The sequence below is a fragment of the Rathayibacter sp. VKM Ac-2803 genome, assembly GCF_009807175.1.
GTDB lineage: Bacteria > Actinomycetota > Actinomycetes > Actinomycetales > Microbacteriaceae > Rathayibacter.
Map to the genome: position 1 here is coordinate 161356 of NZ_WUCD01000003.1, position 57671 is coordinate 219026.

The following is a 57671-nucleotide window of genomic DNA, read 5'->3' on the forward strand; positions in this document are numbered from 1 at the left end:
ACACGCGCCCCGATTGCGGTGCGGCACGCGCCCGTCGGCGACCTGCTCCAGCAGCCGGACGCGATCAACTAGACGCGGCACCGGACTGCGCAGGAGCGCCGTCACTCGCAGCAACACACCCCAGGACGGGACCTGCTCCGCGTCGAACCACTCGGCCGTGCGCACCTCGTGGACTTCGAGCGCGATCGCCTCGAGATCCAGCGGTGCGGCCAACAGGTCCTCGAAGGGTCCGTCGAGCTGATCCCCGAGTTTCACGCCCGCCTCCTCGCCCTTGAAACCGGCCCGATCATCGCCGAGCGCTCATCTCAGCCTAGTAGCGGTAATCGCATTTATCGATGGTATGAAACGTCTGGGTTGAGGTGACATTTTTGGCTGCCATAACTACCTCTCGGCAGGTAGATCCCGCTTGTTGTGGTTCGTCGATGTCTTCCGCTCAGAGAGGCCAGCCCACCAGGCCACCGGCGATCCCGTGCAAGAGTGGATGGCGGACCACGGATCGGTCATCGGGTCGGCGGAGTGATTCGAGGTTGACGACGCCCGCTGATCCGATAGTCCTAGGAGCACCGACTCGAGCCCTTGGCGGCGGAGGAATAGCGAACGCGAAAATTACGCCATGACGTAATTATTTATTAAGCCGATCGCGGATGGCTTCGTCAAGGAAGTCGACCACCGTCATGCCGTTCTGCTGCAGGTACGTGTCGAGGCGATCACGCAGTGCGATCTCGACCTTGGACGAGAACGGCTCCATCCGTCTCTTGGACCGAGGGCGTCCGGGTCCAGGGCGGCGGGCGGTCACCTCCTCCGCTTCGACGGGCGGTACCGACGCCGGCACCGGCGTCTCCACCGCCGAGGGGCGGGCGGGCGACAGGGTCTCGAGGACGGACGCGACCGGAGCCTTTGCGACCGAAGATTTACGCTGGATGCTGCTCATTTCGCTACTCCTTCAAGGTGACGAGCGTGCGCGACGAATCGCTCGGTGAGGATCGCCGGCCGACGGCCGCTCAGCTTGGTCAGCGGCACGCGGGCGCTGGCCGAGTCCTGCATGGCCGTCCACGTCGGCAAGTACGGCTCCACGAGGAGATCTCCGTACGCCGCGCGCAGCTCCTCAAGTTGGAACGAATGCTCGCTCGTCAGCGGGCTCGACGTCTTGTTGACGACGATGCCCGCGGTCTTCAGCGACGGATTGAGGTGAGGCATCGCCGTCACTTGACGGACGGTGTCGAGGAACTCCCCCACTCCGCGGACCGCGAACGACGTCGGCTCCGTGACCACGAGCACCTGAGTCGCAGCCAGCAGCCCGTTCACCGTCAGCCGCCCGAGCGCGGGCGGAAGGTCGATGAGGATGTGGTCGTACTCCGCGAGCTCGGGAGATTCCCACATGACCGTCTTCAGCCGCACCTCGGCGCCCATGAGCGACTCGGTCTCCATGCGGAACAGCGCTTCCGAGCTGCGCACCACGTCGATGCCCGTCCACGAGGACTTCGTGATCGCCTCGCCGATCGAGCCGGTCACTCCCCCGTAGAGCACATCGAACACATCGAGGTCACCTTCCGCCTCGAGCGCCGTCGACGCGTCGGCCTGAGGATCGAGATCGATCACCAGCACCTTCCGACGCATGAGCATGAGCCCTGTCGCGACACCGAGAACCTCAGCCGTCTTGCCGACGCCACCCTTACGGTTTCCGACTGCTGTGATGATGGCCACGGCGCCTCCCTTTCTGTCCGTCCATATTTCAATCTTACTGCACGTACGTCTTTACGTCTTGACGTAAATATTCTCGACAGAGCGGCGTGTGCCACCGTGTCGACCGCGACGCTAGATCCCGGCGTCAGTGCAATCTGCGACTCATCACGTTGAGCCGTACTTGAGTCGCCGGACGGTGGGCGTCCAGGGTTGTTGGTCCGTTCTCATCAGCTACAAATATTTACATAATGACGTATTTATTCTAAACTTGCGGTCCGGTTATCGGGTCTGGATTGGCTCCGCCAAAGCGCAACCCTACATCTGCTCAGGGCTCGTTACATACGTCTTTCCGTCATGACGTATTTATTTAAGCTAGACCGCTGGTGGATCTACCTCCAGAACCGACACCTCGATTAATTATTTACGTCATGATGTATTTATCTGCCACGTCCGCAGCATGGTGGCACAGTGGACAGCCAGGTCCACCAACGGTAGCGATGCAGGGACAGAACACAGCAATAAATATATCTGTCATGCCGTATTTATCCCGAGCGGCTCGATAATTACGTCAGGACGTATTCGTACGTACTCCGACCGTCCGCTTTGCTGCTTCGGCGGTCGGTCGCCCGAGCGGACTGCGGGGACGACACGAGCGTCACCGAGCATGCGCCGTTGCAAGCTCATCCCAGTGCGTTGTAGCGCGCGCTGAGAGCGCGTCTCGCTTCATCGACCACACCGGCCCTGTCCGGACACCGGCGCGGCCCAGCCCAATCGACGCGCGTCCATGTCGCTTGGTCACCGCGTCGATGGTCGCACCGAGGTTTTTGACGTCGAAGACCGGATCGAAGAAGTCGAGGTAAACGTGGGAGCCTTTGGGGGAGAGGTTGGTGAGGATCACGCCGGCTCGCACGTAACGGGCTCCTTCGCGGAGTCGAGGTCCTAACGTGCCGATCGCGGCCTTGACGATCGCTACGGGGTCGTCGGTCGGGACGGGGAAGCCGGCGAGTCCGCCGGCGGATTCGTAGGGCGCGTTGACGAAGGGAGATGTTGACGCGAAGACGCTCATGGTTTTGGTGACGGAGCCCTGCGCGCGGAGTCGGTGTGCGGCGCGTTGCGCGTAGACGGACAGCACCTGCTCCATGTCCGCGATCGTCGTGACGGGTGTGGCGAAGGAGCGGGAGAAGATCAGCTGGTCGCGGACTGTGCGGGCGGCCTCGAGGGGATGCAGTCGATGCCGCGCAGCTCGTACACGGAGCGCTGCAGGACGACGGAGAACTTCTTCCGGATGAGGGCGGGGTCTGCGTCGCGCAGGTCGCGGATCGTGTGAATGCTCAGTTCCGCGAGTCGCTTGCCGGTGCGGCCGGCGACACCCCATAGCTCGGTGACGTGCTGGGAGGCCATGAGTGCGTCGAGCTGCTCGGGGGTGTACCAGTCGGTGTCGCAGACTCCGCCGAGACGCGGGTGCCTTTTCGCGCCGCCCTTGTTGACGAACTTCGCGAGGGTCTTGCTCGGCCCGAATCCGACGCAGACGGGCAGGCCGATGTTCTTGGTGACGGCGGAGCGCATCGCGCGGCCGATCTTCGCCCGCTCGGCGACGTCTCCGTTGACGCCGAGGAAGGATTCGTCGATCGAGTACACCTCTTGCCAGGCGGAGTAGCGGCCGAGGAGTTCCATCACGCGGGCGGACAGCTCGCCGTACAGCTCGTAGTTGCTGGAGCGGGCGATGATCTCCGGGAGGCGGCGGGCGCGGATGAGGGGTTCGATCTTGAACCAGGGTGTGCCGTTCTCGATGCCGAGCTGTTTCGCCTCGTCGGAGCGGGCGACGACGCAGCCGTCGTTGTTCGAGAGGACGACGACGGGTCGGCCGTGGAGTTTCGGGTCGAAGAGCCGCTCGCAGGAGACGTAGAAGGAGTTGACGTCGACCAGGCCGATGCGCTGTTCAGAGCGCACGGTGGAGGTGGTGCAGGCAGACGGTGACGACGCCCCACACTTGGAGGTCGCTGAGCTCCGGGACGAGGATCGGCGGGTAGTCGGGGTTCTCGGCGCGGAGGATCACGCCGCTGACGGTGAGCTCGAGGCGTTTGACGGTGAGTTCGCCGTCGAGGATCGCGATGACGACGTTGCCGTGCTTGGGTGTGAGGGAGCGGTCGACGACGAGCTCGTCGCCGTCGCTGATGCCTGCGCCGATCATGCTCTCGCCGGAAACGCGGACGATGAAGGTGGACGTCTTGTCGCGGATGAGGTGGTTGTTGAGGTCGAGTGAGCCGTCGAAGTAGTCCTGGGCGGGGGAGGGGAAGCCGGCAGCGACCGCGTCACCGGCGACGAGGAACGCGAGTGTCACGACGCCCTGTGCCGGGATCGCGATGTTCTCAACGATCGTCACGCTCATCGGGATGCCTCCTCACATGCTCGAACGTATGTTCGATACAGTCCGAGTGTAAGTCGGAGGTTCCGACACTGATCCTGCGAACGGTGATTCCGCGCGGTGGTGGGGGAGTGGTCGAGCACGGTCGGGGTAGGGGTGGGCGTCGCGGGTTAGGCGGCGGTGGAGGACCACCAGAGGGAGCCGGGGGCGAGCATGCCGGTGCGTCCCCAGTGGAGTGCTTCGCGGTGATCCCCTCGGCCGGCGGCGTCGCGGGGGTAAAGCGGCCAGACGCGCTCACCGGGGGAGGGGTTCTCGAAGAGGGGGCGGCTGGTGACGTGTCGACGTCGTGGGCGTTCCCTGGGTGTAGAGGAGCGGTGGGCGAGTTCGGCTTGCCACCAGGCCCAGACCTCGCGCTCGACGCTGTACCGGTGCGCTCGATCCTCCAGCAGACCGTCGACTCCGAGGGCTCGTGCTGCAGCGGTCCGGAGATCGCGAGCCGCTCGGCGCCATCCGTCGGTGTGCTTGACGATGAGGCGATGACTGCGGAGCCGTGACAGGTTCGTCGCTGCGGTGCGAGACCCGACGCCCAGGAGGCGGGCGGTGACCTCGACGGTGACGGAGGCTTCACGGCGCAGCAGTGCGTAGACCTTCCCGGCGAGGTGTCCGAGACCGGCGCGGGTGAAGAGGTCGTGGCGTGCGTCGGTCAGTTCGTGCTCGATCAGGTCGAGGAGGATCGCGCGTTCTGAAAACAGCTGTCCGGGGGGGCGGGGGTTATTGAGTGGTTGTGTCCGGATGGTTTCGTACCCTGTGGAAAATGTGCCGGTCAAGCGCCATTCGCTCGCGTTGCTGCCATCGGCGCGGGCGATGAGCTGCACGTAGCCGTCCTCGCGCAACGTCCGCAGCGCGCTGGCAGCAGTGGTGCGACCCAGGCCGGAGAGCAGCGCGAGATCGCGGACGGACGCAGCAACGGTGCGCTTGCCGGTGTGCAGGGTGAGGTAGGCGAGGGCGGTGAGGATCGTCCGCTCCGAGGTGGCGCGCTCGGTGCGGCCCCACCGGCCGGGATTCACCCGGAACCGGTCGAGGAGGTCGCCGACGGCCGCCACGATACCCTCGAGCTCGGTCAGGTCGCGGGGTTCGCGCTGCCCGGGGAGGACAGCGTGCAGGGCCGCGAACTGCAACGCCTTCTCCCACTGCCGGCCGAGCCGATCGGCCGCTTCCTCACGTGAGCGAGCTCGGCGGCCGCCGCGGCCGGTGTTCTTGGTCCGGTAGTGCTCCATGCCCGGCGCCGTGCGGGCGGCGTGCTCCACGTCGGTCAGCGTCCAACCCGCGTGCGCGGCAGAGAGCAGGCACATGAACGCCGTCCACGACGGGTTCGCGCCACCGCCGACGGTCGCCATGTGGGCGGTCCCCGCGGCGCTCAGGCCACGGTGGGTGCGGTGCTGCGCATCAGCATCGGCAGGGGCAGGGGCAGGGGCGAGCGAAAGCGATCGAACGGCGGGGTGCCTCGCTTCGAGAGCTTGTGTCACCGCGTGCAGCGACTCAGCGTCTACCACCGCGTCCAGCAGATCCTCTGCTTGCCCGCGGAGCAGCGTCGACGCGCTGCCGTCGCGGTGCGGGGACAGGGGCGGGCGCGCGGCTCCCGTTCGCGGGTTACGCAGCATGCCGTGATCCAAGGTGCGGAAGTTGGCTCGAGCAGCGACCGCCAGCCGTGCAACATCAGCTGCAGACGCGCCGCCGCGGACCGCGACCCACAGATGGCGGCCCCCCGTGCCCGAGGACTGGCAGACGACGTGCGGGACCTGGTGATCGTGCAGAACTGCGGAGAGCGCATCGCAGTCGTCCGCGGCCTGCTCCATGAGGTCGGAGTCGACGCCGTGCGAGTCCTTGCCGTCGAAGTCGAAGCAGAGCAGCCGGAAAACGCCGGCGTCGTCCGCGAGATAGATCGCCCAGGGAGTGCTCGGAGCGACGGGGGAGACCAGGAACGCCGCCGGGTAGGAGTTCTCACCCAGGCGCCCGTAGGCGTCGCGGCGCATCGTCCGGACGGTATCGCGCGGGCTCAGCCGACGTGACAACGACCACGCGTCGCCGTCGGTCGCCAACGGCACACCGCTGCGGCGCGCCGAAAGATCCGCCATTGAATCTTCCAGCCCGTGATGTATTCTTTCGGGCATAGAGAAGCCTCCCGCGAGGGCTGGTGACTTGATTAGCTCGAGATCCCGGTCTTTGGTCGGATGGGGGATCCTGAGCTACGAAACTTGGTGAGGCCCGCTTCGGCGGGCCTCCTTCGTTTAAGCGGCTGAGATCGGCAGCTCCTCTGCTTGAGGTCGCGGTGCCGCGACGCGGGGGAGCGCACCGTTCGCCTGGACTAGCTGGTGCAGGAACGTATCGAGGTAGTAGGCCACGGAGACCCCACTCGCTGCGGCAGCCGCATGCACCTCCGCACGCACCTCTGGGGTGACGCGCGCCTGAAGCAGCACGGTGGGAGCATTGTCCGCTCGCTTTGCACGACCCTTGATTGCGCTCATACGAGCATTCTTCTGAGCGAATGCATACATCTCAGGGAGGCGGACCGGCGAGTCCACGAACCGGCGGCTCGGAATTTCGGCGCCGCCAACTAGCGCCTCGACGAAGGTTCGAACGGCGTCGGTTGCTGCCACGACACGCCGACCATCGAAGGTCGGCGTTGATCGGCGCAGGGGCATGGGTATGATGCAGGACATAGAGAAACCTCCCGTGAGGGCTGGTGACTTGATTAGCTCGAACCCCGGGAGCCTGGCAGCAATGGGGGAGCGGGCTACGAAACTTGGTGAGGCCCGCTTCGGCGGGCCTCCTTCGTTTAAGCGGCCGTCGTGCGTTCCTCCTGTGGGATGGGCAGCTCGTTGCGGAGGTCGCGGCGAGGGCGGGGTGCGTACTCGGGCATGCCGAGGGACTCGGCCGCTAGAGCGGTGATGTACTCGCCGTAGCTCAGCCCAGCGGCTGTCGCGTTGGCCTTGATGACCTCGGCAAGAGGCACTGCGGGTTTCGCCATGATGGGGACTCGCTGTCCCTTGCTCGGTCTAGCCATGAGCGAAATCATCCTGCGGTTCCGTTAACGGAAACGTTAGGTCGACGGTGTGTCGCCAAGTCCGCGCGCCGCATCGGCGCTCCTGCGGTGATCTTCGAGTCGCCCATCGCCAAGAGGGTCACCAGCATGGTCATCTCCCTTCGCCTGGACGGACTTCGTCGTAACGAAGTTGCGGCGCAGCTTCATCCGCGCCTCGACTAACGTAAACGATACTACGCAAGAATTGTTAACAGTCATTTCGAAAGGTGAGCCCGATGCTGGCGATGGCGTTCGACACCGCCGTCATGTGCCGAGCGCCGTCCGAGGTGACTCTGTTGGTGAGGTAGGCGACGATGAGTCGACTGTCCGGGTCAGCCCAGGCGACGCAGACGTTGGATCCGTTGTGACCGAAGGCTCGCGGTCCGGCGACGGATCCGAGCGGCGGGTACAGGTTCGGGGTGCGTCCGCCGAGCTGGAAGCCATTCGCCCAGAGAAGAGGGGTGCGTGCGAATCCGTCGACGTCAGCTTCGGTGGAGCTCGCGGCGGTTGCCTGCAGGAGGATCTCGGGTGGGACAACCTGCGCGCCGTCGCGGCCGCGTCCGTCGTTGAGCAGCATCTCGTAGAGCCGGGCGACGTCTCGGGCGGTCGTGGAGACGCCGGCGCTGGGAATCACGGCCATGCGGACGGAGCGGCTGTTCAATGCCGTCGTCGCCAGCGGTACCGAGCTACGGATGGGCACGCATCGGGAGAAGGCGTGTTCAGTGACGCCCAGCATCGTGTTGGTCGCGCCGAGCGGGGTGAGCAGCCACTCATCCATCAGCGGCCGCAGCCGCCTCCGGGTCGCGCGCTCGATCACCTCACCGAGGATGAAGCCGTAGGTGAAGACTTGATAGGAGGGCACAGCGCCAGGCACCGTCGATAGGTGGGCGTTTTCGATGTTGCGGATGGAGCGACGCCAGTCGGTCATCGCGAGCGCGTCACCGAGCAGCCCTCGCGACGTCGAGAAGCCGGCCCGGTGGTGAAGCACCTGCCGGAGAGTGATAGAGCCCTTTCCGTGACGGGCGAACTCGGGCCAGTAGTAGGACACGGCAGCATCGAGGTCGAGGACCGAGGCCGCGGCCAGCTGGTGCACCAAGATGCTCAGGTACGGCTTGCTGACGGACCATGACCAGAAGAGGCCATCGGGTCCGTGCCCCTGGGCGTGGTCGACCAGGACCTCGTCGTCGCGGAGGACGACGAGCTGCGCGGACCCTCCTCGTTGGCGGACGAGGTTCAGCACCGGAGCAAGAGAGTCGTGCACGTGCTCTCCCTCCGTAGCGCCGGCGCCGCCTCCGAAGCCGGAAGGGGGCTGTCGAAAGTAACAGTCCTCTCGGACGGAGGGCTACCGTGGACAGCATGGCTGCGAGAACTGGTAACGGCGCGTCCGAGTACTCGATGCGCGTTCACGCCGCGATCAAGGCTCTGATGGGCAAGGCGGGCCTCTCCAACGTGGACTTCGCGGCGCGCACCGACATGACGTTGACCTACTTCTACGCCCGCATGCGCGGCGACGCGATGTTCGACACCAACGACCTCGAGCGCATCGCTCGCGTCCTGGGTGTGAGAGTCGCCCACATCTTCACGATCGCGGACGATTTTGGTGCACCCGCTGAAGAGATCGATGAGATGGTCGTCCTCACGAACGGCGCCGAGTTCGCTAGGCGCCTAAGCGTCCTCTTGCCAGCGGGTACGAACGATGATGTCGCAGGGATCCCAGTGCCGCGAATCATCGAGATGCTGGGCGCAACATCGCACTTCGGCGTGACACAAAGCGAGCTCACCCGTCTGGCATCTCATTTTGAAGTCCCTGAGGCGTTTTTGACCGAGCTAGTCACGTCTGAAGACACAGCCATGATCGAAGCGGACCTCGAGCTGCGTCGGGCGCTCGCGTCGAAGGGCGTTGAGACTCTGGCCGCTCGGTCTCTCGGAGGGAGCCTGTCGCCGGCCGCCATCCGCGGTATCGCCGCTTCCATCCGCGCTTTGCGCAAGTAGCTACTGCGATCTGGAAGGGAAATTCATGAACGACCCGTGGCTCGTGAATAACGAGATTCGCCAGACCGCCGAGCGCGCCTTCGCTGACATCTTCACCGAAGAGTACCCGGGAGAACTGTCGACCGAAGAAGCGATTATTGAGCGGGCCGAGGAAGTCCTCGGCGCCGAAATCGAGGTGTATCAGGGCGGTGACGAGTCCTGGGAGAACTACCTTGCACTAACGCTGACGGTCACAATAAACGTGTTGATGCCGAGCAAATATAAGATTCTTATCCGCAGCGACAAAAAAAGCATATTATCGGATGTTTAATGTGTTCCACGAGCTGGCGCACATTCTCCTCGGTCATCCTCCGAGCGAAGTGCAGCTTCCCGACACTTTGAACTTCGAGTCCATGGGCGTCACGACCGGCGACAGCGCCGTCCGTCACGCGAAGCAGTTCGTGTTCGACGGGGAAGAAGTCACTCCGGCTCGCCGCGTCATCGAGGGCGAGGCGGAGGAGTTCGCCCGCCTGATGGTGTCGCTGGTGATGCACCCGCGGTACCGGACAGGAGAGCGGAGGTTCGGCTAGGTGAGCCCGATCGAAAGCTTCTTCTTCACCGCCACTTTCCTCGCCGTTGTCCCTTACTTCCTTGGCTGGTTCGTCGCGATAATTTTGCGCCGGCGGCCGCCGACGCGGCCGTGGGTCGCCGCGGGATTCGGGTCTGTCGCCCTACTTGCACTCGGCGCTTGGCCCTGGCTGCCCCTCGAGGAGGCTGACGGGCTGCTGGGCGGGACGAACATCTACTACTGCGTGATGATCGTCGCCGCCGGCACGGCGTTGTGGCTACTGGTCGAGGCCGTCACTGACGTCGGTCGTGTGCGTTGGCGTTCGCTTGGGCTCCTCGTCGTCTGGATCGGCGCTTATGTGGCGGCCTTCGCGGCCATCGACCGTCCGGAGACGTCACCGAAGTTCTCACACGAGACGGTCGAACAGCTCCCGATGATCCTGTGCAGCGGCATCTACTTCCTCGGGCTCATCGTTCTTTTCGTGAGACTGATCCTCAAGATCCGGAAGTACCCGCGCCTCGCCTCCTGGCCCTTTACGGTCGGCGGAGGGCTCATCATCACAGCCTCCGTCAGTGAAATCACAGGAATGATCGTCGCGCGTACAGCACCCAACTCGACACTGGTGACAGACAGTCTCTACTTGGTATTCACGCCGGGATTCTTTGGTGGAACGCTGTTGTTCACGGCTGGCCTGTGCAGCTTCCCGCTTCGGCGCACAATTCGTGACGTCGCGGTCGATCTGTGCTCGCGAAATCTCGTCGGAATGTTGACAGCGCGGGAGATTTCCGCCCCACCGGTGTCCTTCGTAAGAGAAGGCACCGACAGCGAGAAGAAGCTTGTCCGCTTGATGACGCTTCAAGTTCGAGTCACTGATGCCGTTATGGTCGGTGCGATGAAACTGAATGACACCGAAAATAATGCCGTTTATCGGGCAGAGCGCTTGATCGACGGCGAATTGCTAGCAGCAGGTATGGGATGGAACAAATGAACAAGATGATCGTCGGAGCAGCCGCAGCAGGAGGCCTCGCCGTCGCTGGCGTCGTCGGCTCGATCTTCGCCGCTCGGCAGGTCGTTCTTCCCGTCGACCCGCCTGAGATCCCGATCCTCCGCCAGGACGGGAAGACGATGACCCTTGCCGTCGACGGCAAGACCGTCTCCCCGGGCATCCTCGGGGTCTTTCGCACCGACCGGACCGGACACGCGACGCTCAGCCGACCGATCCACACCGACCCGGTGACAGGTGCGACCACCCGGCGTATCGAGTCGACCTGGGGAGCGAGCTTCGCCGGGGAGAAGGCCGTCATCTGCGAGGGCGACGTCTTCGCCGGGCCGGAAGCGGTCGACCCCGACTTCGTGGAGGTCCTCGTCCCGGGCCCCCTGGGGGACTGCCCAGCGTGGCAGTTCGGACCGGACGAGAACGCCGAGTGCACGTGGGCGATCCACGTGCACGGCATCCGCACCAAGCGCATCCACGCGCTCCGCAGCGTCCCCGCGATGACCGCGCTCGGCTACACGTCCCTGGTGGTCTCCTTCCGTGGCGATGGAGACGGGCCGGCGGTTCCTCACAGCGCCTCGATGCTCGGTCAGCGCGAGTGGGCCGACGTAGCCGCGGCGATCGACTACGCAGCCGCCCATGGCGCGAAGAAGATCGTCCTAATCGGCTGGTCCCTCGGCGGTGGCGTGGCGCTGCTGGCTGCAGAGCGCACGAGCCGCCGCGACCTGCTCTCGGGCCTCGTCCTCGTTGGACCGGCGCTGAACTGGAAGACGGCGATCGAGCAGGGCGCTGTGGAGATGGGGTTGCCTCGTCAGGTCGCGATCCTCGGCCTCGTCGGCTTGCGCAGCAAGCTCGCGAGCCGTCTCGTCGGCCTCCCTGAGCCTGTCGACTTCGATGCGCTCGACTGGGTGCGCGAGCCCCGCGCCGCGGCGCTGGGCTGCCCGATCCTCCTGTTCCACTCCGCCGGCGACACGACCCTCCCGATGGAGGTATCCCAGCGGTTCGCGAAGCTGAACGCGCCCGCTGTGGAAATGGTCGAGACGGCGGCTACCGCTCACAACACCGAGTACAACGTCGATCCCGAGGTCTTCGACTCGACCATCGCTCGATGGATTTCGCAGCACCAGTAACGAAAGCGCTAGCACTGGCCTACTGTTAATGCCATGGGGGCTCTTCATGGCGCATCACGAGTGGACCGTGCACACTCCGACGACGGCCGGGCCATCGAGACGCGATGGTCCGCCGTCGTTCACTTCTTCCGGCTCGGTAACAGCCACTCCGTCGACTGCGACTGCCGCTGCTGCCTGGCGACCCGCGAGCCGTCGATGGCTGACGACGACTTGGACGCGCGGACGGGCCTCGTGCGCCACTACCCCGTCTCCGAACTCGAGGATGCCGCGGAGGACGCGGTGCTGCGAGCAGTGACGCTGGAAACGTACTGGTTCGGCCGAGACGTCATCGCGGCCGGCTACGAGCTCCACTCCGGAGAACGATTCGAGGACGTCGCGGTGACCTCACCCGAAGGGGATCAGTTCGCGGTCGAGGGGTGGCTTGCCGCCGACGCCTTCGAGTTGCAGTTCGCCACAGGACTTCGGGCGGTCGCAGACGAGGACGCTCTTCTCGCGCAGCGATGCGTGACCTTGCTCGAGCGGATCCCGGCGGGGACAGGGAACGCCTTCTGCGTCATATAGCGGGCGGCGGATCAGCGAGGTCCGACTGGCCCTTCTGATACGCCCGACTGACCTCGTGCAGGCGATCGATCGCCTCCCAGTCGACCTTGTAGGTCACGGTCTTCCGGTGGCGGACGCCGGGCGCCGGGCGTCCACTGATCGCTCCGGCTTCCTCGAGCGGGTTGAGGTAACCGAAGAGAGTCACCTTGTTCCGGGCCTCCGGTACGGCGTCGAGAATCTCCGCCACGGTCGCTCCGTGGATTCGCGCCGGCTCCTGAGACAAGAAGTGCAGGACGCGGTTGCCAATCTCACTGGTAAGGGCGCGCATGTGCATCACCTCCCTGGACGGCGGAGGGAGCGTAGGCGACATGGAACCCATTCTGGCGCATCGGCCGTTTCCTCCTTCGGATCGAAGGTTGCGCACTGCGTGACGCGATTGTTCCCTTGCATCTATTCGCACAACTGTTACAGAAGTTAGATTTATCCTTATAGTGAGGAGTAGCGCGCAACCGGGATCGCCGGTCTCGGCACGAGCACTGGGGGATGCACATGAAGGTGCCTGGCAAGGCAGTCGTGGTCGTAGCGTTCGCTCTCGCTACTGCCGGCTGCACCAGCCCCAGCGCCGCTTCCTTCTCGTCCGCTGCGAGCGCGCCCTCCGGCGGTGCTTCCTCGACGGCCGCAGAACGGTTGCCGGCTGCGCCCGCACCGACGGAGAACGTCCCGTCGACGGAAGCCTCTGCAAGTGATGCGGAGCAGGCACCGGAGCTGGCTGTGGAAATGGCCACGATCGGTATCGCCGCGAAGGCGGCTACCGCCTTCTGCCGACCCTCCTTGGACTACGACACGTGGATCGCCGAGCTCTACCCGTTCCTCAGTCAGCACGCTGCGGTGGCCTACGAAACGGTCGACCCGACGAACGTGCCCTGCACGACCCTCACCGGCGATGCGACAGTCCGAGACGGTGACGGTGCGTTCACGATGCGCATTCTCGTCCCCACCGACGCGGGGGAGTACTCGGTGTACGTCCACCGGACCACGGAGAGCACTCCCTGGGCAGTGGAGCAGATCACCGCGCTGGCCTCGGAATAGCCCGGTGACGAAGGGGGGAGCGGGGGTTCTCGCGGCGGTGCTGGCACCGTTACTCGCGATTGCACTGCTGCTGTGGCTGCTGTTTTTCGGCGCCGCTGAGGACGCGGCTGCCGCGTGCCTGCCGGGCGGTGGACCGGTCGACGTCTCCGCGATTCCGGCAGACGCGAGGGTCGGTGCTTACGGTCATGACCAGCTCGTGAACGCGGCGCTGATCGTGAACGCCGGAGCCGCGAAGGGCCTCGGTGCCGATGGGCAGACGCTCGGCGTGCAGACGGCAATCGGGGAGTCCTCCCTGGTGAACACCAGCTACGGCGACGGTGCGGTCAACCCGGACGGGTCGGTCGCTGACTCGATCGGCCTGTTCCAGCAGCAGTCGAGCTGGGGCACTGTCGAGCAGCGGATGGACCCGACGACCTCGGCCGGCTTCTTCTACGACCGCCTCGTGGCCGTCGAGGGCTGGCAGGCGATGGAGCCGTCCATCGCGATCAACAAGGTGCAGCGCAACGCCGACCCGAACCACTACACGAAGTACCGCGCCGACGCCGTGGCGATCATGACCTACCTGGGCGGCCTCGGCAGCAGCACGCTCGCTCCGACAACGACCGCCGCACCGGTCAGCGCTCTGTCGACACCGACCGGCACCGCGCCTGCGACTCCTGCTCCGATCGGTGGATGCGTTGCCGTTTCCGGCGACGCGCAGGCCCTCGCGGCTGGACTCGTGACCGCGATGGAAGAGGGGCGGCTGCGCCTGCTTGAGGACAGATACGCGCAGCAGATCCGCAACATGGCCGCGGGGACCGCGAAGGAGAACTGCGGCATTGACGTCCGCATCCTCCAGGTGATCACGATCGCGCTGAACACGTTCGAGCGCGTCGGCGTCTCCGACCTCAACCGCCAGTGCACAGGCTCGCTCCTGGGCGCCGGCACCGGCTCCTCCCACTGGATGAACGGCGGCGGCAACGCGGTCGACTTCTTCTCCTTCGATGGCACGGCCACGACCGGCTGCGACGCCAACGCCTTGCAGCTGCTGACGGTCCTCGACCCGCAGGTGCCGCAGGGCTCCCGCGCCGGCCAGATCCAGTGCCGCTCGAGCACCTATCAGCACATCACGCAGTTCACGGACTCCCCGAACCACCTGCACTTCGACGTCGCCTACGCCGACGGCCCCCTCACCACCGGATAACCGGACCCCTTCGACGTCGCGACCGCGGCGCCGATCACCCCGCACCACCCAACACGAAACGGAGCACCTCATGTCTGCACTGCTCGCAGCAACGACCGACATCCTCACCACCGCGGGCGCGCTCGGCGCCGTCGTGCCCGACCCGGGCCCGGGCGGCATGCCCCCCGGGTTCGAGGCCTTCACCACCGTCATGGGCTGGGCGAAGTGGGTCGGCCTCGGCGTCGCCGTCGTCGGCCTGATCATCCTCGGCGTCTCCATGACCGTCTCCGCCCGCCGCGGCGAGGGCGGAGAGATCGGCGGCTGGCTCGGCCGACTCCTCATCGGCGTGATCATCATCTCCGCCGCCTTCACGGTCGTCGGCTTCCTGATGGGCGCGTAGCGCCCAGGGAAGCCACCACGACAGCCATCACCAGGAAGGCAAGGGACGTCATGAACGACTCCGAACCGCGTAACCCGTTCACCAAGAGGGGCTTCATCGTCGGCGCCGCCATCGTCGTGGTACTCGCCCTCTCGGGCCTCGTGCTCGGCGTGACGTCCCAGGGCACCGGGGACGGCGGCACCACCGCCGTCGACCCCGGCACTCCCACCCCGACATCGACCGTCTCAGCTGAGGCCGAGAGCGTGTGCGGACTCTCGGGCTTCGAGGAGAGCGGCACGCTCACCGCCCCGCCGACGACGGGATGGACCATCGTCGGCACGATGGCCGCCCCGAGCTCCGCTGAGGCTGGACCGGGGGAGACCGACAATGTCGGGGTGCGGAGTTGCTACGTGCACACCGTCGAAGGTGCCCTCTTCGCTGTCTCGAACCTGTGGGCGATGGGCTCGGACGCACGCCTCGCTCCTCTGGCTGTGGAGCAGCTCACCGCTCCCGGGCCGGGCCGTGACGCGGCGATCGCCGCGGACACGCAACAGAGCAACACCGGGACCAGCGTGCAGATCGCCGGCTTCAAGGTGCTGTCCTACGACGGCGAGAACGCCACGATCGACACCGCTTTCGAGCTGAACACGGGCTCGCTGATCAGCTTCCCGTCCGCGGTGACGTGGAGCGATGGCGATTGGAAACTCGTCGTCACCGACGACGGACAGCCGCCCTACCGCCCCAGCACCTTGCAGAACCTCGGCGGCTACATCGTCTGGGCAGGTGTCCAGTGATCGCGCTGACCGAGACGGGCGCCGGAGAGCCCTGCTCTCCCATCGACGTCCCGTGCTGGACCGGGGCCGCCGTGGGCGACATCGTCTCGCAGGCGTCGAACGACGCCCTGCAGCAGTTCGTCAACAACATCCTCGAGGGCTACGGCAAGGCGATCGCCTCCCTCGGCACCGTCTGGATGAACGTGCCCTCCCCGGTCACCGTCGTGGACCAGGGCGGCGGCGTGAACGGCGGCGGGACCCCGCCGCTACCGGAGGCGTTCGAGACGATCCTCGGCTACGTGACGTGGGTCTGCGCGGGCCTGGCCGTCATGTCCCTGATCATCGCGGGCGTGATGATGGCCTCCCGTCGCCGGTACGGCGACGGCGAAGCTCACCTGGGCCGCGTCGGCGTCATCCTACTGGCGGTGCTGCTGCTGTCATCCGCGTCGGCGCTGGTGACGGGGTTCCTGCCGCTGGCGATGCACCTGAACGAGTCCTCCTCGGTCGTCGGCTGGGTGCAAGGTCAGTTGCAGTGGTACACGGGCGGGCTCGCGATCCTCGCGATCCTCGTCGCCGCCGGCCGCATGGTGTGGACGCAGCGCGCGGTGCCCCTGCGCGAGCTCGCCGGCTCCGTGCTGACTCTGATCGCCGTGGCCGGCGCAGGGCTGGTCGTCATCCGCCTGGCGACCCAAGCGGGCGATGAGTTCTCGATCTGGATCCTCAACAACTCGACCGACTGCGACGTGTCCCAGCAGGGCGAGAGCAACTGCTTCGGCACCAACATCTTCGCGATGATCAGCCTCACCGCGACCTCCGGAATCGGCCTCATCGGTCTCTTTCTGTTGGGGATGCTCGCGGTGTTCATGACCTACGTGCAGATCGCGCTGATGGTGTTCCGCGGCGCGATGCTCGTCGTCCTCGCCGGCATCTTCCCTCTCGCCGCGTCGTTCACGAACACGGAGATCGGCCGCCAGTGGTTCAAGAAGGCGATGGCCTGGACCCTCGCGTTCATCCTCTACAAGCCCGCCGCGGCGATCGTCTACGCAATCGCGTTCCGCATGACCGGCACCGACCTGTTCAAGTCAGACGGCACGGGCCTGTTCCAGATCGTCACAGGCCTCGCGCTGATGCTGATCGCGCTCGTAGCCCTGCCCGCACTGATGCGCTTCCTCGTCCCGGCGATCGCCAGCGTCGGCGGCGGCGGGGGAGGAGCTGGCCTGCTCCTGGGCGCGGCGGCCGTCTCGGGCGCCGGGGACATCGCGACGGGTGCGGTCCGTGCCAGCAGTAGCGGCGGCTCCGGTGGTGCGTCGGGTGGTGGCGGCAGCTCGTCCACAGACGGGCCGACCGGCAGCAAGTCCACTCCCGGCTCTCCCGCGTCCTCGTCGCCCGGAGCAGACCCGTCCGGGTCGGCGTCGGCCTCCGGCGGTGGGGCAAATGCCGGCGCAGCGGGTGGCGGCGCAGCAAGCGGCGGCGGCGCGGCAACAGCAGGCGGAGGCGTGGCAACAGGCGGCGCAGCAGCAGCGGCGGGGCCGGTCGGCGCCGGTATCGCGGTCGCCACGAAGGCCGCAGAAGGCGCGAAGCACGCTGCGGAGGCCGTAAAGGCGGCCACGGATGACGCGACCGGCAGCAACGAGAACGGAAGCTAACCCATGACCAGCACCGCTACCGCGACCGATCCGGTCAAGGCCCGCACCTACGGCAACTGGCGAAAGCCCCAGACCGCCGGCCTCGGCGGGCTCGGGCAGCTCGCCACCCTCGTGATGTTCGTGGGAATCGTGTCCTCGATCATCGCGTCCATGTTCTCCGGCCTCGGTCCGGCACTCATCGTCGCCGGGATCTTCGGCGGCATCCTCCTGACCGTCTCGGTCAAGGACAAGCACGGGCAATCAGCCCTCGGAAGGACGGTCGTCCGCGTGAACTGGTGGCGCACCAAGAGCAAGGGAGCGAACATCTACCGCTCCGGCCCGATCGGCCGCGCGAAGTGGGGCACCTTCCAGCTCCCGGGCCTGGCCGCGGCATCACAACTCACCGAGCACGAGGACTCCCACGGACGCCGGTTCGCGCTGATCAGCACCCCGACCACCCGGCACTTCACCGTGGTCCTCGCCACAGAGCCGGACGGGGCAGCGCTGGTGGATCAAGAGCAGATCAACAACCAGGTCGCGGAGTACGGCATCTGGCTCGCCAACCTCGGAGACGAACCCGGCATCGAGGCCGCCTCCGTCACCGTCGAGACAGCACCCGACACCGGCACCCGCCTGCGCGGCGAGGTCGAGGGATCGATGGACCCGGACGCACCGCTATTCGCCCGAGCGATGCTCGAGGAGGTCGTGGAGACCTATCCCGTGGGCTCGGCGACCATCCGCGCCTACATCGCCCTCACGTTCACGGCGACCGCCCGCATCGGAGGGAAGCGCCGCAACGCGAAGGAGGTCGCGTCCGACCTCGCCGCCCGCATCCCCGGGCTGACGTCCTCCCTCGCCGCGACCGGCGCCGGCGCCGCACGCCCCCTCAACGCGCAAGAGCTCTGCGAAGTCATCCGCACCGCCTACGACCCCGACGTGGCAGTCCTGATCGATCAGGCCCGTGCCGCGGGAGAGACGGCGGACCTGTCATGGACGGACGTCGGCCCTGCCGCGGCGGAAGCGCAGTGGGACTCGTACCGTCACGACGGAGCCGTGTCGACGTCGTGGACGATGACTGCGCCACCGCGCGGCGTCGTGCAGGCCGGTATCCTCGCCCGGTTACTCGCCCCACACCGCGACATCGCACGCAAGCGCGTCACCCTGCTCTACCGCCCCATCGACCCCGCCCGCGCCGCGGCATTGGTGGAGGCGGACCTGAACGCCGCGCAATTCAACTCCTCGACATCGACCAAGCCGACCGCACGGTCGACGCTCTCGACGCGCTCGGCGCAGGCGACGGCCGCGGAGGAAGCCTCCGGCGCCGGGCTGATGAACTTCGGCCTGATCGTCACCGCGACGACGATGCAGCGCACGCAGGAGCCCGAAGCGCGCGCCGCGATCGACTCCCTCACCTCGGCCGCACGGCTGCGGATGCGGCCAGCGTTCGGGTCGCAGGATTCCGCGTTCGCCGCCGCGCTCCCGCTCGGCCTGGTCCTTCCGCGGCACCTGCGCATCCCCAACGAGGTCCGGGAAGCCCTGTGACCACAACGAGCGCCCACGGGACGGCACTGGACGAGTGTCCGGTGCCGTCCCCTGTTAAGCCCCTTCTCCCCTCACCGATCACTGCCGGAGGTCCTCAGTGAGCATCACCACCAAGCTCTTCTCCCGCCACCGCGACACCGAGCCCGTCGACCCGATCGCCGACGACGCGACAGCTTCCATCGACGGGGACGAGCTGCCCACCGGCGCCACCCCCGTCGACCAGGAGGCCGGCGACGTCGACGCGCTCGACACGGCCGTCCCTATGGGTGCGGTCGATGCGCCGTCGACGGACGCAGCGGAAGCGGCGGCGGACAGCCGGGCAGGGTCTCGCCGGACTCGGAAGGCACAGCAGGAGAGTGCCGCGGCCCGCGCCGCGGCGTCGCCGCTGACCCGCGAGAAGCCGTCGAGGCGGTCATGGAAGAAGCGGGCCATCCCGCATGAGGGCGGGAAGCAGAGGACCGAGAAGGGGCCGGCCCTGAAGCGCCCGATGCGGCCGACGTCGACGGGCTGGCTGGGCCGCGGCGGCGGGCAGGCCGTGTCGATTCAGCCGGCCGATGAGTTCCGTGCGACGACCGTGCAGGTGTGCGGCCTGTATCCGTTTTCGGTCGGTACCGGAACGCCCATGATCGGGGTGCCGCTGGGGAAGAACCTCGCCACGGGGGCGTCGGTGCTCTGCGATCCGATCAGCTGGTTCCAGCGGGCGCAGCTGATCTCCAACCCGTCGATGTTCGTCCTCGGCAAGCCGGGCCTGGGGAAGTCCTCGCTCACCCGCCGTATGGCGACCGGGCTCGCCGGATATGGCACTCTCCCGCTGGTCCTCGGCGATCTGAAGCCCGACTACGTGGACCTGATTCGCGCGATGGACGGGCAGGTCATCACCCTCGGCCGCGGCCGCGGCTACCTGAACATCCTCGACCCCGGCGAAGCGACCACCGCAGCCGCGCGCCTCCGCGCCGACGCCGACACGGCGCTCGAGCGGGCCGTCGAGCTCGACGCTCTCGGCGAAGGCTCAAAGGAGCAACGCTTGCATGCTGTGAAGTCGCAGCGCCTCGCGTCGCAGGTGCTCGCGGACGCTCATGGCCGGCGGCACACGATGATCGCCGCGCTGCTGACGATCCTGCGCTCCGAGCCGCCGAGTGACCGGGAGGAGACGATTATCGACCGGGCGTTGAAGTACCTGGACGAGACGCACGAGGGCATTCCCGTCCTCGCGGATCTCCTTGCCGTCATCCAGGCGGCGCCGGACGAGATTCGCCAGGTCGCCCTCGACCGCGGCGACCTCACCCGCTACAAGGCCATCACCGAGAACCTCGAAGCCTCCCTCATCGGCCTCACCACCGGTGGCCGCCTGGGAGAGATCTTCTCCCGCCAGACGACCACCCCGATGCGGCGGGACCGGCCGGTGGTCTACGACGTGTCCTCGATCGATGACTCCGAAGGCGACCTGCAGGCCAGCATCCTCCTCGCCTGCTGGTCCGCCGGCTTCGGCACCGTCAACGTCGCCTCCGCTCTCGCAGAAGCAGGGCTGGAACCGCGCCGGCACTACTTCGTCATCCTCGATGAGCTGTGGCGGGCGCTCCGAGCGGGGAAGGGCATGGTCGATCGCGTCGACGCGCTCACCCGCCTCAACCGCGCCCGCGGAGTCGGCCTGGCAATGATCAGCCACACCATGTCCGACCTCCTCGCACTCGCCTCGCAGGAGGACCAGATGAAGGCCAAGGGCTTCGTGGAACGCTCCGGCATGGTCATCTGCGGCGGCCTGCCGGGCGCTGAGATGCCCCTGCTGACCTCGGCGGTTCCGCTGTCGAACGCGGAACAGTCGATGCTCACGAGCTGGCAGGACCCGCCGGCCTGGGACCCGGTATCGGGACACGAGTCCGAGCCTCCCGGGCGCGGACGGTTCCTGATTAAGGTGGGCGGCCGGCCAGGTATCCCGATCCGGGTGCAGCTCACCGCCGCCGAGCTGGACGTCAACGACACCAACAAGCTCTGGCACACCACGTCCCGCGCCGGACGCGCGAACGAGCCGCTGGCGACCGACCCGGTCGTGGTGGAGATCCTCCCGTGAGCGTCCTCGTCACCCTCGGCGCGAGCTGCGTCGCGGTCAGCGCGGCCGGTGCCGCAATCGTCAGCGCGATCCACGCCCGCCAGCGGACCGCGGATCGTGATCGGTTCTTGCTCACGGGGTGCTGGACAGGGATCGGCCTCATGGCTGCGTTCGTCGCCCGGGACCAGTGGGATCGGGTGATCGCGTGAGCTGCCCGTCGACGGTCGCGTTCGAGAGCTACCGCTGGGCGTGCCAGCGATCCGCGCCGGGGGAGCACGGCTTCCACACGACCGACCTTCCCGTCTCCTTCGCTGAGCGGGGCCTCGCCGTCCTCTCGTGGGGGACCTCGCACCAAGCATCCGCCGACGACTGCATCCCGCAGCGGGTCGGCCCGATCTACACGGAGGAGTCCGCATGAGCGCCACCGCCAACAACCGCCGCCGCGAGCCCGGCAAGGCAGGCACCGACGGCCTGATGCTCAGCGCCGCCGTGACGGCGATTGCCGTCGTCGGCATCTCCTGGGTGTCCGTCGCGGTCGGCTCGAAGCTCGACGGCGTGAACGAGGGCCTGCCCTCCGACCCGTTCGAGATCCTGTCGGGCCTCGCCCGCGGCACGGTCACCTGGTCCTCGTCCGCGACGATGATCGCCGCAGCCGCCGGCGGCGTCATCGCCCTCGTCGCACTGTGGTTCCTCTGGATGAAGGCGCTCGGCCGGAAGGGCCGCGCGAACGTCGACCGGTCCGCCCGGTACATGGCGACGGAGCGGGATCTGGCGCCGATGCTGAGCAAGCAGGCGATGAAGAAGTCCAAGCGGTTGGGCGTCGACGGGTCGCCCGGCGTGCCGGTAGGGCGGCTCGTGTCGACGGGGAAGATGCTCTACGCCTCGTTCGAGGACATGATCACCGTCGTCGCCGGCCCCCGCGTCGGCAAGTCGACGTCCCTGGTCATCCCCGCGATCATCGTCGCTCCTGGCGCGGTCGTCACGACGTCGAACAAGCGCGATGTGCTCGACGCGACCCGCGACGTCCGCGAGAAGGACGGGCCGGTGTGGGTGTTCGACCCGCAGCGCGTCGCCCGCGAGGACGCGACGTGGTGGTGGAATCCGCTCTCCTACGTCACCGACGATGTGCGCGCCGCGAAGCTCGCGCAGTACTTCGCCTCGGGATCCCGGGCGACGGACGCGAAGACGGACGCCTTCTTCGACGGCGCCGGCCAGAACCTCCTCGCCGGCATGCTGCTCGCCGCCGCAGTCGGGCAGAAGCCGATCAGTCAGGTGTTCGCGTGGCTCACGGACGTCACGAACGAAGAGCCGGTGCGGCTGCTGCGCTCGGGTGGGTATCCGATGACCGGGGACGCGGTGCTCGGGATCATCCAGTCGACTGAGAAGCTGCGAGGGTCGGTCTACTCGACCACGCAGGAGATGGCGGCGTGCTTGAAGAACACGCAGGTCGCGGACTGGGTGAACCCCCGCGGCACCGCGGACCCGCGGCCGCAGTTCGACGCGGCAGACTTCGTCCGCGGCTCGGGGACTCTCTACTCGCTGTCCAAGGAGGGCGCCGGCACCGCCGGCCCCCTCGTTACGGCTCTCACCGCGGCCACGCTTGAGGCGGCGACGGACCTCGCGGACACCTCACCCGGCGGGCGGCTGCGCACGCCTCTCGTCGGGATCCTCGATGAGGCCGCGAACGTGTGCCGGTGGCGGGACCTCCCCGACCTGTACTCGCACTTCGGCTCCCGCGGAATCCCGATCATGTCGGTGTTCCAGTCCTGGTCGCAGGGCGTCGCCGTGTTCGGCAAGGAGGGCATGTTGAAGCTGTGGAGCGCGTCCAACGCATTCCTCTACCTCGGTAGCGTGAAGGAGAACGACTTCCTCCAGAACGTCTCCGAGCTCGTCGGGGACTACGACCGCGAAACGACCTCCGCCAGCTACAACAAGGGCGTCCGCTCGACCTCGACCGCGTTGAAGCGCGAGCGGATCTTGACCGTGGATGAGCTCGGAGCAATGCCCCGCGGCCGCGCCGTACTGCTCTCTACCGGATCCCGCGCTGCGCTGCTGCGCACCGTGCCCTGGTACGAGGGCACAAAGCAGAAGGTCGCGGCAATCAAGGCATCCATCGCCGCACACGACCCCGCAACGGCCTCGACGAGCGTCACCGCACCGGCCCCTATCGTCGCGACGTCGGCGCAGCGGGTCGTGACGGCCGCCGAGCCCGTCGTGGCGACCGTCGAGCCGGCACCGGCGATCGACCTCGCAGCGTCGATGCGGGCTCTGATGGAGAACGAGGACGCCAGGCGCGCGGAGGCGCAGCGTGATTGACGACGACCCGCTCGCTGGAGGCGACGTTCAGGAAGCCGCCGGCGTCTTGCCCGCTGTCGACGCGGACGGACAGGCTGCGGGCCCTTCGCTCCTCGGCGCGTTCGACATCGACGCGATTGCCACGAAAGAGGTTGCGGACGTCATCACCGGGATTATCGCCGGCATGACGAAGGAGGCCCTGGAACGAGCCCTCACACCCGAGCGGGTCGAGCTGATGCAAGCCTGCGCCGAAGCGGCCGTGCAGCACTCGTTCGAGGACGAATCCGGTCCGACGCTCATCTACGGCTCCGCAGACGAGTGGCTACGGAAATACTGGCGGTACACCTACCGCCGCCGCGTCTCCGCCAAAGGAAACGGCACCGGCCGCTGGCGCGCCGACTGGTGGAGCGTCGACGAGGCAGTGCAACGCATCGAAGCGCTGTGGCGTAGCTGGGAGACCTCAAGACTCGACGCCGGCCTCGGGATGAGCACGTGGTGGATCAATCACGCTGAACCCCACATGGGCGCCCTGCTAGCAACCGACGGACCGTTCACAAACGCGACGGACGAGAACCTGCCGGGCGAGCCGCTGCCATACGCCGAACCGCCCGACGGAATGTTCGAGCCTGACATCCAGGCCTAGCAAGACCGACCCATCGATCTTGTATCCCTGTGCTGGTCCGCGGTCGAAGCTCTGAAATTCGTCGCCTCACCCGGCTCTCGGCGCCCGAAGTGCGGGTCTTGAGCGCCGAGAGCTTCCGGCTCCGTCGCGGATGACGCTGGAGTCGGTCGACTTCGACGCGCCGACGCGCCGCCGGATGCCCGGCGCGATCAGAGCGGCGATCAGCGCGAGCACGCCTGCTGCGGCGGAGGCCCAGAACCCGATCGAGAAGGCCTCGTCGGTGGGGGCTCCCTGCGCCGTGATGTTCGACGACAGCAGTGCGGCGATGACGGCTGTGCCGATGCTGCTGCCGATGGTCCGCAGCACGGTGTTGGCGCTGATCGCCTCTCCGGTCTGCTCGGCGGGCACGCTCTCCACGATCGCGTTCGAGGTCGCCGCGAGCGCCATGCCGATGCCGATGCCGGTGAGAACTCCCGAGACGAGGATCTGCCACTCCTCTCCGTGCGCCACAGCAGGAAGGACGAACGCGGCGATCACGGCGACGGAGCCGACGATCATCGGTACCTTGGCGCCGACCGCGCGCACAAGGGCGCCGGCGGCCACGCCCGAGACGATCATCGCGACGACCGTAGGCAGGAGGTAGAGTCCCGCCTCGCTGACCGACTTGCCGAAGCCGTAACCGAGGGCGCTGGGCAGCTGCAGCAGCGTTGGGATGAGGATGAACGTGCCGAACATCGCGAAGCCAAAGACCAGGGCGACGACGTGCGCGGTCCACACGCCCCGGTGGCGGAACAGGCGCACGTCGATCAGCGGCTCGGCCACCCGGAGCTCGACGAGGACGAAGACGATCAGCGCGACGGCGCCGAGGGCGAGCAGGCCGACGGTCTTGACGTCGCCCCAGCCCCACGACTGCCCATCGCCGATGGCGAGCAGTACCGAGACGAGGCCGACGGACAGGATCGCGGTGCCGACGAGGTCGAGGCGCCCGGGCGTGCGGACGGGGCTCTCGGGGATGCCGAAGATCGCGCCTAGCAGAGCGATCAGGACGAGCACCGCGGGGAGCCAGAACAGCCAGTGCCACGACAGTGCCGCGACGATTGGACCCGCCGCGACGATTCCGACGCCCGCGCCGATGCCGAAGATCGCCGAGAGCAGTCCGATCGTGATGCTCACGCGCTCCGGAGGGAGCTCGTCGCGGACGATGCCGATCGAGAGCGGCATGACCGCGCCGGCCGCGCCCTGCAGGACCCGCGCGAGGATCAGGACGCTGAGGTTCGGCGCGAGTGCGGCGAGCACGGTGCCGACCAGGAGGAGCGACAGGACGACGAGGAGCACTTTGCGCTTGCCGACCATGTCGCCCAGCCGCCCGAGGATCGGAGTGAGCACGGACGCTGACAGGAGGTAGGCCGTGAGCACCCAGCTGACCTCGCTCGTCGTTGCGTCGAGGTCCTGCCCGATCGTGCCGAGCGCCGGGGCGACGAGCGACTGCAGGACAGCGAAGGAGAGACCGCCGAGGGAAAGGTAGGCGATGATCGCCGTCCCCCCGGCCTTCTTCGGCGCGGTGCGCGCCTGCTGGTCGGTCGCGGTCATGGTGCTCCTGTCGTCCGATGTAAACGTCTGCTGACTTATTGATGATGGCGGTGGGAGCACATCATGTCAACGATTGATTACATCTCTCCACGGTGGGCTATCGTCGCGTAGGGAACGCGCACGGCCGAGGAGGTCCGCATGACGGGCAACGATTCGAGGCGGCACGCGCGCGATGCCGATCGCACTCGCGACGAGCTCGTTCGAGCTGCGCGTCGGAGGTTCGCGACCGAGGGCTATCGTGCGGCGACGGTGCGGGGGATCGCCTCCGACGCCGGCGTGAACGTGGCTCTGATCAGTCGGTACTTCGGCTCCAAGGAGGGACTTTTCGCGGCGTGCGTCCAGCGCAGCGTCGACGAGATGAGCCCAGCGGCAGCGCCTGCGGGTCTAGATGCTCTGATCGACCGGTTGATTGAGCGCGTGGTCCGCTCACCCGACTCCGACGAGCCGCTGCAGATGCTGCTCCTGCTCCGCTCCTCCGGCGACGAGGGTGCTGACCGGATTCGACGCGAGACCCTGGAGTCGTTCACCGCGAGCATCGCCGGTATAGCCGGACTTGAACCGGGCGCGCCGCAGGGCGAGGATCTCATGCTCCGCGCGCAGCTCGCGATCGCCACACTTGTCGGCCTGGTGATGCTGCGCGCCTCCGCCGTCGTCGAGCCGACCACCTCGGCCACAGCCGCACAGCTCGATGAACCACTGAGATCGGCGCTCCGGGCGCTGCTCGGCATAGAGACTCCCGAACGCTGAAGAGGTGCGCCACCGGCCGAGCCGCCTGGTGCATCGGCCACCTTTTCGTATCGCTGACGTCGTCTCGGTCAGCGAAGGAGACCTCAGTTCGGAAGGATGACGAGGTGTCGATCTGCAGACCTGCGTGGCGGCTCGCAGTAGCGTTCTGCGACCGAAGACTCCGTAGCGACAGCCAACCAGCAACGACTCAGATCTCGCGCGAGCCGGTACTGCACCTTCACGGGTCGGACCGCGCCTGAACGTCCTTGGAACGGCGGCTATGCACGAGACGGCATGGCGCCAATGCCCAGCTGCCTTGTGCAGGGACGCTCAGAATGAGCGGCGCTGAGAGTTGAGCGTGATCAGCGCCAGATAGAGCTCGACGCTGTCGCGGAGGGCGATCGTCGTCAGCACGCGCGTTGAGGCGAGCGTGGCTGCGAAGGACTCAGCCGAACTCCAGTCAGCGGGAGGACAGTCCGTTGCGCTCACGAGGTCGCTTCGACGAGTCGGCGGAGACCGACCGCCGAAAGGGAGCCGAGGCTCGCAAGGAAGGCGCCGCCGATCACGGAGAGGACGTACACGACGATCGGCGCCCACGAAGGGCGCCCGCGATGAGCGTACGGGCGCGCGGAGGCGCGGCGGGAAGAATGACGGCGGAAATGAAGACCTCCTCAGAGGCGGCGCGGAATGCGCCGCGCTGAAATCAACGATGCCGCTGTAGCGCCCTTACGTCGTCATCTCCGTGGACCTCTCGGACTGGTCTGATTGCAGTACATGGCGGCGAGATTGATTCGGCGCAGCGCCCTCGACGGGTTGCCCGTCATCTGGCGCCTCGCTCGTCAGGGCCGCCGGTGCAGTCGGCACGTGCCCCGCATGTGCACTGCAGAGCGATCGAGATCGACAGTGCCGTCCTGCAGCCAGTCGAGCTCGGCGTAGGCGTTGTCGGCGAGCCCGACTGGTCCCGTTCCACGTGCAGCAGCTGGCCCTGCTCGTCCGCTGCGCGTGAAGGTAAGGATTCACGACGCGAGTGCCGCCCTGGTCAAGGGTCGCGGCCCGGACGCTTGACGAAGTTGGGTGAGGCCTTCCCGCCCACGACTTGTCGCCGACCGCGGTTTTCGGAAAGGGGTCCGGTCCTCTGCATCGAGTCGGGTTGGCGACGCCGCTCGCCCGGACGTTGGATGAGAAGACCGATGTCGCTCTGCGCCAGCGTCGTGTTCTCGCGGGCGGCGGACTACTTCATCGAGAATTGCTCTCGACGAAGGTCCGCTGCACAACATTCGCCTCAGTGGGATCGCCGAAACTCGTCGAGACCGGAGTCGAACGCCATCGAGACGAGCTGGGCGCGGTCTCGAGCTCCGACCTTCCTCATCGCCCTGCTCGCGTGCGTCTTGACAGTAAAGGGTGAAACGAAGAGCGTCGCTGCCGCTTCGTCGTTGCTCGCACCTCGGCAGATGGCGGTGACGACCTCCCGCTCGCGCGCCGTGAGCTGGTCGAACCGTGCGGTGAGCACCGGATCGGTCGCGCCGCTGGGGGAGTCGGCGAGCTGAGCGATCAGCAGTTGGGCGGCGGCTCCAGACAGAGCGCCACCACCGCCGAACACCTCGCGGATAGCACTGGCCAGCTCGGTGGGTCTGACCCCCTTGCTGAGGAATCCGTTGGCACCCGACCGAAGAGCGGAAAGGACGTTCTCGTCGTTGTCGAAGGTCGTCAGGATCAGGATCCGCACCTGAGCGCTGGAGTACCGGACTCGGATTCTGCGCGTCACCTCTACCCCATCGATTCCTGGCATCCGCAGATCGAGCAGCACGACGTCGATCGCCTCTTCGTCGAGGGTCGAGAGGGCGGCGAAGCCGTCGTCGAGGTCGGCGACGAGCTCGATGTCGTCCTGCGTCTCCAGGATGGCTCGAAGCCCCATGCGGATCATCTCCTGGTCATCGACGATCATGAGTCGGATCACGACACGGCCCCGCCATCGCGGCGCATCGTGGCCGTCACGCTGAATCGTGTGGGTGTCGATCTGATGTCGAGTCGGCCCCCTGCGGCTTCGACGCGCTCGCGCATACCGATGAGTCCGTAGCCGAACTGGTCGGAGGGGGGTTTCGTCCCGTCGACGACGTTGTCGAGGGTGATGACGAGGTGATCGGCCGGGCAGGTCACTCCGACGTCGATGCGTCCACTCCCGTGTCGATGGGCATTGGTCAGGGCCTCTTGCGCCATCCGGTAGGCGGCGACACTCACGGAGCTGTCCACGGGTGGCATCTGAGCCGGGAAGGACGACTCGATCTGTGCTCCAGCGGAAACGAGCGGCCCGAGCAGAGCGGGGATGCTCTGCGCACTGGGCATAGCGCGAACGGCGTCCTGCGGATCCTTCTCCCCTCGACGCAGCACGCCGAGGATCCTCTGGGTCTCCTGGAGAACGCTCTGGACTCCTCGTTGCGCGGTATTGAGCGCGGCGCGAGGCTTGGTCTGTGTGGTGTCGAGATGCACGTCGATCACTCCTAAATTCATGCTGATCACAGCGATCTCATGTCCGACGACGTCATGCAGGTCTCGGGCGATCCGAAGCCGTTCCTCCGCCACCCGTCTGGTGATCTCGGAGTCGCGTGAGGTGACCGCGTCACGAGCGAGGTCCTGGACGGCGAGGAGATAACTCTCGTGCACTCGGATTGTGGAGCCTGTCGCCGCTGCGGCGATGGTGGTGCTGAAAGCGATGTATGCCCCGGGGTCGCCGAAGTCGGTCGAACCGCTGAAGACGGTAGCGGAGTACAGCGTGACGGCGACCGTCAGCGCTCCGACGAAGACCCGATATCCGCGGAGGCCGAGGGAGAAAAGCAGGGCGATCGCCAGGATCCAGCCCGCCCATGGTTGGTCGCTGGCTGTGATCGCGAGAGCCGCTCCGACCGCGGCGACGAGCAGTCCCTGAAGGCCCCGGCGCCGGCTGATCCAGAGGGCGACGACATAGAGCGTGAGCGAGACGTAACCGACCACTCCGCCCGATGCCACGAGCAGGACGATTAGGTATGCCACGCACGCCACAACGGCCACGAGCACCGAGACGCGATCCAACGTCCGGCTGCTGTAGAACCAGTACGGGGGGTCGAGCGGCGCAGCGCTGGCAGTGGTCACACCCCATTGTGACCAGTCGACACCGCCTCGGGCCCGGGCTGATTGACGTCGACGCCTACTGGCGCCTGATGCAGCTCAGCTTTCCCTACTTGCGTGACAAGCCAGGCGCCGGAGCCTCCATCATCTTCGCCTCCGAAGCGGCCGTCATGGGGGATGCGTTGTACACCCCTTATGACGCGAAGCAGTGCTCGGTCCGCGCGGAGCTCGCGGGTCCGCTGGTCGACATGTTCCGTTCGCTGCTCGCCGGCGGAAGCCACGGCCGACACTGTCGGCGCCGACGCGAGGTGCGGCGCTTTCACTACTTGAGCAGCGCCTTCATCTGGTTCGCGAGAAGCAGGGTGGCGCGCTTCGGCGCGAGGCGGGACAGCCGGTCGAGGAAGGTCACGTCCTTGCCGATGACTACGCGGTAGCTACCCTTCTCGACGGCGCCGACGATGCGTCGAGCCGCTTCGGCGGGGGTGGTCGGCTTTGGAGCCTTACCGCCGGGGGCGGTCATGGTTGGCATGGTGACGCCGGAGTTGGCGGTGATGTTCGTGCCGATCGCGCCGGGGAAAACTATCGTCGCGGCCACCCTGGTGCCCTGCAGCTCGGCGAACAGCGCCTCCGTGAAGAGCTTCACCGCCGCCTTGCTCGCGCCGTACGCAGCCTGTCCAGGCACCGGGGTGAGCGCCCCCATGCTCGAAACATTGACGATGGACGCCTCGGGCCGCTCGAGCAGATGGGGCAGGAAGGTCTTCGTGGTGTTCACGACCCCCCAGAAGTTCACATTCATGACGCGCTCGATGGTGCCGTACTCCAACTCGGCGATCTTGACGAAAGGCTGGATGATGCCGGCGACGTTGATGAGACCATCGATTGACCGGTGCACGACGAGGATGTCGTCGGGGAGGCTCTCGACAGCGGCACGGTCGGAGATGTTGACCGGATGTACGGAGAGGCGATCACTGCCGGCGAGGCGCACCGTCTCGGCGAGGCCGTCCGCGTCCAGGTCGAGTGCTGCGACGTGCCCGCCCTTCGCGAGCAGGGCGAGCACGACCTCGCGCCCGATGCCATTGCCGCCTCCGGTTACGGCGAAGACTCTGTCGGCGATCTGCATGGTGTGGCTCTCTCTCAGTGTGCGGTTCGTGCGGTACGGGAGTCTCGGCCCGACCTCTCAAGCGGGGTCGGCGACGGGTGCAGGTTGCTCGCGTCGGGTCAGGCGTTGATGAGGGCGCCGCCGTCGGCGTGGAGATTTTGGCCGGTGATCCAGTGGCTGTCGTCGGAGGCGAGGAACACGGTGACCGGCGCGACGTCGTCATAGGGGTTGCCCGCACGACGGAACGGATTCGCGATGAACATCTCCTGCACGCGCTCACGCACCTCCGGACTCAGGGTGGTGAGACCCCCCGAGGCGTTCTCGGTGAGCCCGTTGGGGCAGAGCGTGTTGATCCGGATGTTGTACTGGCCCCACTCTCGGGCGACGCTGCGCGACAGCCCGCGCACGGCCTCCTTGGAAGCCGCGTAGGGCGCGTAATAAGCCTCGCCCGACACCGCTGCCTCCGACGCGAAGTTGATGATCGACGAGCCTGCGCCCTCCTTGTCGCGGAGGTAGGGGAAGCACAGCTTCATGAGGTGCCAGTAGGCGTAGACCGAGCTGCGCATCTCGACGTCGAGATCGTCGATCGTCTTCTCGAGGAACGGCTTCGGGATGGTGATGGTGTGCGCGTTGTTGACGAGTACGTCAATCGTTCCAAACTGCGCCGCCGTGGCGTCGACGAACGCGACGAGATTGTCGTAGTCGGTGATATCCACGGTCATCGCGAGCACCTCGGCGCCCCGCTCCTCGCAGAGCCTCTTCGTCTCCGCCAGCTTCTCTTCGTTCCTCGCGCAGATCGCGAGCTTCGCGCCCTCCGTCGCCATGCGAAGCGCCTGCTGCTTTCCCAGTCCGCTGGAGCATCCGGTGATCAGGACGACCTTGCCGTCGAGCTTTCCTGCCATGTTCATCTTCTTCCGTGTCGTTGCGCTCCGCACCGGAGCTCGCGTCGGGTCCAGCTTCACTGCGTGGGGCGGGCCCGTCGTCGTTCCCGCGGATCGGACCGTGTACTACAAATGAAGCAGTGGTCAACCACCGCGGGCGGTCGCAGGACCCAGAACAATGAAATGGGACCCTTCCGCCGAGCTATGGGCACGCGAAGGCATGCACGAAGCGTTCATCGTCGTTCCACGGCAGCCACTCCGTATCGGCTTCCGGGATGCCGACCGTGGCGAATCGGACCCATGCGCGGCTCATCTCGCGGGAGAGCGTTGCGCGGTAAGGATTCACGCCAACCAGAGGGATGCGCTCGACGGTGCCGAACACGTAGGGGATGTCCAACGAGTGACAGGAGCCGACGAGACCGTCAAGAACGTCGCTCATCTCGCGGAACTCATAGGCCCATACCGAGTCGGCTACCGTCGCGGCGATCGAGGCGAGATCGCGTGCGGGGCCTTCGAAGAGCATTGAACTCAGAACCCGCGCGAAGACGAGGTGCGGTCTCTCGTCGAGCACCTCGGTTGCGGTGGTCGTGAATGCTGCTTCCGCCCGAGGAACTCCCAGCTCTGTCAGCCGCGCGATGGCCTCGTCGGCGGTGAGGTCCACTGTGAATCGTGGATCCGCCGCAAACAGCGACCCGACCTCGTGGGTAGTCCACCCGATCAACAGCTGCTTGCCTGTGAAGCGGGGGGTGGCGACCGGCCAGAAGGGGTGCTCGGGAAGGTGCACCGCGTCGAGTGTCGGTCCGATACCACCCGAGGACTCCATCGACTCGGGCCCGAAGCTGAGCCCCGCCGCGGCGAGAGCATCGGCCTGGAGGTGGATGAGGTCGTCGACCGGGACGTCCAGGAGAGAGGCGACTCCGCCTTCTGCAGCGCCGACAACGCGATCACGGAACTCCGAGGCGGCCGTCTGCGGAAGGACGCGGGGGAACGGCCCACTCATCATGATCGCGCGAGCGAACAGGTCGGTCGCCGCAGGCATGGCGCAGAGTGCGGCGACCTTGGCACCTCCGCCGGACTGCCCGGCGATGGTGACGCGAGAGGGGTCTCCGCCGACCGAGGAGATGTTGTCGCGAACCCACTGCAGTGCCATCACGATGTCGAGCATTCCGGCGTGGGCCGAATCGGGCAGGCCTTCCGCGCGCAGATCGAGGAATCCGAGAATGCCGAGTCGGTGGGTGACGGTGACGATCACCACCTCTTCCGTAGCCGCCAGTACGTCGCCGTTGAACCACATCTCGTTCCCGGATCCCGCGAGATAGCCACCCCCGTGCAGCCACACCAACACGGGAAGCTCTTCCCCTGTGCGCGCCGCAGGGGCCCAGATGTTCAGCCGCAAGCAGTCCTCGCTCGTGGGGCCGCCTTCGAGCGGAGAGCCGTTCCGCGGGTGCATCAAGCGACCGAGGCGGTCGCGGTTGTCGATCTGCGGTGCGCTGGGCCCGAAGATCACCGCGTCGCGGACACCGTCCCAGGCTCTCGGCAGACGGGGCGCGCGGAAGCGGTTCGCTCCCGCGGTGTCGTCGCCGTAACGGACTCCGAGGAGCGTGAACACGCCGCCGGACTCCACGCCGCGAAGCACGCCCTGAGGTGTTGAGATCTCCCTGTGCACGGCCACCGACCAACTCCTTCGTCAGGCGACGCGGGTGCAGGTCAGGACGCGCATCCCGTGTAATAGTGAACACCACCACCAGCGCCTTGACAAGCGGTTGCCACAGCAAGGCGGCGAGACGGTCGATCCTGATCGCGGAAGGCGTAATCGTCGAAGAACGGCTGCCGCCGGACGATGCTGAACGGCCCGCTCCGCCCCCTCGTAACGATTCACGTACAAGAGTGGCAATCGGTTGTCAGTACGGCTATTGTCGGCGGAACGCGACGAAGCGTGTCTCGCGTAAGACGAAGGAGTTTTTATGCAGTCTCTGAGAGCATCCGCCGGAAGCAGCCGCGGATGGCGTCTGGCGGCGGCCGCGGCCGTCGTTGTCGCGACACTGAGTGTCAGCGCATGCTCGCCCGGTGGCGGCGGTACCGAGACAGGCGGCGGACAAGCGCCGACCGAACTCACGATCCCCGTGGCGCGGCAGCCCTCCCAGCTGGACCCTGTCAGTGCCTCATCGGGCACGGATGGGTACATCTGGAAGTCGGTCTACGACACTCTCGTCTTCACCGGACCAGACGGCGAGTACGAGCCGAGGGCTGCTACGGAGTGGTCCTTCTCCGAAGACGGTCTGACGATGAACCTGACGCTTCGCGACGACCTCGTCTTCTCGGACGGCACACCCGCGACCGCGAATGACCTGAAGGCGACACTGGAGCGCATCCGGGACACCCCGGGGCCGAGCCAGCGCGAGGTCGAGGGCATAGCGTCGATCGAGGTCACCAGCGACACGGCGCTGACGCTGACGCTGAGCCAGCCCGACCCCAGCCTCCTGCGGAAGTTCACCGGCCCAGCCGGCATCATCGCGAAGGCGGGCGAGCTGGCGGAACCGGGTTACGGGCAGAACCCGATCGGCTCCGGACCGTACATCCTCGATCTCGAAGCTTCGACGCCCGGGGCGGAGTATGTGCTGACCAAGCGGGATGATCACTGGAACGCCGACAACTACCCCTTCTCAACCGTCACGGTCCGCGTCATCGAAGACTCCACCGCGCTCGAGAACGCACTCCGCTCCGGGGAGGTCGACGTCGCACCGAGCGTGCTTCCCGCCTCGCGTGCCTCACTGGAGTCAGTGCCGGGCATCGAGATCTCCGAGGTCGAGAACACCAGCCAGCAGACCTTGATCATCGCCGACCGGGACGGCACCATTCAGCCGGCCCTCGCCGACGTGCGCGTTCGGCAGGCGATCAACATGGCTTTCGACCGGGAGAACATCGTGGCGAATGCGATGAACGGACTGGGCGCTCCATCCGAGCAGGTGTTCTATCCGACCTTCGACGCCTTCGACGAAGCCCTCAACGACACCTATGAATACGACGTTGAGGGGGCCAAAGATCTGTTGGCAGAAGCAGGCTATCCCGACGGCTTTTCGGTGACGATGCCGAGCATCATCTACTCGGGGCAGCTCGAGCCCGTTGTGGGGCAGGCTCTGGCGGACATCGGGATCGACGTGACATGGCAGCCGATCCCGGCCCAAGACACGGTTACCGCCATCACGTCCAAGTCGTTCCCCCTCGTGGTCTGGCCCGACGGCAACGACCCCGACGGCACGGTCGCCTTCGGTCACTTCTCGCCGCAGGGATTCCTGAACCCCTTCGGCAGCGAGGATCCCGAGCTCACCGAGATGCTCACCCGAGCGCGTGCGGCCGTCTCTGCAGAAGAGGCGAGCGCGGTCTACCAGGAGATCAACGAGTGGGGCGTCGAGAACGCCTGGTCTGCCCCCATCGTCAAGAGCCACTCGCTGGTCGCCGCGCGGGAGGGGTACGCAGTCGTGAACACCTCTTATCAGATCGCCCCGACTCTCGACCAGTTCGACGTCTCCGAGTGACCTGACCGGCGGGGCCGACCGCTTCTGGCGGCCCCGCCGACCCGCGCGCCTGCCTTACCTTCCCCGCCGACCGGCACGCTTGCCGTACTACCCCCACCTCTCTTGAAATCGAGGATTCCTTGCTGAGATACGCAGCGCGCCGGATCGCGACAGGCATCATCCTGATCGTCTTGGTCTCAGCGATCACCTACTGGCTATTGAGCTTCTCGTTCGACAGCATCCTGGCCAACCGGCTTCTGACCGCCGCCAACACCGAGACCGTCGCCGCGCTCAAGGCCGAACTCGGCCTCGACCGTCCGATCCCCGTGCAATACGTGGACTGGCTCGGTCGGGTGCTGACCGGAGACCTCGGCCAGTCCTTCTACACGGGGGAGCCAGTCGCTTCCGCGGTCGCCCGTCGCATGGGGGTGACCTTGTCGGTGATCATCCCGGCGTTGATCATCTCCGTCGTCATCGCCGTGGTGCTCGGCGTTGTCGCTGCAGCCCGAGGCGGCTGGATCGACAAGATGCTGCAGGGCGTCATGCTCAGCGGTCTCCTGATCCCGGGCCTGCTTGTCGCCATTTTCCTCGTGTCGGTTCTCGCCGTCACCCTGCAGGTACTTCCGGCCGGCGGCTACACCTCGCCGCAGGATGACCCCCAGGCATGGGTGCGGTCGATAACGATCCCGGTCATCGTGCTGTGCCTCGGGGGAGCCGCCAACATCGCCACCCAGGTACGCGGCACGATGATCGACGAGCTTCGCAAGGACTACGTGCGGACCCTGCGTACGCGGGGCGTCAGCACGAGAGCGCTGGTACTGCGTCACGCACTGCGCAACGCAGCGGGGCCGGCGCTTACCGTCGCGGGTCTGGAGTTCGGGTCGATGTTCTTCGGCGCGCTCGTCATCGAGCAGGTATTCGCCCTCCCCGGCGTCGGTCTCTACAGCTTCAACGCCTCCATCCAGGGCGACTTCCCGGTCATCATGGGGCTCGTCATTTTCTCCGTCGGTCTCACTGTCGCCATCAACCTCATCACCGACCTGGCCAATGGTTGGCTGAACCCGAAAGCGAGAGTCCATTGAGCGCGACACTGCCCGTCATCGCGGAGACCGTCGATCCGCCCGATCGCAGCTCCCGCCGCAGCACATTCGGCAAGCTCATTCGGGATCCGCAGGCTGTCATCACCGGCACGATCATCCTCGTGATGGTGGTATTCGGGCTGCTCGCGTCTGTGCTCCCTATGCATGAGCCGAACGAAGCGCGCCTCGACTCGTACAACCTTCCTTTGTTCTCCGACACCTACCCCCTCGGTACCGACCAGTTCGGTCGTGACATCTTCAGCCGACTGCTGCACTCGATGAACACCGCGACGGTCTCCGCTCTGATCGGCACCTCGATCGCGCTGGTGATCGGCACCGCGGCCGGCCTGGTCGGGGGCTACTTCCAGCGGGTCAGGGGTGTGACGGAGTGGCTCTTCACGTTGATCATGACCTTCCCCGGTCTGCTCCTGCTCATCCTGCTGATGCCGCTCACCGCGGGCGACTACCGCTACACGATGGCCATCTTCGGTGTGCTTCTGTCGCCGGGCATCTACCGCATCGTGCGCAATCAGACGATCGGCGTCGGCCGCGAGCTTTACGTCGACGCGGCTCGAGTCTCCGGCGTGACGAACACGCGCATCCTCGCGCGACACGTCCTGTCGGTCGTCCGTGGGCCGATCATCGTCGCGACGTCGTTCCTCGCCGGATCGGCGATCGGAGTGCAGGCGGGGCTCGCGTTCCTCGGAGTCGGTTCGAAGGAGATCCCGAGCTTCGGGGCGATGATCGGCGACGGATTCCGCAACCTGTATGTCGATCCGCTGCAGTACATCTGGCCGTCGCTGTGGCTCGGTCTGCTCACGGCGTGCCTGGTCCTTTTCGGAAACGCCCTTCGGGACGCGTTCGAGGGTGCCCGTCCCCGCCCGGCGAAACTCACCGTCAACGGCACCGCTCTCGACGAGGTGAAGCAGCGCGCCGCCGACCACAAGGCCGGAGCCATGCTCGACGTGCACGATCTCGGAATCGCCTACCAGTCGCCCTCCGGGGACCGCGTCGAAGTAGTCCGCGGAGTGTCGCTGCAGGTCAACCCCGGCGAGGTCCTCGGGCTGGTTGGCGAGTCCGGATCAGGCAAGACGCAAACCGCTTTCGCCGTCCTGGGCGTCCTGCCGTCGGAGGCGATCGTCACACGCGGCTCGGTCCTCGTCGAAGGGCGTGAACTGCTGGGGGCGAAGCAGAAGGATCTGCATGCGCTGAGGGGCTCGACCATCGCGTACATCCCCCAGGAGCCGATGTCGAACCTCGATCCCGTCTACACCATCGGTGCCCAGATGGTCGAAGGGCTCCGGGCATCCTCGAGCATGTCGCGGAAGGACGCTGTGGCGCGGGTGCTCGCCCTGCTCGAGAGGGTGGGAATCGCGGACCCCCAGCGCACCTTCGACTCCTATCCCCACCAGGTCTCGGGAGGCATGGCCCAGCGCGTGCTGATCGCTGGTGCAGTCGCAAGTCGACCGAAGCTCCTGATCGCCGACGAGCCGACGACGGCGCTCGATGTGACGGTGCAGGCCGAGATCCTCGACCTGCTCCGCGACCTCCAGCAGGAGATCGGCATGGCGATCATCCTCGTCACGCACAACTTCGGAGTCGTCGCCGACATCTGCGACCGCATCGCGGTTATGCGGAACGGCGAGGTCGTCGAGACGGGCGGCACCCGAGAGGTATTCGCCGACCCGAAGCATCCGTACACGCGAATGCTCCTCGACGCGATCCTCGACGAGAGCACGGTCCGCTCGGATGGTCCGCCCGCACGACCCATCACCCTCGAGGAGCAGGGATCATGAGCCACAGCCTCTTGGAAGTGAACGACCTGAAGGTCAGCTATCCCGTCAGCGGATTCCGCAAGCCGCCCGTCGAGGTCGTGCACGGCGTGTCTTTCTCGATCGGCGTCGGCGAGACGCTGGGCATCGTGGGGGAGTCGGGCTCGGGCAAGACCACCATCGGAAGGGCCATCCTGGGCCTTGCGCCGGTCTCGAGTGGAAGCGTACGGTTCGCGGGCCAGGAGATCTCCAAAGCGACGGGTACGCATCGGCGGGAGCTCGCGAAGCACCTGCAGGTCGTGTTCCAGGATCCTTACACCTCGCTCAACCCCTCCCTGACCGTGGGCGACACGCTCAGCGAACCCCTCGTCGTGCAGGGTGCGACTCGCCGAGACGCCCAAGCGCGGGTGCTCGACCTCCTCGACCGCGTGGGGCTGCCGAAGAACGCGGCCGAGCGGTTACCCCGGGAGTTCTCCGGTGGCCAGCGGCAGCGTGTGGCGATCGCCCGGGCGCTTGCGCCCGAGCCCGAGCTGATCGTGTGCGACGAGCCGGTATCCGCCCTCGACCTGTCGACCCAGGCTACGATCCTCGACCTGCTCGTCGATGTGCAGCGCAGCACCGGCGTCGCCTATCTATTCATTTCCCACGATCTGACCGTGGTGCGACACATCAGCCATCGCGTCGGGGTGGTGTACCGGGGCGAGATCATCGAGGAAGGCACCGCGGCCGCCGTCACATCGGAACCGGAGCATCCGTACACTCAGCGGCTGCTGCTCGCCGCCCCGGTCGCCGATCCGGTGCGCCAGGAAGCGCGTCGCGCCAATCGGGTACGGCTGAGGGAAACCCAGCGCGAGCAGGACGTCCAGGCGGGCGTCAGCCAGTAGGCACCGTCTCCGCGCCCGACAACGGGCGGCAGTCACGTCACCGACAGGAAAAGGAGGACCCGATGGAGGGTCTCAGGGACAAGGTCATCGTATTCGCAGGAGCCGGCGGTATCGCCACCGCCGCAGCGGCGATTCTGGGAGCCGGCGGAGCCCGACTCGTAGTGGGAGACGTCTCGCCGGCATCGGCCGAGCGCACCGTGCAGGCCGCCGCCGAGGGAGGCGGCGAGGGCGTGGCGACGACTCTGGACATCGCCGACGAGGAGCAGGTGAAGGCGCTCATCGATCTCGCGATCGAGCGATACGGCAAGATCGATGGCCTCTTCAACGTCGCCGCGAACGTCGACCCGTCGCAGGTCGAGCAGGACACCAATGTGGTCGACATCGACCTCGGAGTCTGGCAGCGAATGATCGATGTCAATCTCACCGGGTACCTCCTGACGGCGCGGTACGCGATCCCACACCTCGTCGAGGCCGGTGGCGGATCGATCGTCAACACGTCCTCCGAGGCGGTCTACGCCGGGATGGAGGAAAAGATCGCCTACTCCGCGACAAAGTCCGGTGTGAATGCGCTCACCCGCCACATCGCGCGGAAGTACGGCAAGCAGGGCGTGCGCGCCAACACCGTCTCTCCGGGGCTCGTGCTGACTCAGCAGACCGAGGCGAACCTGCCGGAAGAGTTCCGGGAGCGGATCCTGGCGATGACGCCGTCGACACGCAACGGCGAGCCGGCCGACATCGGCGCTACGGTCGCCTTCCTGCTGTCCGACTCCGCGGCGTGGATCACGGGTCAGGTGCTCTCGATCAACGGTGGCACCTCGATGCGACCCTGAGAGGACATCCATCCGCAACGAGGCGTCGGCGACGAACCGGCGCCTCGTTGCTATGCCTACGCGTCGAACCGAAGGCCGAGGAGGATCGTCGTCGCCTCGGCGGCGACGAAGGAGATGGCGATCTCGTGGCGACCCGGGGCGATGTCGATGGGCGCACCGTGTTTCCCAGGGCGCACGGTGGCAACCGTCGACCCGTCGACGATGACGTCGAGCTCGCACGTGCCCTCGAAGTCGACGGCGACCGAGGTGACCGGATGCTCGTTCTCGAGATACCGGAACACGATCGTGTCTCCCGCCGAAGCATCCGTGACCGCCTCACTGCCCGCGAACGGGGCGATCCGAGCAGTGCCATCGACCGCGCAGGCCTCGTAGGCGGGAATGAGCTCGCCGGGAGCGTACGGATGGCCGGCGCCCTGCGAGGTCATGAGCACCTCGGCGATCGCGCCGCCGGGGCCGAACTCGATCGGCTCCATGCACGCGCGTCGCCAATTCGCACCGCCCCGTGACGAGCGGTGGTAGAAGACGTACCACTGCCCGTCGACGCACTCGATGGACCCGTGGTTGTTCCACGACATCGGGTCGCAGTCGGCGTTGTCGATGATGACGCCGCGGTAGTCGAACGGCCCGGTCGGGCTCGTCGAGGTGGCGTAGCCGAGACAGGTCGGGGCTCCGCGCGAGGTGTCGGCGAACACGAGGTAGTAGATGCCGGCGCGCTTGCGCATCGAACACCCCTCGTGGAAGTGGTGCTCCGCCTCCGTCGCGATCTGCTCGACGAGCGAATCGGTGTCGAGAGTCACCATATCGCGGTGCAGTCGTGCCACCTTCGCCTGGAACTGCCCCCAGTAGAGGTAGGCCTGGCCGTCGTCGTCGACGAACACGGCGGGGTCGATCTGCGAGATCGGAAGCCGTCGGGCATCTCGGAAGGGGCCTGCGGGGTGGTCGGCGACGGCGACGCCCTCGCTGTCGTCGGAGAGGCAGAAGTAGAGGTAGTACCTGCCGTTCCGCTCAATCGCGTCCGGTGCATAGAGAAGAGGCTCGACCGGCTGCCGCTGCGCCGTCGCCCTCCGCACACCTGCAGCGAACTGCTCGAACGGCACCTCCATCGCCCCGGGTGGAAGCATTGCGCGGGCGTACTCCGGCAGCTCGTCGTACGACGTGACGCCGTCGAGGAACGAGCGTCCGGACGGCTGCTCGCTCCCTGCCCACGGCACGTCGGCCGTGGTGAACGAGGTGGGGTGAACCGTCCAGTCGACGAGGTCCGCGGTCGACGCGACCCGGTACTCGGGGCTGCAGTAGCCCTCCTCGCGGCGGTCGAGGCTGCCGTAGAGGTAGAGCCGGCCGTCGGGCATCACCCGCGCCTCACCGTCGGGAATGTGGATGGCCAGCGGCAGAAGGGGATTCCGGTGGGGTCCGGGAGCATCTGGAAGGCGGCGCACGGCGGCTATCCGGCGACCGCGGCTTGGGCTTCCTTGCGTGCGGACTGCAGCGCGCGGAATACGTCTGCCTCAACGACGGGACCTGAGCCCGGGATGTTGCTCAGCATGTATCGAAGGGACATCTGCCCCTCTTGCGAACTCGCCAGCGGCTGCTTCCAGTAGGCCTTGAGGAACGGGTGGTGCTCGAGGATCGCTTCGAATGCCGCATCCCACGCCGCGGGGAAGACGATGATCTCGCCCACCGGGGTGTCGAGGTCGAACTCGGGCATCTCGAACACCTCGCGTTCGTAGGACCAGGTGTGATCTCCGCTCCCGACCTCCAATACGAGGCCCGTCGGATGCAGCGGCGGCACCACCCGGGCCGTGACGCCCTCCGGGATCGACACGTCGAGCGAGACGAGGTCGCCTTCCAGCCGCCACGAGACGGAGATCGCCCCGTTCACCGTGTGCTGCGACACCGACGCGGACGTGAGGCCGCCGCCCACCAGCGGGGCGATCTCGACGCGGGTGTAGCCGGGTTCGAGCGCGCTGAGCCCGCCGATGCGGCGATGCATCCAATCGGAGACGGCACCCAGTGCGTAGTGGTTGAGCGAGGTCATCGCCGACGGGTGCAGCGTCCCGTCGGGCCGGACGGCGTCCCACCGCTCCCAGATGGTCGTCGCGCCCTGGGTCACCGGATACAGGAAGGAGGGGCTCTCAGTCTGCATGAGCAAACGGAACGCCACCTCGGTCTGACCGGTCTCGACCAAGGCGTCGAGCACGTGCGGCGTGCCCGCGAATCCCGTCGCGATACGGAAGCCGGCGTCGGCGACCTGGGTGGCGAGTCGCTCGCCGGCTCTGGCCTTGCGGGTGTCGTCCAGGATCCCGAACCGGATGGCCAGGGCGTACGCCGTAGGCGACTCCCCGACGATGCGCCCCGACGGCGCGACGTACTCATGCAGGAAGGCCTGCCTGGCCCGCTCGGAGAGCATCCCGTATCGTTCGGCGTCGTCATCGTGTCCGAGTAGGCGGGCGATCGCGGCCAGTTCACCGGAGACCCGCACGAAGTACGCCGACGCGACGAGGTAGCGATCCGCCTTGGCGAGGTCGGGTCGGTCCCCTGGGGCATCCGGATCCAACCAGTCGCCGAACTGGTAGCCCCTCGCCCACAGCCCATTGACGTCGAGCAGCGCCTCGACGCTGTCGACGAACTTCACCCCCGACGTGTAGTTCTGCTCGAGCAGCGCCAGGTCGCCGTACTCCTGGTAGAGAGCCCAGGGCAGGCTGACGACCACGTCGCCCCACAGTGCAGTGGGCGCCTGCTTGCGGCCGGTGATCTGCGGCACGTACCAGGGCACGTACCCCAGCTCCTCCTGCTCGGCGGCAACATCCGCGAGCCACGAGGAAAGCACGCCGCGCACGTCGTACAGGAGCGCGGCGGTGGCCCCGAAGGCGTTGATGTCCCCGGTCCAACCCAGGCGCTCGTCGCGCTGCGGGCAGTCGGTCGGGAGGCCGACGAAATTATCGCGCATGCCCCACACCGAGTTCGCGTGCAGCTTGTTCAGCAGAGGGTCGGACGACTCGAACCACGCCGTGCGCGTCATGTCGCTGTGCACGACCACAGCGTCCACGTCTGCAGGCTCGAGGGCGCCGGGCCATCCGGTGATCTCGGCGTAGCGGAAGCCGTGGAACGTGAAGCGGGGCTCCCACTCCTCGACGCCCTCACCGCTGAGGATGTAGCGGTCAATCGCCTTGGCCGTGCGGAGGTTCACCGTCTCGAGCTCACCGCCGGGGGTGAGCAGTTCGCCGTGGCGGAGCGTCAGCTCCGTGCCCGCGGGGCCGGTCACGCGAAGGCGGACCCAGCCGGAGATGACCTGCCCGAAGTCGATGACGTGCGCTCCGGCGGCAGGAGTCGTAACCTCGAGGGCCGGCAGCACCTCGATGCGCCGGATCGGTTCCGCTGTGCGGTCCTCGAGAGTGGAGAGGTCCCACGGATACACCTCAGCGGGAACCCAGTCCGACGCGTCGTAGCCCGGCTCGCTCCATCCGGTCGGATGCAGCCGCGCGTCGTACACCTCGCCGTCGTAGAGGTCGTCCTCGACGACCGCGCCCGTCGACACGACGAACTGGTCGGATGACGCGATCGAGGTCACCCTTCCGTCGGTGTCAGTGAGAGTCAACTCGAGCCAGACCGACGGGCGGTCGGCGTAGAACTTCGACGCGCCGTCCCAGCCCAGACGTCCGACGGCCCAGCCGCGCCCGACGATCGCGCCCAGCACGTTCTCGCCGGACTGCAGCAGGTCGGTCACGTCGTGCTCGGACACGATGATTCGGTGGCGGTACGACGTCCACCCGGGGGAGAGCACCTCGTCGCCGACACGGTGTCCGTTAATCCACGGCTCGGCGAGGCCGAGCGCGGTCACGCGGAGCGTCGCGCTCGCCGGTGCCTCGACGAGCTCGAAGACGTTACGGACGTGAGGGGCGGCCTCGCCGAGCGACTCGGGAGCTCCGATGAACAGAGCCTGGCTCTCAGCGCCTCGTTCGATTGACATCCGTCGGTTCTCCATCCACTTCGTTGGGGGTGACCTTGCGCCCAGGAGGACCCGGTGAGGTCACGGAGCAACCCGGAGGGTGCTTCGACCAGTGAACCACTAGTCGAGCGAATTTGACAACCGATTGCCAAGTTCGATTCGAAGGTAAGGGATCGATGCGGTCTTAGTCCGGCGACGACGTGGAGTCGCGGGAGATGAAGACCGTCGGGGGCCGGTGCGACGCGTCACCACCATCGTGGTCGGCGGTGAGGAGCCGTACGGCGGTCTCGCCCAGTTCGCCGAGCGGGCTCCGGATGGTGGAGAGGGCGGGAGTGGGCAGATCCGCCCCGAAGATGTCGTCGAAGCCGATGATGCTGATCCGTCCGGGGACGGAGATCCCCCGATCCTGGCAGGCACGGAGCAGGCCGATGGCCATCAGGTCGTTGTAGGCGAGCATCGCGGTGGCCCCGGACGCGAGTATCCGGGGTAGGAGCTCCGCCCCGCCCTCCATGGTCGGAGCCCCTGGACCGATGTCGACGACCGACATGCCTTCGGCCACCGCCAGGTCGAAGAGCGTCTGCCACCGAAGCGAGTTCATCCAGGAGGTGGTCGGGCCCGAGACGTAGCAGAAGGAGCGGTGACCGAGGGACTTGAGGTGGAGGACGGCGGCCTCGAGCCCGGGACGAGCGTCGGGTACGAGGGACGGGACGCCGGCGACCGTGCGGTTGACCACGACGATCGGCTTGATGTCGGCGAGCTCGCGGATCTGATTGTCCTGCAGCCGCGAGGCGACGAGCACGATCCCGTCGACCGAGGGCTGCAGGCGATGCGCGGTCTGCAGCTCGAGCTCGGGGGACTCCTGGGATTCGGCGAGCACGAGGATGTGGCTCTGAGAGCTCGTGACACGCTCCGCCGCGCGGATGAGGTCGAAGTAGACGGGATTCGTGATGTCGGAGAGGAGGAGGGCGAGCGTGCCGGTGCGGCCCGTGGGGAGGGCCCGCGCCATGGGGTTCGTGCGGTAGTCGAGGTCTGCGGCGACGGCACGGATGCGCTTCTCGGTATTGATGTTGATGCGGCCGGGCTTCGTCAGGGCCCGGGACACCGTCGAGGGGCTGACGCCCGCGGCCACCGCGATGTCGTAGATCGTCGTGGGCGGCTTCCGGTTGCCAGTGCTGCGAGGCACAGACGACTCCTCTGTTGTCATGCCGATCCTCCGCTCGCGCCGCGTCGATGCTCATCATCGCATAACCACCGTCGGCGGTCGGTATGGCAATCGGTTGACAGGCGACCGACAAGATGGCTCAATAAGCAACATGCATTCGCAACGGCGCGACCCTGACCGCCTCCTTCCGGCTGACCCTGCGGCGCGCTCGATCGCGAGAGGTCTGCACGAGCGGGTTCGCGACGCCCCGATCCTCTCTCCCCATGGGCATGTGCCGGCGACGCTCCTCGTCGACGACCCGCCGTTCGTCGACGCTGCCGACCTGTTCCTCACGCACGATCACTACATCACCCGGCTGCTGCACGCCATGGGAGCGGATCTCGCCGATGTGCGCGCCGGCAGCGATCCCCGGGAGGCGTGGCGCCTACTCGCGTCGCAATGGCACCGGTTCGCCGGCACGGCGTCGGGGTACTGGGTCGAGGAGGCGCTTGACGAGGTCTTCGGCATCGACGTGCCCTTCGGCCCCGAAACTGCGGACGAGCTGTTCGACTCCATCGGGGCGAACCTCGCCCGGCCCGAGTTCCGGCCCCGCGCACTGTTCGAGCGGTTCCGGATCGAGTTGATGGCGACCACCGACGACCCGCTCGACGACCTCGCGCCGCACGCGGCCCTCGCGGCATCCGGTCTCGGCGGACGCGTCGTCCCGACCTTCCGGCCAGACAAGTACATCGACCCCGACGCTGCCGGGTTCGCGACGGCGGTTCCGGCCCTGCTCGCGGCGACCGGGTATCCGGCGACCTTCGAGGGGTATCTGCAGGCATTAGAGGCGCGACGCGAGCACTTCGCGCGGCACGGAGCGGTCTCGACGGATCACGGGGTCGAAGAGCCGTTCACCGCAGATCTTGACGCCGCCGACGCCGAACGGCTCTTCCAGTCGGTGCGCCGAGGGTCCGCCGACGCCGCTGACCGTCGCGTCTTCCGTGGGCACATGCTGCTGCAGATGGCCAGGATGAGCGTCGACGACGGTCTCGTCATGACCCTCCACGCTGGAGTGCTGCGCAACCACAGCTCGTCGACGTTCGAGCGATTTGGCGCCGACACGGGGCACGACATCCCGGTGCCGACGTCGTTCACCCGGGGGCTCCGCCCGCTGCTCGAGCGGTTCGGGCTGGCGAAGGACTTCCACCTGGTGCTGTTCACAGTCGACGAGACGACGTTCTCGCGCGAGCTCGCGCCTCTCGCCGGGTTCTACCCCGGCGTGTACGTGGGGGCACCGTGGTGGTTCCTCGACTCGCCCGACGCCATGGGCCGGTATCGCGCGGCCGTCACCGAGACCGCCGGCTTCTATCGCACGTCGGGCTTCATTGACGACACCCGCGCGTTCCTCTCCATCCCTGCGCGGCACGACACCGCGAGGCGTGCGGATGCCGCGTTCCTCGCGGACCTCGTCGTCGCCGGCCGACTCTCCATCGGCCACGCCGAGCGCATCGCCGACGACCTCGTCAGCGCCATCCCCCGAGAGGTGTTCAAGCTGTGACCGACTTCATAGTGCCGGAGCTGCTCTCGAGGGCGGCTTCGCCATCAATTACCCCGACGCCACCGGTGCGCATCGTGCACCTCGGTCTTGGCGCATTCCACCGCGCCCACCAGGCCTGGTACACCTCTCGGGCGGTGGATGCCCACGAGTGGGGGATCGCCGCCTTCACCGGGCGGAGCGCCGAGCTCGCCGAGCGGCTCGGTGCACAGGATGGCGTCTACACGCTGATCGAGCGGGGGCCCGCAGGGGACCGGTTCGAGCTCGTGTCGAGCATCGTCGAGGTGCACGCCGGTGACGACGTCGATCGCTTCGCCGAGCTGCTCGCCGACCCACGGGTCGTGGTGCTGACCCTCACGATCACCGAGGCGGGCTACCGCCTCCGCGGCGACTCGACCCTCGACCTCGACGACGCGGGCACCGTTCACGATATGGCGGCGCTGACGGAGCACCTCGCGTCGGACGGGGCATCCGCACCGCTATTGACGACAGCGCTGGGGAAGATCGTGCTAGCGCTCGACGGGCGTCGCCGGCTGGGCGCTCCGACGCTGGCGATCGTGCCATGCGACAACATTCCGGGCAACGGACAGGTGCTGGCCGCGGCTCTCAGCACGCTGACGCACCGGGTCTCACCGGCTCTCGCCGAGTGGATGACGACGGGCGTGAGCGTCGTCTCGACCTCGGTCGACCGCATCACCCCCCGCGAGACGCCGACGGATGCCGCGACCGTACTCGACGGCACCGGACGGGTCGACCGTGCCCCCGTCGTGACGGAGGCCTTCTCCGACTGGGTGCTCAGTGGGGACTTCCCGTCCGGGCGGCCCGGGTGGGAGACCGCCGGGGCCCGCTTCGTCGACGACATCGAGCCGTGGGAGGCGCGCAAGCTGTGGCTCCTCAACGGCGCGCACACGCTGCTCGCCGCTCTCGGCCCGCTACGCGGGCACCACACGGTGGCCGAGGCCGTCGCCGACCCGGTCTGCAGATCCGCCGTGGAGACGCTGTGGGACGAGGCATCCCGCCACTTGCCCGATCTCGAGCTCGACTCCTACCGCGACGCTCTGCTCGCCCGCTTCGAGAACCCCCGCATCGAGCACCGGCTCGCCCAGATCGCCCTGGATGCGGAGACCAAGCTGCGCCACCGCATCGTGCCGGTCGCCCTTCGGGAACGCGCCGCCCGACGCTCGGGATCGGGGTGCGCGCTGGCGGTCGCCGCCTGGATCGCGGCGACGAGTCGCGACGCCGAATCCGCCGGGTCCGCTCCGGTGGGCTCAGACGTCACGCGGTCGGCGATCGCCCGCCTGGACCTTGGCCTCGCCGGAGACGAGAGCTTCGTCGACGAGGTGGGACGCGCGGCTAGGCGTCTGATGCTGCAGGAGGAACGGGGATGACCGGGGCGGGGGCCACGATGCCGGTGTCGACGGTGTCGCCCACATCCGCAACCAGGAGATCGAGCAGCGCGTCGATCGAACCGCTGATATCAACGCCCTCCTTGTCGAAGAGCCACTGATGGCGCACCCCGTCGGTGAACGCCAGCAGGATCACCGCCAGCGCCTCGGGGGTAAGATCCGCCGTCAGCCGATCCTCGTCGCGGAGGCGCCGGAACATCCTCGCGTAGAAGCTCCGGATGCCGGCGTATCGCTCGGCGAGGGCTTTATGCGCGGGATGCTCGGCGACCGACGCCTCGCCCGAGAGCACCGCGTCGAGCTCGAGAAGACCGAGCGGAGTCGTGAAGGGGGAGTTCGTGCAGGTCGCACTGGTGAGGTAGAGCCGGGCATCCGCATCGGTGCTGCCGGGGTCCGCGCCGAGATCCTCGGCGATCTGGTGATCCCGACGCTCGATCACGGCCAGCAGGAGATCCTCCTTGGTGGGGAAGTGGTGCAGGAGACCAGTGTGGCTCACGCCCGCACGGCGGGCGACCCCGGCCATGGTCGCCGCGTGGAACCCCGTCTCGGCGAAGACCTCCATGCAGCACTCCACGATGCGCCGCCGGACCTGCTCGGATTTCGCGTAGGAGCCGCGTTCCCCGCCCTGGGGCATGGTGGCGTCCTTTCCGCAACGAAATTAGTAACTGGCTAGTAGTTTCATGCTAGCTTATGGCAACCGGTTACCAAGGATGGATCGACGATGACCACTTTCCCTGACGGCTTCCTCTGGGGGGCGTCCTCCGCGCCGCACCAGATCGAGGGCAACAACGTAGGCAGCGACTTCTGGGCGAACGAGGGCCGGGTGCCCGGCATGGAGTTCAGCGGCGATGCCTGCGACAGCTACCACCGCTACCCCGAGGACATGAGGCTGCTGGCGGATGCCGGCTACACGTCGTACCGGTTCGGCGTCGAGTGGGCGCGCATCGAGCCCCGCCCGGGGATGATCTCGAATGCCGAGCTCGCACACTACCGCCGCATGATTGACACGGCGCTGCAGCTCGGACTCACCCCGGTCGTGACGCTGCACCACTTCACCAATCCCCGGTGGCTCGCCGACGAGGGCGGCTGGCTGTCGGACTCCACGGTCGATCGCTTCACGGCTTATGCGGAGGCGGTGACCGGCATCCTCGACGGCGTCGAGTGGGTCGCGACGATGAACGAGCCGAACATGCTCGCGATGATGACCGGGATGTCGCGCAGGGTCGCCGATCCCAAGGCGACGAAGAAGTGGATGAGCCCGACGGTGGAGGGCGAGGCCGGTGCGGCGGGTGCGCGCCCCCAGCTGCCCCCGCCCGACCTCGAGGTTGGGCAGCGCCTCATCGACGCGCATCACGCGGTGCGCGACCTCGTGCGCAGCCGCACCGGCGCGAAGGTCGGATGGACTGTCGCGAACCGGGCGTACGAGGCGCTGCCGGGCGGCCAGGAGAAGGCGGACGAGTTGAGCCGCATCTGGGAGGACGTGTACCTGGAGGCGGCGAGAGGCGACGACTTCATCGGCGTGCAGTCCTACTCGACCTTGACCGTCGGGCCCGACGGCCTGGTGCCGCATGAGCCGAAGTCTGACGACACCCTCGTCGGCACGCCCTATCGCCCAGACGCCCTCGGCATCGCCGCCCGCCATGCCTGGGAGGTCACCGGCGGAGTGCCGATCCTGGTCACCGAGAACGGAATCGCCACCTCCGACGACACGCAGCGCATCGCCTACACCGAGGGAGCGCTTGAGGCACTGGCCGGGGCGATCGCCGACGGCATCGACGTGCGCGGTTACCTGCACTGGACTCTCCTCGACAACTTCGAGTGGGGCCACTGGGCGCCGACCTTCGGCTTGATCGCCGTCGACCGCACCACCTTCGTGCGCACGCCCAAGCCGAGCCTCACCTGGCTCGGGTCCGTCGCGAAAGACAACGGCGCGGCCGTAGGAGCATCGCGCCCGTGAAGGCTCAGCGGTGGGCGGTCGTCGGCACTGGGAGGATCTCGCAGAGCGTCGTGCCGGATCTCGCATCCGTCGACGGCGTCGAGATCGTGCTCTTGCACGGCCGTGATGCCGAGAGGACGGAGCGGTTCGCCGATGAACACGGCATCCCCTCCTGGACGACCGACTACGACGCGGTGCTGGCGGATGCCTCCGTCGACGCGCTCTACCTCTCGACGCCGTTCGCGACACACGCGGGGATGACCCGGCGGGCGCTCATCGCCGGCAAGCACGTGCTGGTGGAGAAGCCGATGGCTCTGAACGCCCGCGAGGCAGACGAGCTGTTCGCCCTGGCCTCGGAGAACGGCGTCTTCCTGATGGAGGGGATGTGGATGAAGTTCAATCCCGCCTTCCGCCGACTCCACGAGGAGATCGCCGCGGGGCTCATCGGAATCCCCCGCAGCGTCCGCGCCGGATTCTCGGTTCCCTTCCCGAAGGACGGCGGCAGCCGATGGGACGTGGCTCGAAGCGGCAGCACGCTGCTCGACCAGGGGATCTACCCCGTGACTCTCGCGCACACCGTGCTCGGTGAGCCGACCACGATCCACGCCACAGGGTCCGTGCGAACCGACGGGCTCGACACCGAAGCGCATTTCACCCTTGAGTTCGACGGGGGAGCCTTCGCCCACGGTGCGTGCGGCATGCTCGGCTTCGCCGACCTGTCGGCCTCCATCAGCGGCACCGCGGGATGGATGACCCTTCCCGCTCCGTTCTGGTCGACAACCGCCCTCGAGCTGCACGCCGGCACCGCGGAGGCGATCTTCGTGACACCGACGCTGCTGGCGCTCGACAAGGAGGGGAACGGCTACGTGCCGATGCTGCGCGCCGTCGCGCAGGCAATCGACGACGGCCTGATCGAGCATCCCGTTCACTCCGCGTCCGACACGGTCGCCGTGTTCCGCACCCTCGATTCCCTCAAAAAACTGCTCGTCGCCGCGGGCCAGGACCAGGAGACATCATGACCATCCTCGAAGCCGAGACCCCTCCCGGGACCGCGACGACCACCCGTCCGGCACCGAAAGAGCGGGAGCCCATCCACGCGATCCGGCGTGCACCGAGCATTTCCCTCGACGGCAGCTGGCAGTTCCAGCTGCTGCCGAACCCGGCCGCGCCGCGTTCGGAGGCGTGGGAGCAGGCGGAGGTGCCCTCGCTCTGGACGATGACGTCGGAGGTGGACCGACCGTTCTACACGAACGTGCCGATGCCCTTCGACGAGGTGCCGCCGATGGTCCCGGAGAAGAACCCGACCGGCGTCTACCGGCGCACGGTCGAACTGGGCGTCGAGCCCGGGACGCGCGCGATCCTGCACGTCGGAGCCGCCGAGGGCCAGCTCACCGTCGTCGTCAACGGCGTCGCGTTCGCGCCGAGCACCGACTCGCATCTCGAGGCGGAGTTCGACGTCACGGATGCCATGCGCGACGGAGTCAACGAGGTCGAGCTGATCGTCGCCAAGTGGTCGGTGGAGAGCTACCTCGAAGATCAAGACCAGTGGTGGCACGCGGGGATCTCGCGCTCGGTCTGGATCTCGCTGGTGCCGAGCATCCGCATCGCCGACGTCGTGGCGCATGCCGAGTGGGACCACATCGAGGCGTCGGGAACGCTGTCTCTCGACGTCACGACCCACGGCCTCGGGCAGCGCACCGACGGCGGGTACCGGGTCAGGGTCGAGTTCCAGGGCGACTCGCACGAGAGGGACGTCGCGCCACGGGTCGCCGCCCCCACCCTCCCGAAGCCGGCGAAGGGGCGGGAGACCCGCCCCGCGCCAATGATGCCCGACGACTTCATGGACCTGCTGAGCATCCAGGCAGCGAGCGCGCCCATCCCGACCGAGTTCCGGGCCATGCCGAACATGAACGCGATGACCATGCCGAGCTTCGGCATCGCCGGCACGTCGAAGATTGCTATCGGCACGGTCGACGTCACGCCCTGGTCGGCGGAGCGCCCGACGCTCTACGGCGTCACGGTCACGCTGCTCGACCCGGACGGAGTCGAAGTCGACTCCGTCGCAGTGCAAGTCGGCTTCCGTACGGTGCGGATCGTCGGCAAGGACCTCCTCGTCAACGGTAAGCGCGTGCTCATCCAGGGCGTCGACCGGCACGACATCGACGACCGCACTGGGCGGGTGATCAGCCATGAGCGCATGCTGAACGAGCTCTCGCTGCTGAAGCAGTTCAACGTCAACGCCATCCGCACGGCGCACTATCCGAATGCTCCCGAGTTCCTCGACCTCTGCGATGAAATCGGCTTCTACGTCGTCGACGAGGCGGACGTCGAGGCGCACGGATTCGCGTCGATCATCCCCGACGACCCGCGATACCTCCCGCCGATCGTCGAGCGCGTGTCGCGCATGGTCGTGCGCGACCGCAACCACCCGTCGGTGATCGTCTGGTCGCTCGGCAACGAGTCCGGTCACGGCGCGGCCCTCACCGCGGCCGCAGCGTGGGTACGCGAGGCCGACCCGTCCCGCCCCGTCCACTACGAGGGCGGGATCTCCCTTGACTGGCACGGCGGGCGGGATGTGACCGACATCGTCGGCGCGATGTATCCGTCGTTCGCCGCTCTCGAGGGCTACGCGAACGACGAGCGAACCGACCGGCCGCTGATCCTCTCGGAGTACGCGTACTCACAGGGCAATGCCACCGGCGGGCTCGCCGAGTACTGGCGCATGTTCGAGACGATGCCGGCCCTGCAGGGCGGCTTCATCTGGGAATTCACCGACCACGCGCTCGACCCCGACGGCAGCGGCAGGCCGAAGTACGGCGGCGACTTCGGCGACGAGGGCCACAACGGGGCGACCATGCTGAACGGCATCGCCTTCTCGGATGCCACACCGAAGCCGGCGATGTACGAGATGCGGGGCATCTTCAGCCCGGTGAAAATCACCTCGGATGCCGCCTCCGCACTCGAGGGCGTCATACGCGTGCGCAGCCGGAGGCACTTCGCCGATCTGAGCGACCTCCGCTTCGACCTGGTGATCGAGACCCGCGCGGGGCGGACCGCTCCGGTCGAGGTCGAGGTCGCCCTCGCGGCAGGCAGCGAGGACACCGTCGCAATCCCGCCGTCGGTCGTGCAGCTTCTCGCGGGCGACGACGCGCTGGCGTTGTCGCTCATCGTGAGCACGGCGTCGGAGTCGATCTGGGCGACAGCGGGCACCGAGCTCTCCGTCGAGCAGGTGGTGCTGCCGCGCCGGCCGCTGCTTCTGCCGAGCGGCACCGCGGAGGTCGCAGTAACCGCGGACGGCACCGTCGAGCACGCTCTCCTTAAGAGCGGCCCGCGGCTGTGCCTCTGGCGGGCGTTGATCGACAACGACAGCTCCTTCGCGCTCGACAAGCGCTTCGTGAGGTCGGGCTTCTTCTCGCTGATCGAGCGCTCGGTCGACGTCGAGCGAGTCGGCGACGCGGTGGAAGTGATCATCCGCTACGGCACCGCCTGGGACGAGGAGGTCGTGCACGCCCGTCGCATCAGCGCCATCGACGGCGGATTCCGATTCGAGGAGCAGGTGACACTCCCCCCGGGAACCACCGACGGATTGCGCGTGGGCGTCGAGTTCGAGCTAGAAGGCGCCTACACCGATGCGAGCTGGGTCGGCCTGGGCCCGTGGGAGAACTACCCCGACCGCAGCGACTCCGCCCTGCACGGTCGATGGACGAGCTCGATCGACGACCTCGCGACCCCGTACTTGATTCCGCAGGAGAACGGCACGCGCGGCGGCATCGACGAACTCCAGATCTCGGGTGCGTCGGGCCTCGCGCGAGCGCGCTCGGAGCAGCCGCTACACGCGAGCGTGTCGCGGTTCACGGTCGAGGAGCTCGAAGAGACCACGCACTGGTGGAAGCTGCCCGAGAGCGAGCGCACCATCGTGCACCTCGACATCGCGCACCGCGGCGTCGGCACGGCCCTGCTGGGCCCCGACACCCGTCCCCGATACCGACTCCGAGGCGACCACTACACGTGGGCCTGGGATCTGACCTTCACCCCGAACGATTGAGGACCGACACATGTTGAAGCCGCAGGCAACCGCCACACGCGACCTGATCAACCTCGACGGAACGTGGCGATTCGCCATCGACTTCCCCGACCTGAACGCCCCCTGGAGCTCGGTGCTGCCGGGCGCGCTCGAGGCCGCCGTGCCTGCGAGCTTCAACGACCAGTTCATCGACTCCGCGATCCGGGGGCACGTGGGCCTGGTCTGGTACCAGCGCACGGTGCGGGTGCCCCGCGGCTGGCGCGGCGAGCGCATCGTGCTGAGGGTAGATGCCGCGACCCATGCCGGGTTCGTCTACGTCGACGACGCCCTGGTCGCCGAGCACGTCGGGGGATACACCCCCTTCGAGGCCGACCTGACCGACGTCGTCGAGGCAGGGCAGGCCGTCCGTCTGACGATCGGCGTCGACAACCGGCTCACCAACGTGACGATCCCGCCGGGCACGGTGACGACAGGTCCCGACGGCAAGGAAAAGCAGGCGTATCTCCACGACTTCTACAACTACGCCGGTCTCGCCCGCTCCGTCTGGCTCTACTCGACGCCGACCCTCCACCTCGACGACATCACGGTGACCACCACCGTCGACGGCTCGACCGGCCTCGTGCACTACACGGTCGACTCGACCGGTGGCGACGGCACGGGTGCCGCCGTGCGGGTGCGTCTCGCAGATGCCGCGGGCGTGACGGTCGCCGAGTCCTCGGGTGCATCCGGCACTCTTCAAGTGACCGACGTGCAGCTGTGGCAACCCGGAGCCGCCTACCTCTACGACCTCACCGCCGAGATCGTCGACGGCGACGAGGTCGTCGACGGCTTCACTCTCGCCGTCGGGGTCCGCACCGTTGAGGTGCGCGGCGAGCAGTTCCTTATCAACGGGGAGCCGTTCTACTTCACCGGCTTCGGCAAGCACGAGGACACCGCTATCCGGGGCAAGGGTCACGACGACGCCTACCTCGTGCACGACTTCCAGCTCCTTGACTGGATCGGAGCCAACTCGTTCCGCACCTCGCACTACCCCTACGCCGAGGAGGTACTCGACTTCGCCGACCGCCACGGCATCGTGGTGATCGACGAGACCGCCGCGGTCGGGCTCAACCTCGGCGTCACGGGCGGGCTGTCCGGCGCTCCGGTCACGCCGACCTTCGCCCCCGACGGCTGCAACGACCAGACGCAGGCCGCTCACGCGCAGCACATCCGAGAGTTGATCGCGCGCGACAAGAACCACCCCAGCGTCGTCATGTGGTGCGTCGCCAACGAGCCGGCGTCGAACGAGGACGGCGCGAGAGAGTACTTCGAGCCGCTGATCGCCCTCACCCGGGAGCTCGATCCGACGAGGCCGGTCACCATCGCCGAGGTCATGTTCGCCACCTTCGAGAACGACAAGGTCGCGGATCTCCTCGACGTCATCTGCCTCAACCGCTACTACGGCTGGTACGTCGCGATCGGCGATCTCGAGACCGCGGAGAAGTACCTCGAGCACGACCTCCGCGGATGGGCCGACAAGTACGGCAAGCCGATCATGATGGCCGAGTACGGCGTCGACACGCTCTCAGGGCTGCACTCGCTGTGGAACGTGCCGTGGACCGAGGAGTACCAGCGCGACTACCTCGCGATGCATCACCGCGTCTTCGACCGCACCCCCTCGTTCGTCGGCGAGCAGATCTGGAACTTTGCCGACTTCCAGACGACCGTCGGCATCCATCGCATCGACGGCAACAAGAAGGGTGTCTTCACCCGCGACCGCAAGCCCAAGTCGGCCGCGCACGGACTGCGCGACCGGTGGAGGGGCCTCCAAAACCGCAAGCCCGGAACGGAGCACTCGGCATGATCATCGACAAGGCGGAAGTCATTGTCACGAGTCCGGATCGCAACTTCGTGACTCTCAAGATCACGACCGACGACGGGCTCACAGGGCTCGGGGATGCGACCCTCAACGGGCGCGAGCTCGCCGTCGTCGCATACCTGACGGAGCACGTCGTGCCGCTCCTGATCGGCGCCGACGCCTCGAGAATCGAGGACACCTGGCAGTTCCTCTACCGCAGCGCCTACTGGCGTCGGGGCCCCGTCACCATGGCGGCGATCGCCGCGGTCGACATGGCGCTCTGGGACATCAAGGGCAAGGCGGCCGGGATGCCCGTCTACCAACTCCTGGGCGGGGCAAGTCGTACCGGCCTCATGGCCTACGGGCATGCGTCGGGGAAGACGAACAACGAGCTCTTCGACTCCGTGCGCGAGCACCTCGAGGCGGGGTACCGCTCGATCCGCATCCAGACAGGTGTGCCGGGCCTCAAGTCCATCTACGGCATCGCCTCGCAGGCGGAGGGGATGGCGGATGCCGAGCTCCGCTACGACCACGAGCCGGCACGTCGGGGCACGAAGCCGACAGAGGAGGACTGGGACACTCGCGCCTACCTCACCCACCTGCCCGGAGTGTTCGAGGCCGTGCGCAACGAGTTCGGCCCGGACATCCCCCTGCTGCACGACGGGCACCACCGGATGACGCCGATCCAGGCGGCGAAGCTCGGCAAGAGTCTCGAGCCGTACGACCTCTTCTGGCTCGAGGACTGCACCCCGGCTGAGAACCAGGAGGCGCTCCGCCTCGTGCGACATCACACCACGACGCCGCTCGCGATTGGCGAGATCTTCAACACCGTGTGGGACTTCAAGGACCTGATCCGCGATCAGCTCATCGACTACGTGCGAGGTGCGGTGACGCACATGGGCGGCATCTCGCCACTCAAGAAGACCCTCGACTACGCCGCGATGTATCAGATCAAGTCCGGAATGCACGGACCGACCGACATCTCGCCAGTCGGGATGGCTGCCGCTATGCACCTGGGGCTCGCGATCCACAACTTCGGGATCCAGGAGTACATGCCGCACGGCGCGAAGACCGACCAGGTCTTCGAGCAGTCGTTCACCTGGTCGAACGGCCTGCTGCATCCGGGCGAGAAGTCCGGTCTCGGCGTGGAGCTCAACGTCGACGAGGCCGGGAAGTACCCGTACGCGCAGGCGTACCTCCCGTACAACCGCCTCGCTGACGGAACCGTCCACGACTGGTGAGAGTACGACTGGTGAGGGTGGATTGGTGAAGGTTCTGACGCATGGCCGATAGACGGAATGTCGACGTCGGAGACGACCTGAGTTCCGCGCCGCCCGGTATGACCGTGGCCAATGCGGCAGTAGCGGGTGCAGCCGTGCCCGGAGCGACCGTCACCCAACCCGATCCGCCGGCCGAGACCCGGCCGGTCGTCGACCAGGACCCAGTGTCGTGGCTGACGATCACCCTCATCGTGGTCGCCGCCTTCGGCTCCGGTCTCGCACTCGTCGTGCCGATGGCGTTCTCCATGGCGCTGCGCCTGACGGAGCTCGCCCCCGGGAGCGAGCAAGTGCTCGGCTACATCTTGGGAGTCGGTGCTCTGTGCTCGCTCGTCTCGGCACCCTTGACCGGTATCGTCAGTGACCGCACACGATCCCGATGGGGAAGACGCCGACCGTTCACCGTGCTCGGAGTCGCTATCGGTCTCGCCGCGGTGCCAGTGCTGGCGTTCGCCCCTAACGCCATCGTGCTCGGAATCGGCTGGATGCTCACCTCCGTCGGATGGGGGACGGCGGGGGGCTCGATCGGCAACCTGCTAGCGGATCGCCTACCGGAGAGCCAGCGAGGGAAGGTCTCTGGACTAACCGGTCTTGCAGGCCAGGTCTCTCCCGTACTCGGGATCCTCCTCGCCGGACAGTTCACGGGGGACGCCCTCCTGCTCTTCCTCGTGCCGGCGACGGTCGGTGCGGTGATGGTCGCGTTGTTCATCCTCTTCGTCCCCGAGGCCGATTCCCGTCACCTCACCTTCAAGAATCGCCTCACCTTCCCACGCTTCGCTAAAAGCCTTCTGTTCCGCCCGCGTGACCACCCCGCCTTCGCCTGGGCGCTGGTCGGTCGATTCTTTTTCTTCTTCGGTCTCTTCTTAACGGTCGCGTACGGAACCTACTTCTACGCGCAGCGCCTCGGCGTGCCGGTCGCCGAGGTTTCGTCGGTCATGGCCGTGATCTCCGCGTCTGGCGTCCTCTCGGCGGCCCTGGGTTCACTGGGGGGAGGCTGGGTATCGGATCGCTTCGGGACCAGACGAAGCTGGGCGGCGGCGTCAACCATGATTTTCGCTACCGGATGCGTCGTTTCCGCGTTTTCCTGGACCTTCCCGATGCTGGTGACGGGCGCGCTTCTCACCAACCTCGGGATCGCCGCGTTCGGCTCGGTCGGTCAGGCCCTCATCCTCGACGTCCTACCCTTCCGCGAGACCGAGGCGGGGCG

Annotated in this window: 51 protein-coding genes (2 of these 51 only partly in view); 31 read left to right on the forward strand and 20 right to left on the reverse strand. The window is 67.1% G+C overall.

All coding sequences use genetic code 11. The features are described 5' to 3' along the window. The 9 genes from GRS96_RS19810 to GRS96_RS19845 form a co-directional block, all read right to left on the reverse strand. A protein-coding gene (locus GRS96_RS19810; protein ID WP_159989483.1) for a hypothetical protein crosses the window boundary here: on the reverse strand, nucleotides 1-255 show its 5' portion. The gene continues 81 nt to the left of window position 1, outside the view; the window shows 255 of its 336 coding nt (coding positions 1-255); the start codon lies at nucleotides 253-255; its stop codon lies off the left edge, out of view. A 367-nt stretch (nucleotides 256-622) separates the two neighbouring features. After that, nucleotides 623-931, reverse strand: coding sequence for a hypothetical protein (locus GRS96_RS19815; RefSeq protein ID WP_107576145.1), 309 nt, complete (start codon nucleotides 929-931; stop codon nucleotides 623-625). Continuing rightward, entirely contained in the window at nucleotides 928-1704 is a 777-nt protein-coding gene (locus GRS96_RS19820; protein ID WP_236553712.1) for a ParA family protein, read from the reverse strand. Before GRS96_RS19820 ends, GRS96_RS19815 begins: the two co-directional genes overlap by 4 nt. Nucleotides 1705-2338: 634 nt before the next feature. Next, nucleotides 2339-2824: a DUF4113 domain-containing protein gene (locus GRS96_RS20865; RefSeq protein ID WP_328612395.1), complete on the reverse strand. Its 486-nt coding sequence runs from the start codon at nucleotides 2822-2824 to the stop codon at nucleotides 2339-2341. A 44-nt stretch (nucleotides 2825-2868) separates the two neighbouring features. After that, entirely contained in the window at nucleotides 2869-3633 is a 765-nt protein-coding gene (locus GRS96_RS20870; protein ID WP_328612396.1) for a Y-family DNA polymerase, read from the reverse strand. After that, nucleotides 3623-4072: a LexA family protein gene (locus tag GRS96_RS19830; RefSeq protein ID WP_107576146.1), complete on the reverse strand. Its 450-nt coding sequence runs from the start codon at nucleotides 4070-4072 to the stop codon at nucleotides 3623-3625. The genes GRS96_RS20870 and GRS96_RS19830 overlap by 11 nt, the downstream gene beginning before the upstream one ends. 146 nt (nucleotides 4073-4218) lie before the next feature. Continuing rightward, nucleotides 4219-6081: a hypothetical protein gene (locus GRS96_RS19835; protein WP_146168508.1), complete on the reverse strand. Its 1863-nt coding sequence runs from the start codon at nucleotides 6079-6081 to the stop codon at nucleotides 4219-4221. Between the two features lie 803 nt (nucleotides 6082-6884). Next, nucleotides 6885-7076 (reverse strand): hypothetical protein, encoded by a 192-nt coding sequence (locus tag GRS96_RS19840; RefSeq protein ID WP_146168509.1) that lies wholly within the window; start codon nucleotides 7074-7076, stop codon nucleotides 6885-6887. 262 nt (nucleotides 7077-7338) lie between these two features. Next, the gene (locus tag GRS96_RS19845; protein ID WP_159989484.1) at nucleotides 7339-8391 is read right to left on the reverse strand and encodes a serine hydrolase domain-containing protein; all 1053 of its coding nucleotides are present in this window, start codon (nucleotides 8389-8391) and stop codon (nucleotides 7339-7341) included. A gap of 95 nt (nucleotides 8392-8486) precedes the next feature. On the opposite strand from GRS96_RS19845, the gene GRS96_RS19850 reads away from it, so the two are divergent. The 6 genes from GRS96_RS19850 to GRS96_RS19875 all read left to right on the forward strand — a co-directional run bounded on the left by GRS96_RS19850 (nucleotide 8487) and on the right by GRS96_RS19875 (nucleotide 12354). Beyond that, nucleotides 8487-9122 (forward strand): helix-turn-helix domain-containing protein, encoded by a 636-nt coding sequence (locus GRS96_RS19850; RefSeq protein ID WP_146168510.1) that lies wholly within the window; start codon nucleotides 8487-8489, stop codon nucleotides 9120-9122. A 25-nt stretch (nucleotides 9123-9147) separates the two neighbouring features. After that, on the forward strand, nucleotides 9148-9432 hold the full coding sequence (locus GRS96_RS19855) for a hypothetical protein (RefSeq protein ID WP_107576151.1): 285 nt from the start codon (nucleotides 9148-9150) through the stop codon (nucleotides 9430-9432). An 82-nt stretch (nucleotides 9433-9514) separates the two neighbouring features. Further along, nucleotides 9515-9691, forward strand: coding sequence for a hypothetical protein (locus GRS96_RS19860; RefSeq protein ID WP_159989485.1), 177 nt, complete (start codon nucleotides 9515-9517; stop codon nucleotides 9689-9691). Beyond that, on the forward strand, nucleotides 9692-10657 hold the full coding sequence (locus tag GRS96_RS19865) for a hypothetical protein (protein ID WP_107576153.1): 966 nt from the start codon (nucleotides 9692-9694) through the stop codon (nucleotides 10655-10657). Beyond that, nucleotides 10654-11793: an alpha/beta hydrolase family protein gene (locus GRS96_RS19870; RefSeq protein ID WP_159989486.1), complete on the forward strand. Its 1140-nt coding sequence runs from the start codon at nucleotides 10654-10656 to the stop codon at nucleotides 11791-11793. The genes GRS96_RS19865 and GRS96_RS19870 overlap by 4 nt, the downstream gene beginning before the upstream one ends. Before the next feature lie 195 nt (nucleotides 11794-11988). Next, a complete protein-coding gene (locus GRS96_RS19875; protein WP_146168511.1) occupies nucleotides 11989-12354 on the forward strand; it encodes a hypothetical protein in 366 nt (121 codons plus the stop codon). On the opposite strand, the gene GRS96_RS19880 is transcribed toward GRS96_RS19875, so the two are convergent. Next, complete coding sequence (locus GRS96_RS19880; protein WP_159989487.1) at nucleotides 12347-12703, reverse strand: hypothetical protein; 357 nt, start codon at nucleotides 12701-12703, stop codon at nucleotides 12347-12349. The two genes, GRS96_RS19875 and GRS96_RS19880, sit on opposite strands and share 8 nt — an antisense overlap. 173 nt (nucleotides 12704-12876) lie before the next feature. Here GRS96_RS19880 and GRS96_RS19885 point away from each other — a divergent pair, with 173 nt between their 5' ends. The 11 genes from GRS96_RS19885 (at nucleotide 12877) to GRS96_RS19935 (ending at nucleotide 23888) form a co-directional block, all read left to right on the forward strand. Further along, nucleotides 12877-13422, forward strand: coding sequence for a hypothetical protein (locus tag GRS96_RS19885; RefSeq protein ID WP_146168513.1), 546 nt, complete (start codon nucleotides 12877-12879; stop codon nucleotides 13420-13422). A gap of 4 nt (nucleotides 13423-13426) precedes the next feature. Continuing rightward, nucleotides 13427-14605 (forward strand): hypothetical protein, encoded by a 1179-nt coding sequence (locus GRS96_RS19890; protein WP_159989488.1) that lies wholly within the window; start codon nucleotides 13427-13429, stop codon nucleotides 14603-14605. 70 nt (nucleotides 14606-14675) lie between these two features. Continuing rightward, nucleotides 14676-14984 (forward strand): hypothetical protein, encoded by a 309-nt coding sequence (locus tag GRS96_RS19895; RefSeq protein WP_107576159.1) that lies wholly within the window; start codon nucleotides 14676-14678, stop codon nucleotides 14982-14984. Nucleotides 14985-15034: 50 nt separating this feature from the next. Then, nucleotides 15035-15757: a hypothetical protein gene (locus tag GRS96_RS19900; RefSeq protein ID WP_107576160.1), complete on the forward strand. Its 723-nt coding sequence runs from the start codon at nucleotides 15035-15037 to the stop codon at nucleotides 15755-15757. Beyond that, a complete protein-coding gene (locus GRS96_RS19905) occupies nucleotides 15754-17382 on the forward strand; it encodes a hypothetical protein (protein WP_107576161.1) in 1629 nt (542 codons plus the stop codon). The genes GRS96_RS19900 and GRS96_RS19905 overlap by 4 nt, the downstream gene beginning before the upstream one ends. A 3-nt stretch (nucleotides 17383-17385) precedes the next feature. Beyond that, a complete protein-coding gene (locus GRS96_RS19910; protein ID WP_204162184.1) occupies nucleotides 17386-18903 on the forward strand; it encodes an SCO6880 family protein in 1518 nt (505 codons plus the stop codon). A 262-nt stretch (nucleotides 18904-19165) separates the two neighbouring features. Beyond that, nucleotides 19166-20971: an ATP/GTP-binding protein gene (locus tag GRS96_RS19915; RefSeq protein ID WP_425326993.1), complete on the forward strand. Its 1806-nt coding sequence runs from the start codon at nucleotides 19166-19168 to the stop codon at nucleotides 20969-20971. Further along, nucleotides 20968-21159, forward strand: coding sequence for a hypothetical protein (locus GRS96_RS19920; RefSeq protein WP_107576162.1), 192 nt, complete (start codon nucleotides 20968-20970; stop codon nucleotides 21157-21159). Before GRS96_RS19915 ends, GRS96_RS19920 begins: the two co-directional genes overlap by 4 nt. Further along, the gene (locus tag GRS96_RS19925) at nucleotides 21156-21368 is read left to right on the forward strand and encodes a hypothetical protein (RefSeq protein WP_107576163.1); all 213 of its coding nucleotides are present in this window, start codon (nucleotides 21156-21158) and stop codon (nucleotides 21366-21368) included. The genes GRS96_RS19920 and GRS96_RS19925 overlap by 4 nt, the downstream gene beginning before the upstream one ends. Then, entirely contained in the window at nucleotides 21365-23266 is a 1902-nt protein-coding gene (locus tag GRS96_RS19930) for a type IV secretory system conjugative DNA transfer family protein (protein WP_159989489.1), read from the forward strand. Before GRS96_RS19925 ends, GRS96_RS19930 begins: the two co-directional genes overlap by 4 nt. Beyond that, nucleotides 23259-23888: a DUF4913 domain-containing protein gene (locus GRS96_RS19935; protein ID WP_107576165.1), complete on the forward strand. Its 630-nt coding sequence runs from the start codon at nucleotides 23259-23261 to the stop codon at nucleotides 23886-23888. The genes GRS96_RS19930 and GRS96_RS19935 overlap by 8 nt, the downstream gene beginning before the upstream one ends. Before the next feature lie 66 nt (nucleotides 23889-23954). On the opposite strand, the gene GRS96_RS19940 is transcribed toward GRS96_RS19935, so the two are convergent. Further along, nucleotides 23955-25457: an MFS transporter gene (locus tag GRS96_RS19940; RefSeq protein ID WP_107576166.1), complete on the reverse strand. Its 1503-nt coding sequence runs from the start codon at nucleotides 25455-25457 to the stop codon at nucleotides 23955-23957. 138 nt (nucleotides 25458-25595) lie between these two features. Between GRS96_RS19940 and GRS96_RS19945 the strand changes: the two genes are divergently transcribed. Continuing rightward, nucleotides 25596-26204: a TetR/AcrR family transcriptional regulator gene (locus GRS96_RS19945; RefSeq protein ID WP_107576167.1), complete on the forward strand. Its 609-nt coding sequence runs from the start codon at nucleotides 25596-25598 to the stop codon at nucleotides 26202-26204. A gap of 1261 nt (nucleotides 26205-27465) precedes the next feature. Here the strand turns inward: GRS96_RS19945 and GRS96_RS19950 are convergent. The 5 genes from GRS96_RS19950 to GRS96_RS19970 form a co-directional block, all read right to left on the reverse strand. After that, a complete protein-coding gene (locus GRS96_RS19950; RefSeq protein ID WP_442966647.1) occupies nucleotides 27466-28098 on the reverse strand; it encodes a response regulator in 633 nt (210 codons plus the stop codon). A 38-nt stretch (nucleotides 28099-28136) separates the two neighbouring features. Next, nucleotides 28137-29309: a sensor histidine kinase gene (locus GRS96_RS19955; RefSeq protein WP_107576169.1), complete on the reverse strand. Its 1173-nt coding sequence runs from the start codon at nucleotides 29307-29309 to the stop codon at nucleotides 28137-28139. Between the two features lie 298 nt (nucleotides 29310-29607). Continuing rightward, on the reverse strand, nucleotides 29608-30405 hold the full coding sequence (locus tag GRS96_RS19960) for an SDR family NAD(P)-dependent oxidoreductase (protein ID WP_107576170.1): 798 nt from the start codon (nucleotides 30403-30405) through the stop codon (nucleotides 29608-29610). A gap of 98 nt (nucleotides 30406-30503) precedes the next feature. After that, entirely contained in the window at nucleotides 30504-31286 is a 783-nt protein-coding gene (locus tag GRS96_RS19965) for an SDR family NAD(P)-dependent oxidoreductase (RefSeq protein ID WP_159989490.1), read from the reverse strand. Nucleotides 31287-31467: 181 nt separating this feature from the next. Continuing rightward, nucleotides 31468-32937 (reverse strand): carboxylesterase/lipase family protein, encoded by a 1470-nt coding sequence (locus tag GRS96_RS19970; protein ID WP_107576172.1) that lies wholly within the window; start codon nucleotides 32935-32937, stop codon nucleotides 31468-31470. 292 nt (nucleotides 32938-33229) lie between these two features. Here GRS96_RS19970 and GRS96_RS19975 point away from each other — a divergent pair, with 292 nt between their 5' ends. From GRS96_RS19975 to GRS96_RS19995, 5 genes are all read left to right on the forward strand, one after another. Beyond that, nucleotides 33230-34801 carry an ABC transporter substrate-binding protein gene (locus GRS96_RS19975; protein ID WP_107576173.1) on the forward strand — a complete coding sequence of 524 codons (1572 nt, stop codon included), beginning with the start codon at nucleotides 33230-33232 and terminating at the stop codon, nucleotides 34799-34801. Nucleotides 34802-34920: 119 nt separating this feature from the next. Continuing rightward, nucleotides 34921-35862: an ABC transporter permease gene (locus GRS96_RS19980; RefSeq protein WP_107576174.1), complete on the forward strand. Its 942-nt coding sequence runs from the start codon at nucleotides 34921-34923 to the stop codon at nucleotides 35860-35862. Beyond that, nucleotides 35859-37655 carry a dipeptide/oligopeptide/nickel ABC transporter permease/ATP-binding protein gene (locus GRS96_RS19985; RefSeq protein ID WP_211315686.1) on the forward strand — a complete coding sequence of 599 codons (1797 nt, stop codon included), beginning with the start codon at nucleotides 35859-35861 and terminating at the stop codon, nucleotides 37653-37655. Before GRS96_RS19980 ends, GRS96_RS19985 begins: the two co-directional genes overlap by 4 nt. Further along, nucleotides 37652-38515 carry an ATP-binding cassette domain-containing protein gene (locus GRS96_RS19990; protein WP_107575957.1) on the forward strand — a complete coding sequence of 288 codons (864 nt, stop codon included), beginning with the start codon at nucleotides 37652-37654 and terminating at the stop codon, nucleotides 38513-38515. The genes GRS96_RS19985 and GRS96_RS19990 overlap by 4 nt, the downstream gene beginning before the upstream one ends. A gap of 62 nt (nucleotides 38516-38577) precedes the next feature. Next, a complete protein-coding gene (locus GRS96_RS19995) occupies nucleotides 38578-39345 on the forward strand; it encodes an SDR family NAD(P)-dependent oxidoreductase (RefSeq protein WP_107575958.1) in 768 nt (255 codons plus the stop codon). 56 nt (nucleotides 39346-39401) lie between these two features. On the opposite strand, the gene GRS96_RS20000 is transcribed toward GRS96_RS19995, so the two are convergent. The 3 genes from GRS96_RS20000 to GRS96_RS20010 form a co-directional block, all read right to left on the reverse strand. After that, the gene (locus GRS96_RS20000; protein WP_107575959.1) at nucleotides 39402-40694 is read right to left on the reverse strand and encodes a family 43 glycosylhydrolase; all 1293 of its coding nucleotides are present in this window, start codon (nucleotides 40692-40694) and stop codon (nucleotides 39402-39404) included. A gap of 92 nt (nucleotides 40695-40786) precedes the next feature. Then, entirely contained in the window at nucleotides 40787-43312 is a 2526-nt protein-coding gene (locus GRS96_RS20005) for an alpha-L-rhamnosidase (RefSeq protein WP_107575960.1), read from the reverse strand. A gap of 163 nt (nucleotides 43313-43475) precedes the next feature. Then, nucleotides 43476-44474, reverse strand: coding sequence for a LacI family DNA-binding transcriptional regulator (locus GRS96_RS20010; protein WP_159989491.1), 999 nt, complete (start codon nucleotides 44472-44474; stop codon nucleotides 43476-43478). A 130-nt stretch (nucleotides 44475-44604) separates the two neighbouring features. Here GRS96_RS20010 and uxaC point away from each other — a divergent pair, with 130 nt between their 5' ends. Together uxaC and GRS96_RS20020 are read left to right on the forward strand one after the other, a co-directional pair. Continuing rightward, a complete protein-coding gene (gene uxaC, locus GRS96_RS20015; RefSeq protein ID WP_107575962.1) occupies nucleotides 44605-45990 on the forward strand; it encodes a glucuronate isomerase in 1386 nt (461 codons plus the stop codon). 65 nt (nucleotides 45991-46055) lie between these two features. Next, complete coding sequence (locus GRS96_RS20020; protein ID WP_236553714.1) at nucleotides 46056-47375, forward strand: mannitol dehydrogenase family protein; 1320 nt, start codon at nucleotides 46056-46058, stop codon at nucleotides 47373-47375. Here GRS96_RS20020 and GRS96_RS20025 read toward each other — a convergent pair. Then, entirely contained in the window at nucleotides 47341-48024 is a 684-nt protein-coding gene (locus GRS96_RS20025; protein WP_107575963.1) for a TetR/AcrR family transcriptional regulator, read from the reverse strand. The genes GRS96_RS20020 and GRS96_RS20025 overlap by 35 nt on opposite strands. Nucleotides 48025-48111: 87 nt before the next feature. On the opposite strand from GRS96_RS20025, the gene GRS96_RS20030 reads away from it, so the two are divergent. The 6 genes in view from GRS96_RS20030 to GRS96_RS20055 are tightly spaced (at most 41 nt apart) and all read left to right on the forward strand, a layout consistent with a single transcriptional unit that may run on beyond the window. Then, entirely contained in the window at nucleotides 48112-49347 is a 1236-nt protein-coding gene (locus tag GRS96_RS20030) for a glycoside hydrolase family 1 protein (RefSeq protein WP_107575964.1), read from the forward strand. After that, a complete protein-coding gene (locus GRS96_RS20035; protein WP_159989492.1) occupies nucleotides 49344-50345 on the forward strand; it encodes a Gfo/Idh/MocA family protein in 1002 nt (333 codons plus the stop codon). Before GRS96_RS20030 ends, GRS96_RS20035 begins: the two co-directional genes overlap by 4 nt. Then, nucleotides 50342-53371, forward strand: coding sequence for a glycoside hydrolase family 2 TIM barrel-domain containing protein (locus GRS96_RS20040; RefSeq protein WP_107575965.1), 3030 nt, complete (start codon nucleotides 50342-50344; stop codon nucleotides 53369-53371). Before GRS96_RS20035 ends, GRS96_RS20040 begins: the two co-directional genes overlap by 4 nt. A gap of 10 nt (nucleotides 53372-53381) precedes the next feature. Continuing rightward, on the forward strand, nucleotides 53382-55193 hold the full coding sequence (gene uidA, locus GRS96_RS20045; RefSeq protein WP_107575966.1) for a beta-glucuronidase: 1812 nt from the start codon (nucleotides 53382-53384) through the stop codon (nucleotides 55191-55193). Continuing rightward, complete coding sequence (manD, locus tag GRS96_RS20050) at nucleotides 55190-56428, forward strand: D-mannonate dehydratase ManD (RefSeq protein ID WP_107575967.1); 1239 nt, start codon at nucleotides 55190-55192, stop codon at nucleotides 56426-56428. The genes uidA and manD overlap by 4 nt, the downstream gene beginning before the upstream one ends. A gap of 41 nt (nucleotides 56429-56469) precedes the next feature. Beyond that, nucleotides 56470-57671, forward strand: partial view of an MFS transporter gene (locus GRS96_RS20055; RefSeq protein ID WP_107575968.1) — the 5' portion only. It continues 205 nt past the right edge of the window; the window shows 1202 of its 1407 coding nt (coding positions 1-1202); it begins with the start codon at nucleotides 56470-56472; the stop codon falls past the right edge of the window.

Bases quoted from the DNA above. Each gene is read 5' to 3' on its own strand.
- GRS96_RS19815 (WP_107576145.1), bottom strand. From the start codon at position 931: ATGAGCAGCATCCAGCGTAAATCTTCGGTCGCAAAGGCTCCGGTCGCG.
- GRS96_RS20865 (WP_328612395.1), bottom strand. From the start codon at position 2,824: ATGGAGCAGGTGCTGTCCGTCTACGCGCAACGCGCCGCACACCGACTC.
- GRS96_RS19830 (WP_107576146.1), bottom strand. From the start codon at position 4,072: ATGAGCGTGACGATCGTTGAGAACATCGCGATCCCGGCACAGGGCGTC.
- GRS96_RS19835 (WP_146168508.1), bottom strand. From the start codon at position 6,081: ATGCGCCGCGACGCCTACGGGCGCCTGGGTGAGAACTCCTACCCGGCG.
- GRS96_RS19840 (WP_146168509.1), bottom strand. From the start codon at position 7,076: ATGGCGAAACCCGCAGTGCCTCTTGCCGAGGTCATCAAGGCCAACGCG.
- GRS96_RS19850 (WP_146168510.1), top strand. From the start codon at position 8,487: ATGGCTGCGAGAACTGGTAACGGCGCGTCCGAGTACTCGATGCGCGTT.
- GRS96_RS19855 (WP_107576151.1), top strand. From the start codon at position 9,148: ATGAACGACCCGTGGCTCGTGAATAACGAGATTCGCCAGACCGCCGAG.
- GRS96_RS19860 (WP_159989485.1), top strand. From the start codon at position 9,515: ATGGGCGTCACGACCGGCGACAGCGCCGTCCGTCACGCGAAGCAGTTC.
- GRS96_RS19870 (WP_159989486.1), top strand. From the start codon at position 10,654: ATGAACAAGATGATCGTCGGAGCAGCCGCAGCAGGAGGCCTCGCCGTC.
- GRS96_RS19875 (WP_146168511.1), top strand. From the start codon at position 11,989: ATGGCTGACGACGACTTGGACGCGCGGACGGGCCTCGTGCGCCACTAC.
- GRS96_RS19880 (WP_159989487.1), bottom strand. From the start codon at position 12,703: ATGTCGCCTACGCTCCCTCCGCCGTCCAGGGAGGTGATGCACATGCGC.
- GRS96_RS19885 (WP_146168513.1), top strand. From the start codon at position 12,877: ATGCACATGAAGGTGCCTGGCAAGGCAGTCGTGGTCGTAGCGTTCGCT.
- GRS96_RS19895 (WP_107576159.1), top strand. From the start codon at position 14,676: ATGTCTGCACTGCTCGCAGCAACGACCGACATCCTCACCACCGCGGGC.
- GRS96_RS19900 (WP_107576160.1), top strand. From the start codon at position 15,035: ATGAACGACTCCGAACCGCGTAACCCGTTCACCAAGAGGGGCTTCATC.
- GRS96_RS19910 (WP_204162184.1), top strand. From the start codon at position 17,386: ATGACCAGCACCGCTACCGCGACCGATCCGGTCAAGGCCCGCACCTAC.
- GRS96_RS19915 (WP_425326993.1), top strand. From the start codon at position 19,166: ATGGGTGCGGTCGATGCGCCGTCGACGGACGCAGCGGAAGCGGCGGCG.
- GRS96_RS19930 (WP_159989489.1), top strand. From the start codon at position 21,365: ATGAGCGCCACCGCCAACAACCGCCGCCGCGAGCCCGGCAAGGCAGGC.
- GRS96_RS19940 (WP_107576166.1), bottom strand. From the start codon at position 25,457: ATGACCGCGACCGACCAGCAGGCGCGCACCGCGCCGAAGAAGGCCGGG.
- GRS96_RS19945 (WP_107576167.1), top strand. From the start codon at position 25,596: ATGACGGGCAACGATTCGAGGCGGCACGCGCGCGATGCCGATCGCACT.
- GRS96_RS19950 (WP_442966647.1), bottom strand. From the start codon at position 28,098: ATGGGGCTTCGAGCCATCCTGGAGACGCAGGACGACATCGAGCTCGTC.
- GRS96_RS19960 (WP_107576170.1), bottom strand. From the start codon at position 30,405: ATGCAGATCGCCGACAGAGTCTTCGCCGTAACCGGAGGCGGCAATGGC.
- GRS96_RS19965 (WP_159989490.1), bottom strand. From the start codon at position 31,286: ATGGCAGGAAAGCTCGACGGCAAGGTCGTCCTGATCACCGGATGCTCC.
- GRS96_RS19975 (WP_107576173.1), top strand. From the start codon at position 33,230: ATGCAGTCTCTGAGAGCATCCGCCGGAAGCAGCCGCGGATGGCGTCTG.
- GRS96_RS19990 (WP_107575957.1), top strand. From the start codon at position 37,652: ATGAGCCACAGCCTCTTGGAAGTGAACGACCTGAAGGTCAGCTATCCC.
- GRS96_RS19995 (WP_107575958.1), top strand. From the start codon at position 38,578: ATGGAGGGTCTCAGGGACAAGGTCATCGTATTCGCAGGAGCCGGCGGT.
- GRS96_RS20000 (WP_107575959.1), bottom strand. From the start codon at position 40,694: ATGCCCGACGGCCGGCTCTACCTCTACGGCAGCCTCGACCGCCGCGAG.
- GRS96_RS20005 (WP_107575960.1), bottom strand. From the start codon at position 43,312: ATGTCAATCGAACGAGGCGCTGAGAGCCAGGCTCTGTTCATCGGAGCT.
- uxaC (WP_107575962.1), top strand. From the start codon at position 44,605: ATGCATTCGCAACGGCGCGACCCTGACCGCCTCCTTCCGGCTGACCCT.
- GRS96_RS20025 (WP_107575963.1), bottom strand. From the start codon at position 48,024: ATGCCCCAGGGCGGGGAACGCGGCTCCTACGCGAAATCCGAGCAGGTC.
- GRS96_RS20030 (WP_107575964.1), top strand. From the start codon at position 48,112: ATGACCACTTTCCCTGACGGCTTCCTCTGGGGGGCGTCCTCCGCGCCG.
- GRS96_RS20040 (WP_107575965.1), top strand. From the start codon at position 50,342: ATGACCATCCTCGAAGCCGAGACCCCTCCCGGGACCGCGACGACCACC.
- uidA (WP_107575966.1), top strand. From the start codon at position 53,382: ATGTTGAAGCCGCAGGCAACCGCCACACGCGACCTGATCAACCTCGAC.
- manD (WP_107575967.1), top strand. From the start codon at position 55,190: ATGATCATCGACAAGGCGGAAGTCATTGTCACGAGTCCGGATCGCAAC.